32 protein-coding genes, 2 tRNA genes and 3 pseudogenes are annotated in these 42,672 nt (G+C 68.1%); 22 read left to right on the forward strand and 15 right to left on the reverse strand.

Going from position 1 to position 42,672, the window contains the following annotated elements; all coding sequences use genetic code 11:
* Positions 1–423 precede the first annotated feature (423 nt).
* On the forward strand, positions 424–1,116 hold the full coding sequence (locus tag BN12_RS01645) for a M24 family metallopeptidase (RefSeq protein ID WP_048549756.1): 693 nt from the start codon (positions 424–426) through the stop codon (positions 1,114–1,116).
* Positions 1,109–1,519 (forward strand): gamma-glutamylcyclotransferase family protein, encoded by a 411-nt coding sequence (locus BN12_RS01650; RefSeq protein WP_083454330.1) that lies wholly within the window; start codon positions 1,109–1,111, stop codon positions 1,517–1,519. The genes BN12_RS01645 and BN12_RS01650 overlap by 8 nt, the downstream gene beginning before the upstream one ends.
* A gap of 233 nt (positions 1,520–1,752) precedes the next feature.
* Here the strand turns inward: BN12_RS01650 and BN12_RS01655 are convergent, their stop codons facing one another.
* Positions 1,753–2,778 carry an ABC transporter substrate-binding protein gene (locus tag BN12_RS01655; RefSeq protein WP_048549757.1) on the reverse strand — a complete coding sequence of 342 codons (1,026 nt, stop codon included), beginning with the start codon at positions 2,776–2,778 and terminating at the stop codon, positions 1,753–1,755.
* Positions 2,779–3,219: 441 nt separating this feature from the next.
* On the opposite strand from BN12_RS01655, the gene BN12_RS01660 reads away from it, so the two are divergent.
* Positions 3,220–4,770, forward strand: coding sequence for an MmgE/PrpD family protein (locus BN12_RS01660; protein WP_083454907.1), 1,551 nt, complete (start codon positions 3,220–3,222; stop codon positions 4,768–4,770).
* Entirely contained in the window at positions 4,767–5,717 is a 951-nt protein-coding gene (prpB, locus tag BN12_RS01665) for a methylisocitrate lyase (protein WP_048555880.1), read from the forward strand. The genes BN12_RS01660 and prpB overlap by 4 nt, the downstream gene beginning before the upstream one ends.
* Before the next feature lie 302 nt (positions 5,718–6,019).
* On the opposite strand, the gene BN12_RS01670 is transcribed toward prpB, so the two are convergent.
* Positions 6,020–8,089 carry an MSCRAMM family protein gene (locus BN12_RS01670; RefSeq protein WP_083454332.1) on the reverse strand — a complete coding sequence of 690 codons (2,070 nt, stop codon included), beginning with the start codon at positions 8,087–8,089 and terminating at the stop codon, positions 6,020–6,022.
* Positions 8,090–8,288: 199 nt separating this feature from the next.
* Between BN12_RS01670 and BN12_RS01675 the strand changes: the two genes are divergently transcribed.
* From BN12_RS01675 to BN12_RS01685, 3 genes are all read left to right on the forward strand, one after another.
* On the forward strand, positions 8,289–10,175 hold the full coding sequence (locus tag BN12_RS01675) for an AAA family ATPase (RefSeq protein WP_048549760.1): 1,887 nt from the start codon (positions 8,289–8,291) through the stop codon (positions 10,173–10,175).
* The gene (locus BN12_RS01680) at positions 10,127–10,918 is read left to right on the forward strand and encodes a response regulator transcription factor (protein WP_048549761.1); all 792 of its coding nucleotides are present in this window, start codon (positions 10,127–10,129) and stop codon (positions 10,916–10,918) included. Before BN12_RS01675 ends, BN12_RS01680 begins: the two co-directional genes overlap by 49 nt.
* Positions 10,919–11,201: 283 nt before the next feature.
* Positions 11,202–11,381 (forward strand): hypothetical protein, encoded by a 180-nt coding sequence (locus BN12_RS01685; protein ID WP_048549762.1) that lies wholly within the window; start codon positions 11,202–11,204, stop codon positions 11,379–11,381.
* A gap of 322 nt (positions 11,382–11,703) precedes the next feature.
* Here BN12_RS01685 and BN12_RS01690 read toward each other — a convergent pair whose 3' ends face one another.
* Together BN12_RS01690 and BN12_RS01695 are read right to left on the reverse strand one after the other, a co-directional pair.
* Complete coding sequence (locus BN12_RS01690) at positions 11,704–12,249, reverse strand: GAF domain-containing protein (RefSeq protein ID WP_083454334.1); 546 nt, start codon at positions 12,247–12,249, stop codon at positions 11,704–11,706.
* Positions 12,250–12,343: 94 nt separating this feature from the next.
* Positions 12,344–13,735, reverse strand: coding sequence for an MFS transporter (locus BN12_RS01695; protein WP_048549764.1), 1,392 nt, complete (start codon positions 13,733–13,735; stop codon positions 12,344–12,346).
* Between the two features lie 176 nt (positions 13,736–13,911).
* Here BN12_RS01695 and BN12_RS01700 point away from each other — a divergent pair, with 176 nt between their 5' ends.
* The 3 genes from BN12_RS01700 (at position 13,912) to BN12_RS01710 (ending at position 17,098) form a co-directional block, all read left to right on the forward strand.
* Positions 13,912–14,781, forward strand: a complete 870-nt coding sequence (locus BN12_RS01700) for a MurR/RpiR family transcriptional regulator (protein WP_053079922.1) — start codon at positions 13,912–13,914, stop codon at positions 14,779–14,781.
* Positions 14,782–14,990: 209 nt separating this feature from the next.
* The gene (locus BN12_RS01705; protein WP_200901119.1) at positions 14,991–16,439 is read left to right on the forward strand and encodes an amidohydrolase family protein; all 1,449 of its coding nucleotides are present in this window, start codon (positions 14,991–14,993) and stop codon (positions 16,437–16,439) included.
* 233 nt (positions 16,440–16,672) lie between these two features.
* Positions 16,673–17,098: a hypothetical protein gene (locus BN12_RS01710; RefSeq protein WP_048549765.1), complete on the forward strand. Its 426-nt coding sequence runs from the start codon at positions 16,673–16,675 to the stop codon at positions 17,096–17,098.
* A gap of 600 nt (positions 17,099–17,698) precedes the next feature.
* Here BN12_RS01710 and BN12_RS24225 read toward each other — a convergent pair.
* Together BN12_RS24225 and BN12_RS01720 are read right to left on the reverse strand one after the other, a co-directional pair.
* A complete protein-coding gene (locus tag BN12_RS24225; RefSeq protein ID WP_157635293.1) occupies positions 17,699–18,100 on the reverse strand; it encodes a PIN-like domain-containing protein in 402 nt (133 codons plus the stop codon).
* Positions 18,101–18,112: 12 nt separating this feature from the next.
* A complete protein-coding gene (locus BN12_RS01720; protein ID WP_157635294.1) occupies positions 18,113–18,832 on the reverse strand; it encodes a DUF433 domain-containing protein in 720 nt (239 codons plus the stop codon).
* 393 nt (positions 18,833–19,225) lie between these two features.
* Between BN12_RS01720 and BN12_RS01725 the strand changes: the two genes are divergently transcribed.
* The 7 genes and pseudogenes from BN12_RS01725 to BN12_RS01755 form a co-directional block, all read left to right on the forward strand.
* Positions 19,226–19,708 (forward strand): excisionase family DNA-binding protein, encoded by a 483-nt coding sequence (locus tag BN12_RS01725; protein ID WP_235432269.1) that lies wholly within the window; start codon positions 19,226–19,228, stop codon positions 19,706–19,708.
* Positions 19,705–20,163, forward strand: coding sequence for a hypothetical protein (locus BN12_RS01730; RefSeq protein WP_048549769.1), 459 nt, complete (start codon positions 19,705–19,707; stop codon positions 20,161–20,163). The genes BN12_RS01725 and BN12_RS01730 overlap by 4 nt, the downstream gene beginning before the upstream one ends.
* 540 nt (positions 20,164–20,703) lie before the next feature.
* Positions 20,704–20,904 (forward strand): helix-turn-helix transcriptional regulator, encoded by a 201-nt coding sequence (locus tag BN12_RS24930; protein WP_048549770.1) that lies wholly within the window; start codon positions 20,704–20,706, stop codon positions 20,902–20,904.
* A complete protein-coding gene (locus tag BN12_RS01740) occupies positions 20,901–22,010 on the forward strand; it encodes a tyrosine-type recombinase/integrase (RefSeq protein WP_048549771.1) in 1,110 nt (369 codons plus the stop codon). Before BN12_RS24930 ends, BN12_RS01740 begins: the two co-directional genes overlap by 4 nt.
* Before the next feature lie 102 nt (positions 22,011–22,112).
* On the forward strand, positions 22,113–22,718 hold the full coding sequence (locus BN12_RS23570; RefSeq protein ID WP_162233018.1) for an amidase domain-containing protein: 606 nt from the start codon (positions 22,113–22,115) through the stop codon (positions 22,716–22,718).
* 202 nt (positions 22,719–22,920) lie between these two features.
* A complete protein-coding gene (locus BN12_RS01745) occupies positions 22,921–23,418 on the forward strand; it encodes a hypothetical protein (protein ID WP_157635295.1) in 498 nt (165 codons plus the stop codon).
* Positions 23,419–24,479: 1,061 nt separating this feature from the next.
* Positions 24,480–25,827 (forward strand): annotated as a pseudogene (locus BN12_RS01755) (IS1380 family transposase); the annotation flags it as partial.
* Between the two features lie 275 nt (positions 25,828–26,102).
* Here the strand turns inward: BN12_RS01755 and BN12_RS25715 are convergent.
* From BN12_RS25715 to tcmP, 4 genes and pseudogenes are all read right to left on the reverse strand, one after another.
* Positions 26,103–26,471: a group II intron maturase-specific domain-containing protein gene (locus tag BN12_RS25715; protein ID WP_200901120.1), complete on the reverse strand. Its 369-nt coding sequence runs from the start codon at positions 26,469–26,471 to the stop codon at positions 26,103–26,105.
* A gap of 85 nt (positions 26,472–26,556) precedes the next feature.
* Positions 26,557–27,117 (reverse strand): annotated as a pseudogene (locus BN12_RS26630) (reverse transcriptase/maturase family protein); the annotation flags it as partial.
* Complete coding sequence (locus BN12_RS01765) at positions 27,098–28,624, reverse strand: SIR2 family protein (RefSeq protein WP_048549774.1); 1,527 nt, start codon at positions 28,622–28,624, stop codon at positions 27,098–27,100. The gene BN12_RS01765 and the pseudogene BN12_RS26630, both read right to left, overlap by 20 nt.
* A gap of 153 nt (positions 28,625–28,777) precedes the next feature.
* On the reverse strand, positions 28,778–29,887 hold the full coding sequence (tcmP, locus tag BN12_RS01770; protein ID WP_048549775.1) for a three-Cys-motif partner protein TcmP: 1,110 nt from the start codon (positions 29,885–29,887) through the stop codon (positions 28,778–28,780).
* Between the two features lie 230 nt (positions 29,888–30,117).
* Here tcmP and BN12_RS01775 point away from each other — a divergent pair, with 230 nt between their 5' ends.
* Positions 30,118–30,867, forward strand: a complete 750-nt coding sequence (locus tag BN12_RS01775) for a DUF5131 family protein (RefSeq protein WP_048549776.1) — start codon at positions 30,118–30,120, stop codon at positions 30,865–30,867.
* 414 nt (positions 30,868–31,281) lie between these two features.
* Here BN12_RS01775 and BN12_RS01780 read toward each other — a convergent pair.
* The 3 genes and pseudogenes from BN12_RS01780 to BN12_RS23315 form a co-directional block, all read right to left on the reverse strand.
* Positions 31,282–32,402 (reverse strand): annotated as a pseudogene (locus BN12_RS01780) (IS701 family transposase); the annotation flags it as partial.
* Between the two features lie 416 nt (positions 32,403–32,818).
* Positions 32,819–32,891 (reverse strand) — tRNA-Arg (locus BN12_RS01785).
* A 198-nt stretch (positions 32,892–33,089) separates the two neighbouring features.
* Positions 33,090–33,581: a DoxX family protein gene (locus tag BN12_RS23315; protein ID WP_053079923.1), complete on the reverse strand. Its 492-nt coding sequence runs from the start codon at positions 33,579–33,581 to the stop codon at positions 33,090–33,092.
* 63 nt (positions 33,582–33,644) lie between these two features.
* Between BN12_RS23315 and BN12_RS01795 the strand changes: the two genes are divergently transcribed.
* The 4 genes from BN12_RS01795 to BN12_RS01810 all read left to right on the forward strand — a co-directional run bounded on the left by BN12_RS01795 (position 33,645) and on the right by BN12_RS01810 (position 41,501).
* Entirely contained in the window at positions 33,645–34,361 is a 717-nt protein-coding gene (locus BN12_RS01795; RefSeq protein WP_048549777.1) for a TetR/AcrR family transcriptional regulator, read from the forward strand.
* Positions 34,362–34,546: 185 nt separating this feature from the next.
* Positions 34,547–38,794 carry an AAA domain-containing protein gene (locus BN12_RS01800; protein ID WP_235432270.1) on the forward strand — a complete coding sequence of 1,416 codons (4,248 nt, stop codon included), beginning with the start codon at positions 34,547–34,549 and terminating at the stop codon, positions 38,792–38,794.
* Positions 38,795–39,161: 367 nt separating this feature from the next.
* Positions 39,162–39,236, forward strand: a tRNA-Arg gene (locus BN12_RS01805).
* A gap of 27 nt (positions 39,237–39,263) precedes the next feature.
* Positions 39,264–41,501, forward strand: a complete 2,238-nt coding sequence (locus tag BN12_RS01810; RefSeq protein WP_048549778.1) for a hypothetical protein — start codon at positions 39,264–39,266, stop codon at positions 41,499–41,501.
* A 158-nt stretch (positions 41,502–41,659) separates the two neighbouring features.
* On the opposite strand, the gene mscL is transcribed toward BN12_RS01810, so the two are convergent.
* Positions 41,660–42,022, reverse strand: a complete 363-nt coding sequence (gene mscL / locus BN12_RS01815) for a large conductance mechanosensitive channel protein MscL (protein ID WP_048549779.1) — start codon at positions 42,020–42,022, stop codon at positions 41,660–41,662.
* A 122-nt stretch (positions 42,023–42,144) separates the two neighbouring features.
* On the reverse strand, positions 42,145–42,672 hold a 528-nt coding region (locus BN12_RS01820), incomplete at its 5' end, for an SAF domain-containing protein (protein ID WP_048549780.1).

Genomic DNA, 42,672 nt, shown 5'->3' on the forward strand with positions numbered 1-42,672 from the left:
CATGCGACGTGCTGACGATCCGGTTGCGCAGCGTCAAGCCCTTGAGGATGAACGGGGTCAACAACGGGTCAACTGTGGACATGATCCGGCTCCCAGGCATTAAGGACTGGAGTGTGAGCCCAACCGCCCACACACGGTGAGTGAGGTCGAACGGCTGGAGGAGAGGGGCCAGGCTGTCGATGTCATGTGCCGCGGGCTCCGTCTCATCCGAGCGAGAGGCCAACCGTCAAACGAGGGTCTCAGGGCGGCTGGCGTGACGATGATTGTATGACAAGCAACAGGGTGGTCTGATCGTAAGGATCCTCCCATTCGGTGTCAATACTCATGTCTTGGTCTTGGGCGAGGAGTCATCGACACCCGCCGCAGAGGGGGCAGGACTCGGCCCGAGCTCCGCATACCGGCGAGGTCTTGTAGCGTCCGGGCATGGTGGTCGCGAGAGATCCGGAGAGGGTGGAGGCGCTGCGCGAGGCGCAGGCCAAGGCGCTCATGCTGTTCGAGGAAGTCGTGGCGCGCGGGCTCATCGTGCCGGGGGTCGGGGAACGTGAGCTGTCCGATCAGGTGAGGGATCTGGCGGCCGAGATGTTCGGCATCCGCGCGTTCTGGCACAAGCGGATCGTCCGCTCGGGGATCAACACGCTGCAGCCGTACCGGGCGAACCCGCCGGATCGGGTTCTGGAGGGCGATGACATCCTCTTCCTCGACTTCGGGCCGATCTTCGAGGCGTGGGAGGCCGACATCGGGCGTACCTATGTCCTGGGTGACGACCCGGCCAAGCATCGCCTGGCCGGCGACCTTCCGCTCATCTGGAACGCTGCCCGCGACTATTTCGAGGCCGATGCCGGCATCACTGGTGAGCAGCTGTATGAGCATGTTCTGGCCCTGCTGGCGGGGCGGGGCTGGGGACATGGCGCGAGCCATGCCGGACATCTGGTGGGGGAGTTCCCTCACGAGCGGATCAACGGTGACCAGGTCGACTGCTACATCACGGCGGGCAGCACGGGTCCGATGCGGCGGCTGGACGCGGCGGGCAACCCGTGTCACTGGATCCTGGAGGTTCATCTCATCGACGAGGAGCGCCGTTTCGGGGGGTTCTTCGAGCAGCTGCTCGATGGGTGAGGGCTGGGAGGTGCGGGAGACTGCGCGCGGGCGTCCGGCGGAGGGCTCCGGCGACGGTGGCCGGCACCTGGTGTTCTCCTACGGGACCCTGCGCCTGCCGCGGGTCCAGCTGGCCCTGTTCGGCCGGGCGGTCCCGACCCGGCCGGCGACCCTGTCGGGGTTCCGGGTGGAGCAGCTCACCATCGCCGACCCCGAGGTCGTGGCCACGAGCGGCACCTCGAGCCACCCGATCCTGCGGCCCAGTCCCGACCCGGTCGACCACGTCGAGGGATCGGTCCTCCACCTGAGCACCCAGCAGCTGGCCGCGGCCGACGCCTACGAGGTCGAGGACTACCGGCGGGTCCGCGCACGGACCACCGCAGGTGAGGCCGTGTGGGTCTACGTCGCCGACGGCAACTCATGACTCGAACCGGGTCGCTCGCTGTGGCCGGGCCCGTCCACCTGGGCCCGTTCACTGGACTGCTTCCTGGCAGCGTCCTTTATGGCACCGTCGACCTCGGACGTGGGCGCGTTTCTTGGCGGTGGTGGAGATGGCGTTGTCGTAGTGGTCGGGGCCCAGGTCGTTGAACGGGGTGTCGGGGTCGACCAGCAGCTTGACCTCACCGTCGTTGTCAGACCGGCTGATGGACGTGGGCGTCAGCGATTCCCCTCGAGCTTCTTGCAGATGTCCTCGATGAGGTCGAGCAGGGCGATGGCTCCGCTGTAGCCGGAGATGAACAGGTCATTGCTGAAGTAGGCGTGGCCCGCCGTGACAGCCGGCAGCTTCTTCCACAGTGGGTTGGAGGTGACCGATTCGATGCCGAGCGCAACGCCGAGGATGACGGTTGCCTGGCCGAGGTGGGAGATCATGTCCTCGTTCGAGATGGGATTGCCGTAGTAGTTGGCGCCCTTCGCGTTTGCGTTGCCGAGCGTGGCTCCGAGCTGGGCGAGGACGGTCAGCGCGTCGGCGCTGGGCAGGTAGCGATAGAAGTCACCGGCGTCATCCTTCTGGATCACTTCCCAGCGGTTGCCGGTCAGTTGGGCGCGGTACGTTGTCTTGGCCTGGGCGAGCTGGTCGGCGTACTTCTTCTTCCATGCCGCGAGTTGGCTGTTCCGGTTGGCGGCGTTGGCGAATCCGGCGGTGGCAACCTCCCAGGCGACATTCCCCTCGTCCGTCTTCAGCGCGAAGGTCGGGACGAGATCCTTGACCTGGGCGTAGAGCTTCTGGTCGATGTAGGTGTCGTAGCTGATCAGCAGATCGGGCTTGAGCGCGGCGATCTTCTCGACGTCGAACTGGCCGTAGTCGCCGACGGTCGGAAGGGCCTTGATCCTCGCCTGGTACTGCGGCAGCGCTACCGCGGCCTCGCCATCGTCGACGCCGACCGGAGTGAGGCCGAGGTCGAGCAAGGTGGTGACTGCCGCCTTGGACAGGGCGATGACCCGTGTCGGGTTCGCGGGCACGTCCACCGGCCCGTACGCGCCCTGCACCCGTCGGGTGGACGGGGTCGTGGAGGGTGTCTCGTGCGGCTTGGAGCCGGAGGAGCCGCAGGCGGTCAGACCTAGTCCGGCGGCGAGGCCGAGCCCGCCTCCGATCAGGCCGCGGCGAGTGAGTTCGTCGACGATCCGCCGGAACTCAGCGTCGAGGTCCAGATCGGGACGGGCGGGTGCGAGCAGTGTCGGCATGGAGACCTCCGTAGAAAGGTTAGGCAACCCTAAACTAGGGCTCGGTCCAACCGGTGGTCCACGGGGGTCCGGGATGTGAGCTCCGTGTCGTCCCAGATTGCCGGCCTCCCTGAGATCGCAGCGTCCAGAACGACTTCCGCTCGTGTGGGTATTCATCGAGCCCGGCTGCTCCACCGATGGAAGCCCGTTGTGACCGGCCTGCTCCGGCGAAACCAAAGGCTCGGAACCCGCGGATCGCCAGGAGGTCAACGATCCGGCCCACGTCTTGGAGTCCGCGCGCCGCCCCGGCCGTTCGGAGCTCGGAAGCTGCCATTCTCGAGCTGGCCCTCATGGTTCTCATCCCTCCCTTGTCCTGGCTCGTCATCCTCCTCGGCTCTCGCGATGTGACATCTTCACCCCTACCGGCGCGCACCACGAGCCGCAATGGTGGTCGCGAGGAGGATGTGGCGAGATCCGCCGTGCGATACGAGGGAGTCATCAGCAGTGAACGAGTACGAGGTGACCGTGCACGCGAGCGCGAGCCCGTGCCCCCGGCAGGAGGAGCTGGCCTGGCGGATCGCCGAGGTGGCGGCCGACCCGGTGGCGGTGAGCGAGGAGGTGGCGGACATGGTCGTCAACCGGGTCATCGACAATGCGGCGGTCGCCGTGGCCTCGCTCACCCGGTCGCCGGTCGTCACGGCGCGGGACCAGGCGCTGGCCCATCCAGCGGCCCCGGGCCGCCGGGGTGCCGCAGTCGTGGGTCTGGAGGCGGGGCGCCGGGTCTCGCCGGAGTGGGCCGCGTGGGCCAACGGCACGGCGGTCCGCGAGCTGGACTACCACGACACGTATCTGGCGGCCGAGTATGCGCATCCCGGTGACAACATTCCCCCGTTGGTCGCCGTCGCCCAGCACCTGGGCCGGGGTGGCGCGGACCTCGTGGGTGCGATCGCGACCGGTTACGAGATCCAGGTCGACCTCGCGACAGGAATCTGCCTGCACGAGCACAGGATCGACCACGTGGCTCACCTGGGTCCCTCGGTCGCGGCGGGCCTGGGCACGTTGCTGGGGGCTCCGGTCGAGGTGACGTACCAGGCGATCGGGCAGGCGTTGCATACGACGACCGCGACGCGGCAGTCCCGCAAGGGGGCCATCTCCAGCTGGAAGGCATTCGCTCCGGCGTATGCCGGGAAGGCCGCCATCGAGGCGTTCGACCGCGCGCTGCGGGGGGAGGGCGCACCAGCCCCGATCTACGAGGGCGAGGACGGCGTCCTCGCCCGGCTCCTCGACGGCCCGCAGGCGCGCTACCACGTGTCCCTGCCGGGGCCCGGTGAGCCCAAGGAGGCCATCCTGCGCACCTACACCAAACAGCATTCGGCCGAGTACCAGGCGCAGGCGCTCATCGACCTGGCCCGTGCCCTGCGGCCGCAGCTGCCGGACACGAGCCGGATCACCTCCGTCGTGATCCACACGGGCCATCACACCCATCACGTCATCGGCACGGGTGCCAAGGACCCCCAGAAGATGGACCCGAGGGCGAGCCGGGAGACGCTGGATCACTCGATCGCGTACATCTTCGCCGTCGCTCTGCAGGATGGGAGGTGGCACCACGTCGACTCCTACACCCCGGAGAGGGCGGCTCGCCCGGACACCGTCGCGCTGTGGCACCGGATCGCCACGGTCGAGGACCCGGAATGGACCGCCCGCTACCACGATCCGGACCCGGACAGGCGCGCCTTCGGCGGTCGGGTGGAGATCGCCCTCAAGGACGGCAGCACCGTGACGGGCGAGCTCGCCGTGGCCGACGCCCATCCCGCGGGTGCCCATCCGTTCGTGCGCGCCGACTACATCGCCAAGTTCCAGACCTTGGCGGACGGGGTCGTGTCGGCGAGGGAGCAGGACCGCTTCCTCTCGCTGGTGCAGCGCCTGCCGCGGCTGCGCCCGGAGGAGGTCGCCGATCTCACGGTGGCGGCGGACCTCCTCGGGTTGCCTACCGGGCGTCCGGGGGTGTTCTGATGAACGGCCCGGCACCCGCGCAGGCGGCCCGGCAGCAGCTGCGGCGGGGACTGGACAGCGGACGGCTGCTGCGCTTCCCCGGCGCGTTCACTCCGTTGTCGACGCGGCTCATCGCCGAGCTGGGGTTCGAGGGCGTCTACATCTCCGGGGCTGTTCTGGCGGCCGAGCTGGGTCTGCCCGACATCGGCCTCACGACGCTCACCGAGGTCGCGGGACGCGCGGAGCAGATCGCCGCGACGACCAGCCTGCCCACCCTGGTGGATGCCGACACCGGCTTCGGTGCACCACTCAACGTCGCTCGGACCATCCAGACGCTCGAGGGCAAGGGCATCTCCGGCTGTCACCTGGAGGACCAGATGAGCCCCAAGCGATGCGGCCACCTCGACGGCAAGACCCTCGTGTCGACCGAGGACATGGTCCAGCGGATCGCCGCAGCCGTCGCCGCGCGCAGCGACCCCGACTTCGTCATCTGTGCGCGGACCGACGCCCGCGGTGTCGACGGCCTGCCCGCCGCGATCGAGCGGGCCCAGGCCTACGTCGCGGCGGGTGCCGATCTCATCTTCCCCGAGGCGTTGTCCGGCCCCGAGGAGATGCGCGTCTTCCGCGAGGAGGTCGAGGCCCCACTCCTTGCGAACATGACCGAGTTCGGGAAGACCGCGCTGCTGGACGTCGACACCATCGCCGCGATCGGCTTCAACGTCGTCATCTATCCCGTCACCTTGCTGCGGCTGGCGATGGGGGCCGTCGAGGAGGGGCTGCGGGTCATCGCGCAGCAGGGGACCCAACGCGACCTCGTCGCGCGTATGCAGACCCGGTCACGCCTCTACGAGCTGCTCCGCTACCGCGACTACGCCGCTTTCGACTCCCAGATCTTCGCCTTCGACGTCCCGACCGGTGAGCCCGTCGAACCCCCACCGACCGCCTCGACCCGCAAGGACCAGCGATGAGCCCCTCCACACCCGAGGCCACCGTGCACCGCGGCCTCGCCGGAGTCGTCGTCGACACGACGTGGTGAGCATGTCTATGCCAAGCTCGGCTGCCGGCACCGGCTCACCGCGGTGCGCCGCGGGCGGCAACTCGGCCTCATCCAGTCCGACGGCTGACGGCTGGGTCGAAGGGTATGCCGAATGCTCGGCGGCCTCGCCCTGCCGGTGATCTTCTCCGTTGCGACAGGTTCGGCGTTCGCTACGCCGGCACCATCCACACCGCCAGCATCGACCGCTGGTTCAGACGACGTTCGCAACAGGTCTCAGTGCTGGTGTGCCGCGCGGCGGCGTGCGGCTCCGAGCAGTGCGGTGCCTCCGGCCACCAGGAGTGTGATCAGGCCGAGGAGTTGGATCACCTGGACGCCGGTGTAGGCGAGTCCGCTCGTGCCGCTCGCCGGCGACGAGCCGCTTCCCGCGCCGCCGGAACCCGGCGGGACGGTTGGCGTTCCAGTGCTGGTGGAGGGTGCGCTGGTCGAGGAGGTGGGACTGCTCGTCGGGCTCGTCGAGGTGGGACTGCTCGTCGGGCTCGTCGTCGTGGCAGCCGCTTCGAGAACGAAGTCCTGGCCGCCGCGGTTCTCGCCGGCGTCGGTGATCGTCACCGTGCGGGTCGTGGGGCCGGTCGGCTCCAGACCGTCGGGGACGGTGAGGGTGATGGTGTAGTTGCCGGGGTCGAGGTCGTCGAGGAAGTAGGAGCCGTCCGTGTCGGTCGGCAGCGTTCGGGAGACTCCTGGCCCGCTGACGGTCACGATCGCCGCCGGTACCGGCTGGGCCCCGCCGCCCACGGTGCTCTGGGTGACCTGCCCGCCGAGGCTGCCGGGCCGGGTCAGGGCGAAGTCCTCGTCGGGCACGTCGGAGCCCGCGACGGTGACGCCAGTGCGGGGTGGGGTGGGGCGGTAGCCGTCCGGTGGGGTGACGGCGATGTCGTACTCGCCGGCAGACACGTGCTCGAAGACGTAGCTGCCGTCGCCCCTGGTGACCGTGGTAACCGACGTGCCGCCATCGCGCGGGGTGAGCGTGACGGTCGCCCCGGGCAGGCCGGCGCCCCCGCCGGTGACCGTGCCGGACACCGAGGGGAGTTCGACGAGGGTGAAGTCCTGCCCCGTGACGGGGGTGCCATGCGGGATGTCGAAGCTCCGCGAGCCGGGTCCGCTGATGTCGTAGCCGTCCGGGACCCCGGTGACCGTGACCGTGTAGCCGTCCTGCTCGGCGTTGTCGTCGAACAGGTACCGGCCGTCCGCGTCGGTGGTCGTCGTCCGCGGCGGGCCGCCGCCGGGTGGAGTAAGGGTGATCTCGACCCCTGCGACGGGGCTGCCGTCACGGGTGGTGACGGTACCGGAGACGGACTGTGGCACCACGTGGCGCAGCGAGAAGTCGGCCGTGGCGTCGGAGCGGGCCGTGCTCACCGTGTGCTGGGCCGACCCGACGACAGCGCAGCCATCGGGACGCTCGACCTGCACGGTGTAGCCGGGCTGCGTCGCATACTGACCCAGGTCGTAGGATCCGTCCGCCGCCGGTCGGGTGCTGGCCAGCAGGCGGCCGTCCGGAGCCAGGAGCCGCACCGACGCCGCCGTGAGGGGGCAGGTGGCTCCGGCAAGGGACACGTCGGTCACCGTTCCGGAGATGGTCCGGGCGACGCTGGCGAACCACGTCTGGTAGACGGGGAAGCCGGCCCGTCGGGTGAAGGTGAAGGTGAGTGTGGAGAGGGCGAGGTCCGGCTCGAACCAGGCCGAGGCCGCGTTGGTGTCCAGGGCACCGGGGTTGCCGGTGAGCGTGGAGCTCGCCTGGTCCCAGCTCGGCAGGTCGGCGTCGCCGAGGTAGTTGAAGACGCCCTGGAACCAGGGCGCGATCTGCGCGGCCGTAAGCGGCGTTCCGTCGGCGTCCTTGGCCGAGATGCGGACTGCGTCGCTGTCGATGTCGCCCAGGACGAACGCCCACCCCGTTCCCGGCGTCGGCGCCGAGAAGGAGTACGTCGTCGTTGAGGGGGTCGTCGCCTTGTCGGCCTTGGGCCGCAGCAGGAGGTAGGGGCTGTTCCGCGATGAGCCGTACTTGGTCCCGACCTCGGTCGGGACCGGGTCACCCGGCCCGCCGAGGAAGCTCGTCGCCCCGCTCGGAACCTGCGCGGGGCTGCGCGAGTCGCTCGTCACCGAGGCCTTCGGGAAGCCTCCGGCCGGCAGCTGCATGGTCGTGGCGTAGGCGTTCGACGAGCCGGTGAGTGGTCCCCATGTCGCCCAACCGGTCGTCCGCTCCGCGCTGACCGGCGCCGCCGTCGTCACGGTAGCGGCCACCACTGCTGCTGTCGCAGCCATCACCGTGCCGACTCGCACAAGACGCATGCCGTTCTCTCCTTCGGAGATAGCCGCAGGAGAGGTCTGCCACTGAAACCCCTCGTCGCAGCCAGCTCAAAGGGTAGACGGCAACGATCGTCATCTGCCGATGCCGCAGAGGTGTGCGGATATCGTGCAGAGAAGTGCGGATCTGTCTCAGGCGCAGTCTTCCGCTGCTGCGTGGTGGCGATCTGGTTAGGCTCTCAACGTGACGCAGCCGTGGATCCACCATGGCGCGCTGGAGGAGCTACTGGCTCTCGGGAACTCGGGTCCCGGACCGCCCTCGGTGTGCGTGGTGTCTGGCGGGCCGGGCTCCGGGCGCACCTCCTTGGTGCGCCGCTTCACCGAGCAGGTCGACCTGCCGGTGCTGTGGGTCGACGGTGGGACGTATGCCCGTTCCGGACACCTGGACAGCGCCGTGGACCTTGCCCACTCCGGGCTCCTGCCGTTCCTCGAGCTCACACGTCCTGAGGAACTCGAACGCATCCTCGCTGACCCGGCCACGGCGGACCCCCATCAAGTGGCCCGCGACTTGTGGCTGGTTGCCCAGGCGTACGGCGACCTTGAGAGGCCTCGGGTATGTGTCGTCGATGACTTCGATCTGCTCGATCTGGGCTCCCAAGAAGTCGTGGCATACCTCCTGCGACGCGTCTCCCAGCTGAGCACGAGAGTCGTGCTGGTGACTGGCGCCTCCCACGTGCCTGCGCCGTTGCACGGCATCCCCGTCGTGGAGCTGAGACCACTGGAGGTGGACCAGGCGCGAGCACTGATCGAGTCGTTGATCGACGAACCGGTTCCGTACCGGGTTGCCGAGCAGATCCGCCGCTCGACGGCCGGTGTTCCCTTGGCCATCGCGTCCGTCGTCCGCCGCCTGACGTCCTCGCAGCTCGCGGGTCTGGATCTGCTGCCTCATCCTCTGCCGCTCAGTGAGGTCTCGGCTCGACGGCTGCTGCCCAGGGCAGGACTGAGCGTGGGCCAGCGTCGTCTGCTCGCCGCTCTGGCCGTTGAGGAGAGCCTGGGTGTCGACGAGGCCCTGGTGGTCCTGGCGGGTGACTCGATCGACGACGCGGTGGCCGAGGGTGTCGTCCACTCCGTCAATCACGTCATCGCTCCCGTCTCGCCTGCCCAAGCGCTGGCGGTGTGGACAGCCACGGCCGAGCTGGAACGGCTGGCCATCCATCGGCTCCTGGCCAGCGCCACCCCGGACACCGGTTGCGAGCGACTGCACCGGGCCCTGGGCGGGGAGGACGTCGGGGCCCACGAGGTCGCCGAGTCCGCGTTGGCGGCCTATCACTCGGGCGAGTTGACCCACGTGGCGCTGGCAGTGCAGCTGATGGGCCGTGCGCTCCCGAAGGGCTCTCTTCCGCTCGCGGCGATGCTGTTCTCCGACGGCTATGTCGAGACAGTTCGTGCGGTCATCGAGGTGAGCGCCGGTCGCCCGGGCCACCTGGACGCCGACGACGTGGCCTGGCTGCAGGCTCAGGTCGCCATGCTCACCGGTCTGGTGAGCGACTCCATCCCCCGGGTTGTCGCGGAGCCACCGCCCGATGAGGAAAGGCGGCGGGCGTGGGCGGGAAGCGTCTTCGCCCTGGTTCGTGCCCAAGTCCAGCGAGGGGACCTGGACGGTGCTGCGCGCACGATGCAGCAGGCGGCTGTTGGTCTCGGCGCGGAGATCCCTGACCTGCAGGCGCTGGCTGAGGTGGTTCGGGCGGAGATCGCCCTCAAACGCCGCGAGGATTGGGCGCCGGCGGGCCTGGCCGAGGCGGCACGGCGTTGGGTGGCGCTCAAACCGCCGGGGTACGAGGTGAACTCGTCCGTCGTCGCCTTCATCCTGCTGTCGGTCAGCCCGCGCTGGCCGCCGCCGTCGTCGAGGCGTCGCAGCCATCCCCGGCAGAAGGGGGCCTGGCGCGGGTCGGGCACTTGGCCAGCCGGATCCATGTGGAGATGGCTCGATGTCACTACCGCGCAGCCGAGTCCCTGTTGCGCCGCCTCGATCGAGTGCTGCCCTACCAGACGACCGGGACCGCGCACGTGTGGGCGCCACAGGTGCAGGTCAACGCCGTGCTCGGCCCGGGCGACGAGGGCGAACGCCTAGCCTGGCGGTTCGGCGGGGATGGCATCTTCCGCCTTCCGCCCGAGGCACGGTCGGACGTCGCCATAGCGCTGGGGCATCGGGCGCTGGTCGAGGGCGATCACGAGCGAGCGGCGGCGCTGCTACGGCAGGGCCTTACGACTGGTGGGTTCCTCTACGACCCCAAGACCGCGATCGTCGCCGACCTGCTCGAGGCGACGCGTGCCGCCGGCGGCTCCGCGGACCAAGCTGGTGCTCTCTTGCAGATCCACACCTCGTGGCTTCCCGATCGTGGCGGAGTGCGCTTCCCCGCGTTGATGGCACGGTGCCAGGCGTTGACGATGGCGCCTGACGAGGCTGACGCGGCGTTCGCCACGGCCGCCGAGCTGACGGCCGAGGGCTATCCCGTCGACTTGGCGCGCACCCTTCTCGCCCACGCCCGAATGCTGCGCGGCGTAGGTCGTTTCGGCGACGCGGAGACGCTCCTGGAGCGGGCCAGCGCGGTGTTCCAGGGCGAGGGGCTCTCCGGGTGGGTGACGCATGTCGAGATGCTCCGCACGACGCCGCCGCGCGGGCTGGGTCCGCTCCTGACGGCGACCGAGCGACAGATCGTGCAGATGGCACTGGAACGACGGACGAACTCCGAGATCGCCCAGTCGCTCTACATGTCCAAGCGGTCGGTCGAGCAGCACCTCACCCGCACCTTCCGCAAACTCGGAATCTCCCGCAAGTCCCAGCTCGCAGACCTCGACCTGTCCTTCGAGTGATCCAGGCCCCCGGGCAGGCCCGCATCGATGCCGGCGCAGGCCGCCCTCCACGACGGCGCCTATGGCGATCGAGCATCGCGCGATCGCTCCCGGTGGGGGAACATCGCCAAGCCTTCACAGTGCGCGACGATCGACTCGGTGTAGCCGACCCGCGACCTGCGGGTCGGCCGAGGCCGCGACATGCCGCTGCAGCTCGGCAGGCCGTGCCACAAGGCATACGGCCCCGGTTCGATCTGGCCGGCGTTCCGGCCCGGAGAGGCGGGGGCCCTCTACGCTGCCGAACATGGAGCAGTTGCAGACCAATCGTCAGATCGAGGACGCCGCCATCGCGCATGTCCTGCACCTCGAAGCTGCCGCCGGACGAGCCGCGATCGACACCCGCGGACGCGACGCCCTGGTCATCGTCGAGAACGTCCGTCAGGGAGAGCCGGGTGCGTTCCGGGGTCCTCGACCTCAGTGGTGAGCGGCTCGCAGCTCTCCTGACGCGCAAACGCGAGAAGCACTGCGTCGAAGTACCGTTCCCTGTGGCGGCCGACGACGCGGCAGTCAGCGAGAGCTCGTAACGCAGGACCCACGCGGCCTGGCGAACCGCGACAGTGCGAGACCTCAGCATGTTCGGGCTGGGCTCTGAGCAGTTGAGGATCGAGTGCGGCCTCAACCACAACGACCACCACTGCGCATTCGCCACCCGCTGCGACTCACCGTCCGCTACGCCACCACCATCCACGTCGCCAGCATCGACCACTGGCTTCAGCGACGTTCGTATCAGTTCCTAGCCTCAGTTCCTAGCCGACGGCGATCTCTGCGAGTGTCGCGGCGCAGTACTGAGCCAAGGGCCCGATGAGGGCGGCGTCGCTCTCGCTGTAGGAGTTCGGGACGTCCAGGATGTTCACCGATCCCACGACCCGACCGTGGTGGCGTACGGGAACGTTCAGCGCGGCGCCGCATCCGAGGCTGGAGATGAGCTCGTGGTCGGGGAAGACGCGTGTCAGTTCCTGGTGATCACGCGCGATGAAGGCGCGGCCGTCGGTGAATGCGGTCGCACCGAGTTCGGAGCCGTAGAAGCTCTTGGCACCGCCGATGGGGTAGGACGCCGGGTCGCTCGTGTAGAACCGACGGGCCAACCGTTGACGGTGGTCGATGGCAAGCACGGTGAACAGCTTCCACCCGACCAGTCCTGCGCAGACGCGCGCGAGGTCCCCGAAGAGCTCTCCTGGCGCGGCGACTGCTGCCGCTCGGGCGATGTCGCCCGCGGCGTGTGCCCAGTCCGCGGCGGTCGTCTGCGGCAGGTTCCACCACGACACCAGCCTTAGATCGGGCCCGTCGTTCATGCTGTCCCTCCTCGCGCGCTGACATGGATCGCGCCGCAGCCCAGGCTGTGCGCCGCGCTCGACCGGGCCTGCCCGGATCGACTCGCTGCCGATCTCATGCCGGGACCGGGTCGTGGGCCGTCTCGTTGAGTTCCTCCAGGGTGTGTCCGGAGGTGGAGGTGCCCATGATGCCGATAATGATGGCCGCGACGAGCAGGACGATCCCCTCCAGGATGAACACGCCGTTGAACCCGTGGTTGACCAGAACCACCGGGATGATGTTCGGGGCGATGATGCCGCCGATACGTCCGACGGCGGTGGAGAAGGAGTTGCCGGTCGCGCGGATCCGGGTGGGATACAACTCGGGAGTGAGCGTGTAGAGCGAGGCATAGACGCCAGTCAGGCAGAACGAGAGCAGCATGCCAGTGGCGATGACCGGTCCCGGTCCGTGGACCCGTCCCATGAGCAGGGTGGCGACCACTCCGCCGAGCAGGTATGTGGCGCTGACCCATTTCCGATCGAGCCTGTCGTTCAGGAAGGCCGCACTGAGGTAGCCGGGGATCTGCGCGATGTAGAAGAGCAGAACGAACGTGAAGCTGTTGGAGAGGCTGTATCCCTGGGCGACGAGGAGGGTCGGGATCCAGAGGTTGAACCCGTAGAACGCGAAGGTGACCGCGAACCACATCAGGCAGGAGACGATGGTGCGACGGGCCATCGACCAGCCGTTGAACAGCGCGACGATGCTGGCGACGATCCCGATCCTCTTGACACTCTCGTGGGCCAGTGCGTCGCTCTCGGGCGACGTCTGAGCGACCGGCGGCAGCTTGGTGCCGGTCGAAGCCTCATACTCGGCCTCGAAGCGATCGACCACTGCGTCGGCCTCCGCCTGGCGTCCATGAGCGAGCAGGAAGCGAGGCGATTCCGGAAGGACCCGCCGCCACACCAGGAGCATCACCACTGGCAGCGCCGTGATGATCTGAACCCAGCGCCAGCCGTTGTCGAGCGGAACGATGATCTTGCTCACCAGCGCCGCCAGCACGAATCCGAAGGCGAAGAACACCGACAGAGTCCCGATGTACTTTCCCCGATCCCTCGACGGGACGAACTCGGACAGGAAGGGCGCGATGACGGCGCTCTCGGCCCCCAGACCCACGCCAGCACACACACGGAGCCAGAAGAACATGTCCCAGTTGGTCGAGAACGCAGCCGCGACACTGAAGACGGCGAAGAAGAGAAGGGCGTACATCATCACCGCCTTGCGTCCCAACCGGTCGGCGAGTTGGCCTGCGACAAGGGCACCGACGGCGAACCCCCAGAGGCCCGAGGACGCGAGCAGTCCGATCTGACCCTTGCTCAGGTGCCAGTTCACGGCCAGCACGGGCAGGAGGAAGGAGATGACGGCGCCGTCGGCAGCGTCGAACATGTAGCCAAGCCCACCCTGGAACAGCAGCCGGCGATGCGGGCGGCTGAGCGGAATCCGGTCGAGCCGTTCAAGGGTGGGGTCCATGGCATCTCTCCCGATCGTGATCTGCGTCTGACCTGACGGACCTCTATGCCGGCAGTGGTCGGCAAGACTAGATGCATACTGGATAATACGCAAGAGTCGTTGCATGAATCTGTCGGTCGCATCGGGGATCCTTGGGTGGTTCTGTTGCGTACCTGAAGTCGACTCGGGAGGCTGCAATGTCGCTGGAGAGCTGGGTAGAGGATCTTGCCCTGCACGCCTCGCTGGGCACGCGAGCCTCTCGCGTCGTCTCCGTCATCGCCTCGCAACCACGACTGGCGTCATGCGCGACTGGACGAGAGATCGCGGAACGCGCGGGCGTCAACATCGCGACCGTGACCCGGACGGCACAGAGCCTCGGCTTCACCGGGTGGCCGGACCTGCAGCTGGAACTTCGCGGACGCTACCTTGGCAGCCTCTCGGCAGGCGACGTGCTCCATGAGCATGCCGACCTCGCGCATACCACCGCCGACCCGATACTCGCCGCGTTTCGGGCTGATGCCAGCAATCTGGCACTGGCCGCCCGGACGATGGACCTGGATGCCGCCCGGGCCATCGCCGACGCGATCCTCGGTGCGTCGCAAACGTTGGTGCTCGGCTCCGGCAGCTACCTCGCCCCCGGCGTCATGCTCGCCCAGTTTGCCGGGTACTTGGGGCTCAATGTCGAGCCTGACCTCATGGCCGGGACCTACCGGGCGAGCCGGCTGATGGGAATGAGCCCGGGAGACGCCCTCGTTGTCTTCAACGTGTGGAGGCTGCCTCACGAGATCCTGGCTGCCACGCGGTTCGCGAAGGAGCGGGGTCTGGTGACCTGCGTCATCACCGACCGGCGTGCCTCGCCACTGGCCGAAGCCGGCGATCACGTGGTCGTGATACCCAGCGAGGGCGTTGCCCACTTCCCGTCCATGACCGCCGCGGTCGCACTCGTCCACGGCCTCCTCAATGAGATCGTCACCCGAGACCCCCGCGGAGCGCGGAGGACGACCGCCGCCACCGAGGACAGTTGGCGGCGGCTCAACCTCATGGCGGACCAGCCTCCTCCGCACTGACACCAGGATGCACGACCTGTAAGAGAGTTATTGCGCATTCCACAAGATGCACTGTATGTTGCGTCGGTCCACTGATAGGAGCCGTCATGTGTCCGCAGAACCAGGAGCCGGGCGCCGGCGTTCGCGGCGCCCCGCCACACGCCACTCAAACAGCCGGGCGCGACAGGAACATCGGATCCAACCACCCGGATGGCCTCATCCTGCGATCGGTGAATGTCCTGGACGGCACTGGCGCGCCACCGTACGGTCCGGCGGACATCCTGATACGCGGGGACCGGATCGCCTCGATCGTCGACATGACCGATCCGATTTCGCGGGGGCTAACCGGTGGCGCGGATCTGCGAGATCTTCACCCCAAGGCCCGGGTGATGGATCTGCCAGGTCGGTTCGTGATGCCGGGACTCGTGGATTCACATGCACACATCGGCGATATTCACCAGGCCCCGAACGCGGACTACGTGTACAAGCTGTGGCTCGCTCACGGTGTGACGACCGTCCGCGAGGTCGCCTGCCTCAACGGGTTCGACTTCACCGTGTCCGAGGCCGCGAGAAGTGACCGATGTGAGATCGCCGCCCCGCGCATCCTGCCCTATCCGTTCTTCGGCCTGGGACACCCGGGGCCCATCCTGGACGCCACCGACGCAGCCAAGTGGGTCCAGCAGGCCGCCGAGCACGGGGCGCACGGGGTGAAGTTCTTCGGGGTCGCTCCAGAGGCATTCGAAGCAGCCCTCAAGGAAGCCGCCGTTCTCGGCCTGGACAGCGCCTGCCACCACGAGCAACGTCGCGTCCGCCAGGTCAACGCCCTGACGACAGCACGGTGGGGACTGCGCAGCATCGAGCATTGGTATGGCATCCCGGAAACGATGTTCCGCGACCGGACAGTGCAGAACTTCGCGGCCGGGTACAACTACAGCGACGAGCCGGCACGGTACGCCAGCGGCGGCCCCCTATGGATGCAGAGCGCCGAACCCGGATCGGCCCCCTGGGACGAAACCCTCGACGAGTTCCTCTCGCTCGGCGTTACCCTCAGCCCCACCTTCAACATCTATATCGGCCACCGGGATTCCACGCGGGTACGCACCTCGGAGTGGCACCGCGACTTCACAGCACCGCAGCTCTGGGACTTCTTTGAGCCCAGCCCCGACAGCCATGGATCGGTCTACCAGGACTGGGGCAGCGAGCAGGAAGGACCGTGGCGACAGGCATACACCCGCTGGATGGCGTTCACCAACGACTTCAAGAACCGAGGCGGACGGGTGACCGCGGGATCGGACTCCGGATTCATCTACAAGACCTTCGGATTCGGACTGATCGAGGAGCTCGAGCTGCTTCGAGAGGCCGGCTTCCATCCCCTGGAGATTGTGCGCGCCGCGACCCTCGACCCGGCCGAACTCGTGGGCTTGGGAAAGGAGATCGGATCACTCGAACCAGGCAAGGCCGCCGACCTGATCGTGCTGGACGAGAATCCGCTGACCAACCTCAAGATGATGTACGGCCACGGGGCGCTGCGCTATGTCGACGGCGTCGCAACTCGCGTCACGGCGATCCGGTACACGATCAAGAGCGGCGTGGTCTACGACGCCGACCGACTGCGCACAGAGGTCAAGGACATCGTCGCCGAGGAGAAGGAACGGATCAGTATCGAACAGCCTCGATGACGCTGTCCATCACGTGGGTCTGCCGCGACACCGGTTCGTACGACACGACCACCGGCCCGTAGACCACGCGCGGACCCATCACCTGACTCTTGTCCGCGCAACACGCTGACCTGCGGCGATGCGTTGCTGAGACGCCGGTTTGAGGCACTAATTGGTGTTCAACGCGCCCGCAACGCGCCGTGGACGGCACCGATGCGGAGGGCTCGAGGCGCCACGGCGGTGCAGCTGGGGCCGTGATCGATCACGTGCGAGGCGTCGTGGCTGGCTGCTGTGAGGCGCTGGGCGACGGCGGGGGAGAGGTTGGTGTTGAGGAGGAGTTTCACGCCACTGCGAAGGGAAACCGCTGGACCTACGACGGCGCCACCAACGGTAAGGGCAAGCCCTACACCAGCACCAGCCACGACGGCGTCAACGCCTACACCACCACCATCGGCAGCTACGACGCGCTCCACAACACCAAGACCTTCACCGTCGACATCCCCACCGCCGAGACCGGCCTGAGCCGCTCCTACGCCTACACCCAGGCCCACAACATCGACGGATCCCTCGGCTACGTCAACACCCCCGCCGTGGCCAACCTGCCCGCCGAGCAGTCTCGTGAACGTGCGGCGTGTCTACCAACGGGCGGGGTAGATGAAGTGGGCCGTGGGTCGCTCTAGCCATCGGGTGATGCGCATGGCCAGACGCATCCCGGTGGCGAAGCGGGCCGTCTTCAGGCCGGTCAGCTGGCCGGGCGTGCAGCGCAGCTCTTCGGCCGCGGCGGCCCAGGTCAGGTCACGGCCAGAGCGGGCCGCGGTTCATTGTATCGCCGCCGGACTACGACATCACGGACGTGATCCCGCCCGACCAATCGATCTGCTCACCGCACCATGAATCGACTTTGCCGAGGCCCTGCACCCTCACCGGGTGCTGAAGCCCGCGACGGTGCACAAAGACGCGCAGATCCTTACACGGTGGTGCGATTCGGCGCAATGGCGTGAATCAGACCAGATGGACACTCCTGGCGGGCTCTGCCTCGTCGCGCTACGAGGCTCTCGCCTGCGTCTTTGGCGTGGGCGGGCATGAAGGACCTTGTCCGGAACAGGGCACGACAAAGACTACTCGTGACCTAATCGTTACCAAGCGCGCGGCGTGTCAAAGTCGACAGGAGACCAGTGAGAATGCTGGGAGCAGGCCGGTTCTGCATTTCCGGGTGGTTGCGGCTGGATCCGGCTCGTTGCGCGGATCTGTGCCCTATGTGTGTGCCCTCATTTTGCGGATCAGTCGTCCAAGGGGATCTCGCGGACCCCGCTGGGTGACACGGCGAACAGCGCGGGACCGCCCTCGACGGCGCGGTTCCAGATGGCGGATTGGTTCGCGATGAAGAGGTCGGCCATCTGGCGACCGGACAGGTTGCCGGAGGTCAGGTAGAAGGCGCGGACACCGTGACCGATGACAGCGGCGCGCTCCGCCGGCCGATAGCGGATCCGTTCGTCCTTCATCAATACTGGCCATCGGTGGCCGCCTGCAAGCTCCAGCCAGGTGACGTCTTCAACGGCCTGGTCGGCAGGGATCCCGTAGTGCTCGGCCAGTGTCACGAGATCCCAGCCGGCGTTGCGCAGCGCAACGGGAACCTGCTTCCGGCCCAGGCTCCTGTCGACGAAGAAGTGTGGGCCCGGCATCGGCGGTGGCGCTCAGTTCACGAGGACGGCCAGGGCGTCCTCAAGCTCCGCACGCGGGATGCCGTACTCCTCCGACACCACCTCGATGTCGCGCTCGGCCTTGAACAGGGAGACCGCGTCCTCCAGCCGCACACCGCCGCGCCGGAAGATCGGCTGGCCGAACGAGCGGCGTACATCGGCGACGAGCTGCGCCTTGCGGAAGCCGGGCAAGGGAACAGCGGTGGCGAAGCCGTCGGCGCCGAACGTAATCTGCTGCAGGTATCCGTCGACGACATCGTTGAAGACTCGCTGACCGTCCCTGACAACGACGAGTTCACGCACAGCGTCGGCTTCGTCGCCGCCGGTGCGTGCTGCGTAGTCGAACAGCACTTCGGCGCCATCGGTGAACAGTCGTTGGGAGGCGAGGGCATGGTGAATGTTCATCTCGGCCCCAAGGCGCTCCAGCGCTGGCCTGATCCGCTGGAGCGGCACGCCGGCCTTGCGGATAGCGGACAGCGCGTAGCCTTCAGCGAGCCCCACGAAGGGGATGTTCGGCCCGCGTGATCCCGCTCGCTCGACCGTGCTCAGGATCGGCGCACCGTCGACCTCGCGCCCCCCGATCACGGCGTGGTAGCCCCGTGCCCAGTTCCTGAACGTGGACTCGGACAAGTCGAGGAAGCGCGCCGCCTCGGCCTGCGTGTAGAGGGGCGCGTGAAACTTATCGACCGACGCCTCGGCCTGCAGAACGGTCATCGCATCCACCTCCCATCGTCGTTCCGCCACCCAATCATGACGCATCATGTCTGGTCGTGAGGCTCGCTCTCGCTTCGGGGCCGAGCACGTCCGTGTCGCAGAGGATCGTCAGCGGTAGGTGCCCAAGCCGGGCTCTTCGGGGTACTTGTCGTAGTTGCGGGCAACGGCGGTGGGAAGGTCGTCGCGGTCGATCGCGCCTGTGGCACTGCCACAACTGTCACTTTGTGGTCGGTCATGACCTGCCAGCGGCGGTGCAGGCGCCGGTTGCCGCTGTCGCCGCGTTCGGCCGCCGCGCTCGGGGCGGCGGCCCACCGCTGGTGCATGGTCGTGCCGGGGGCGTAGCGGGGTTCGTGGTGCCAGGCGGACTCGATCAGCAGCCTGCGCACGTGGCTGTTGATCACCGGCCAGGCCGCGCAACTGCTCGGTTGCTCGCGCGAGCACGTCGTCGACCTGTGCGAGACCGGTGGCCTACCCTTCCTGACCGTTGGCACCCACCGGCGTGTTCGTCGCGAGGATGTGGAGGAGTTGCGGGAGCGCACGACGCGCACGAACCGTCCCGACCGTCGTAGCCGGTGGTTGAACATTGCGGTGGCCGGCGAGTTGGCGCGCGATCCTGAAATAGTGCTGCGCCGTGCGCGCGCCAACCTTGAGCTCCTGCAGGCCGAGCACCCAGGCGGGCGTGGTGCGATGTGGCTGCAGGAGTGGGAGAGACTGCTCGACGGGCCGGTCGAGGACGTGCTCGACCTCCTCACCTCGCAGACGCCACACGCTCAGGAGCTGCGAGCGAACTCGCCGTTGGCAGGCGTGCTTAGCAGCGCAGACCGCGACAAGGCGCTCCACGCGTTCTACACGCACCGGACGCCCCGGGCCTCGTGAAGCGCGAGCAGTTGGCGCACATTCTGCGCGCGGCCGCGAATGTTGCCCACGACGATCACGTCATCGTGGTGAGCAGCCAAGCGATCCTCGGCAGTTTCGACGAAGACGAGCTGCCCGAGCCGGCGCACGCCTCGATCGAGGCGGACGTCTTCTTCGCCGAGGACACGGATCTGACGAAGTCGGACATGGTCGACGGTGCGTTGGGTGAGGACTCGCCGTTCCAGGAGATGTATGGCTACTACGCCCAAGGTGTCGACGCCACCACGGCGATCTTGCCGAGGGGTGGCGGGACCGGCTGGTGCGCCTCGCCCCGGTCGCCGCACATGGCGCCATGGCCTGTGCCTCGAACCCCAAGATCTGGTCCCTTCCAGACTCGTCGCCGGGCGCATGAAGGATCTCGAGTTCGTGTCGTCTCCGCTCGACGCCGGCCTGGTACGCATCGGCGTCTTGCGTGACCGTGTCGGCCTGCTGCCGGTGGGTCCGGTACGCATCCGGCAGATCACCGAGTGGCTGAACGCTTTGGGCGCTGCGCCGTCAGCGCCAGTAGCCGACACTGAGGCCAAGGCCGGGCAGTCCTCCGCCATTCCTCGTGGCAATGCACTAGCCGGACCGGCGTGTGTCCGGTGGGCCACGACCAGAACCGGTTGTCCGTGGCGAATCTGTGGCGAAGTTGCGATTTGGGCGCATCGTCGCGGGTGAACGGATCGCATACGTCAGTCTGCAAGTCCGTCGCGAACGCGTGCTGAGCCAAGCGGCTTGATCGTCGACCCTCGCTGCGGAGTTCGATGCTTACAGGGTCGCGAGGTGGCCATCGAGGACCGTCCCAGTCGAACGAGCGACGGGATCTGCCGACTCCTTCCCGTCGCAGCCACCACATGAGGCCGAGGACGCCGGAGGTCAAGTCTGTGGTCAGGACGGACAGTGCCCCCTCGGCGCCGTTTCCCCAAGTAGCACGGAAAACCACGGCGCAGCCGTCGTCACGAGGAGGGCAACCCATGTCGAGCACAACCCAACCGGAGGCACCCACCCTGCTGTCGGTGGACGAGGCAGCAGCGTGGTGCCGGATCAGCGTCGGGACGCTCAACCACCTGCGGATGCACGGCCGGTTCGCGCCGGCGGTGCGGATGGGCAAACTGCGCTACTGGCTCGCCGAGGACCTGACCGCCTGGATCGAGGCGCAGCGGGAGCAGCCGTGATCGTCCAGACGCCCGGTGGCCGGTACGGGGCGCGGGTCAAGTTCCGGGGTGTCGTGGTGGCCGATCGCACCTTCGATCGCCGGGCGGACGCCGTGCGGTGGGAGACCGAGCAGAAGCGGCTGCTGAACGAGGGCGACTACGTGCCGCCGTCGGCCGGGCGGATCACGGTCAAGGAGGTCGCCGAGGAGTACCGCGAGTCCCGCGAGGGTCAGGTCGCCGTCCGGTCGTGGGAGTCCGACGAGTCGGCGCTGCGGGTCCACATCGTCCCGGCTCTGGGCAAGCTCCCGGTCTCGTCGGTGACGCCGATGCAGATCGAGCGGTTCCTGACCGACCTGGCCACCCGCCGCTCGGTGCGGACGGCGGCGCGGGTCCGCACGACGCTGCGGGGTCTGTTCGCGTATGCGGTGAAGACCCGGAGCATCCGCCGCTCGCCCGCAGCGGGCGTTCGGCTTCCCCGTCCGGAGTCGCACACGGGCAAGGTCATCGAGTTCGAACCCTTCACCCTCCCGCTGCTCCTCGACGTCGTGGAGGCTCCGCGCGCGACCGCCGGCAAGTACGCCGACCTCACCCTGGTCCTGGGGCTGACCGGTGTCCGGATGGGGGAGCTGCGCGGGCTCCGCGTCCGGGACGTCACCGACGTGCCCTACCCCGGGCTCGCCGTCAAGCGTTCCCTGCCGCAGTCCGCCCGCACTGGACGGATCGTGGAGCGGGCCACGACCAAGAGCGGTCAGCGACGCGTCGTGCCGATGTCCAACCTGGTCCAGCCGGTCGTCGCGGCCTGGGTGGAAGGCAAGGACCCCGAGGACCTGCTCTTCCCCTCCCCGGAGGGCGCCTACCTGCGCTCGAGCAACTGGCGCCGGATGACCCGCTGGGACTCACTGGCCTACTGGAATGCGACCTTCCGGGCCCCTGGATCATCGTCTCCTCTGACGTTCAGCCGCAGGCGGAGTCCTCACGTTGCCGCCAGTCTGCGCATAGGTCTTGCTCGGGATTTCTTGCCTTGCCTAGTTGACGTCAAGCGAGCTGGTGCATTACCACCCGACGCACCAAAATGGCGGGAGGCGCGCCACTGGCACATCAAGAATCAGCCTCAGAAGGCTTGCTGACCTGACTCCCGAGGACTACGGTGGCGACGATCGCGAGATCGGGGGAGTGCGTCAGGTTCGTTCGCTAGAGCTTCTGGCACTCGATCGTTGGAGGGAGCCATCGTGAAGGTCGCGAAGCTGGGTCTAGCCGCGTTGTTGGCGGCAGTTGCAACAGTAACTCTCGCAGGGCCCGCTGAGGCATACGACGGGGGCGATGCCGCCGCGTACGCCGACACGTGGGCGCTCTCGTACAACAGTCACTACCTGAAGTTCGGTGACGACTGTACCAACTTTGTGTCGCAGTCCCTCCACGCTGGCGGCAAGCCCTTCGTTGGTTACGGAACCTCACCGACGTCAGACTCCGTCTGGTGGCAAAACAAGAGCGCAAACGCGTGGAGTCATTCATGGACGGTGGCTTGGGACCTTTATCAGTATCTTGACTACCACGGCGGCGGCGGGACGTACGAGGGTAGCGCCCCCGGAACCTCGATCAATCCATATACACCATCTAGTGTCAAGACGGGGGACGCTCTGTTTTATGACTGGGGTCATGGCGAGGGCGTAAGTCACTCTGCTATTCAGGTCGGGATCGGTGGCGATCCCTCATCCGGCTACCAGGGTAACTACATCGATGAGCACACTTCCGGTCGCAAGCACGCCTTTTGGTCCCTATATCCGTACAATGCGTATCGCAGTACTACGACAATTTATTTCTTGCACATACACTGAGTCCGATTAGCCCGGGCATAGGGTAATAGACGGTGAGGGCTTCCAGGGTGGAGAAGGTCAAATGAAGCGATGGACTTGGCCAACGGCCGTCGCCGTCGGTGTACTCGGAATCATGTTCCTGGTGTTTTGGCAGGGCCAGGTCCAGACGCCCCGAACGCGAACGGACGCTGCCTCAATTGAACAGTCTGATCAGACAGGGGCCGTGAAGACCGCCTTCGCCAACGGCATGCAAGCGATGATGTCGGCCGGTACCCCGTCGACAGGGCAGCAGCACCGGATGTTGAGCCTTCGCAAGACCACGCTGTCGCGCTCGTCGCTGTCCCAGCCCGAGCTCACCACCTTGGAACAGACCGGACGGGTCGCTCTGGCCAAGTACTTCACGACTCAAGAGATGTCAGACGCTCAGAAGTCCCTTATGGGGATGCTGGCCATGGATCGGGATCCCAATCAGATCAATCAGGGCGCTGGCGTGTCGAAGATTCGCTACCAGGACGTCACCGTTCGTGGGGACAACGCAAACATCGGGGCCGACGTCACTGCCTGGGCCAAGTCGCTCGTTCGGCAATCGCCTCAGGGTAGCTGGCTCGCCACTGCACCCGTTAGCACCATGCACTTCACAGCCACTCTAGTCCGACAGCCGAGCGGCCAGTGGCAGATCTCGTCTCTCTTCGGAGCGTTTGCCCCGGGCGAGGGACCCTGAGTCGTACGCTATGAGCCATCCGCCGCTGATACGCAGCGGCGCACCTGCCAAAGAGGTGCGACATGTCAGACGCTCGTGATCAGGTGGGATTGTCGAAGGTCGCTCTCTTGAGCCTCGCCTGTGCAGCGTTGGTCGTGATCGGTCTTGTAATCTGGGGCAAGCACACGGTCGCCGCAGACGGCAGCATCTGCGGCTCCGCCTGGCACTTCTGGGTCATGCGCCGAGGCACGAGCGGCGGTCAAGTAACACCGTCAGAACAAGAAGCGATTGCGCATGCGTGTCGAGTGGCGAGTCGAGGATCGTTCCTGACCGGAGCAGCGTTGGTCGCCAGCGGGCTCGTGGCGGGAGCATTCGCTCTGCGAGCAGCCCTCGGTGGCCGCTCTATGGATACCCAGGAAACGTCTGAGATCTATTGAGCCTGATACGCCGCGCAACGGTGCCGATGCCCTGGTGATCGCCTTGGCTTTGGCCGAGGGCGGCAGGGTCTTCACCCAAGAGAGACACCGTACAACAGCCAGAAGCCGCGCATCCCCGATGTCTGCGACGCCATGGACCTTGCGTGGAGGAGGCTCCCCAAGTTCGTCAATGATCAAGGTCGGACGTTTGGTGTCAGATGACGCTCCAGGGCATTTCAAGCCGCCTCATGCCATTAGTCCTTTCCCGCGCGGACGACGCCCGAAGGACCCCTAAACAATCCGCGGTCCCTAACCGGTTGAGTGACCCCGAGGGGGATAAATCCTAATTCGACGACGATGATGACTTCGTGTTGTTCCCAGACGTCGTCCCAGTTGAGTTCGGTGATGGCGACCCGTGTCCGGCCGATCGCGACCAGCACCGGTTGTTCGTGGCGAATCCGTGGCGGAGTTCGCAATCCTGGCGCATTGTCGCCGGTGAGTGCGTTGCGCACGTCGGGCTGCAAGTCCGTCGCGAACGCGTGCTGAGCCCTGGTCCACCGGCCCGGTTGGTGATGGGCGAGTCGTGGTGCGCGGATGCCCCTGTGGGGCGGGAGGATTGGACTTGCGACAGTTCGATCCGCACCGCACCGAGGGGTCATCCGACAGATGCAAGCATCGCATAAGGTTTCCGCGGTTTTCGACAACCCGAACCTGATGGGCTCGGCCGGGCTGGTCCCGGTGATGCGCTTGGCCGGGCGGGCCGGCCTGGGCGACCTGCTGAGCGAGCATGTGAGCGTGGACTGCCCGAACGCGGCGGCCAAGGCCGGGTGCGTGGTGGCCGGGATGCTCGCCGGCGCCGACTCCATCGACGACCTGGACGTGCTGCGCCACGGCGCGACCCGGCGGGTGTTCACCGGGGTCCGCGCCCCCTCCACGCTGGGCACGTTCCTGCGGTCGTTCACCTTCGGGCATGTGCGGCAGCTGGACGCGGTCGCCTCCCGAGTCCTGGCCCGGCTGGCCGCGGCGGTCCCGCGGCTGCTGGACGGGGCCACCGAGCCTGAGGGGATGGCGTTCATGGACATCGACGACACCATCCGGGAGGTCCACGGCTACGCCGAGCAGGGCGTCGCCTACGGCTACTCCGGCGTCAAAGGCGTCAATGCCCAGGTCGCCGCGTTGTCCACCCCGGTCTGCGCGCCGGTGCTGACCGGGACCCGGCTGCGTAAGGGCAACACCATCTGCGGTCACGGCGCCGACAAGCTGGCCGCCGAGTCCATCGCCGGCGCCCGCCGCGCCGGTGTCACCGCCCAGATCATGATCCGTACCGACTCCTGCTACTACCGCCAGGACCTGGTGGGCGCCGTCATCCGCGCCGGCGCATGGTTCTCGGTCACCGCCCGGATGGACCCCGCCGTCACCAAGGCCATCGCCGCCAGAGACGCCGACGCCTGGACCCCCATCAGCTACCCCGAGGCGGTGTGGGAGCCCGACCCCGACCACCCCAAGGGCGGGTGCTGGATCAGCGACGCCGAAGTCGCCCAGACCCCGTTCACCGCCTTCACCTCCCACCCTACCCGCCGGCAGGTCACCTGCCGGCTGGTCGTGCGCCGCGTCAAACGCCGGGGCCCCAAAGCCACCGAAGGGCAAGGGCAGCCGGAGCTGTTCACGACCTGGCGTCACCACGGGTTCATCACCAACTCCACCCTGTGCACCATCGACGCCGACCGCACCCACCGCGGCCCACGCCATCATCGAGCAGGTCATCGCCGAGATCAAGAACGGGCCCCTGCCACGCCCCGTCCGGGTCGTTCACCGCCAACGCCGCCTGGCTCGCCTTCGCCGCCCTCGCCGTCAACCTGCTGCGCGCCGCCGGCGTCGCCGCCTCCGCCCGGCACGCCACAGCCCGCTGGGCCACCTGCGCACCCACCTGATCGCCGTACCCGCCCGGGTCGCCACCTCCGCCCGACGCCTCACCCTGCACCTATCCCGCGACTGGCCCTGGACCAACGCCTGGGCCCCCTATGGGACACCGCTACCGCGACCACCTGAGACACATTCCACCCGACCCCGAGGAAACACCCCGTGGAAGAGCCGGACAGACCGGCGGGTCCCCCACGCCCAGAACCCGGACCCGAAGAATCCTGACGAGAAATCGTCAACCAAACCCCGCCGAATCACCGGGCGGTTGAGTCGGCCTGGGGCGCGGTGTCGGGATTGCTCCCGGTCCGTTTCCCCAGGCCGCTCGTCGAACCCGGAGTGCGACTTTCACCGCACCGGGCTCTCCACAGTTCACGCCGTGATGGCGTGGTCGTGCAGGGTCCAGGGGTTGGGAATCGTGTTGCCTCGGTAGCGATACCGGGTGACCGGCACCGATTCGAGGTTGAATAGCTCGATCCCGTCCACGGTGATCGGTTTCCACCGTCCATCGGGGGTGGTGAACCGTCGGCGGACGTCCTTCCACTTCCAGCGGTGCAGCGTGCGCAGCCACCGGACCACGCGCCACCACACGAAGTGGGATAGCGCGTGGAAGGTGTGCTTGGCCACCGCGTGCTTGAAGTAGTTGGACCAGCCGCGCATGATCTGGTTGAGCCTGATCAGCACAGACCTTGGATTCTGCTGCGAGGTCCTGTTCGTCAGCGCACGGATCTTCGCCTTCAACGACCGGATCGGCCGGCCGGCGATGAAGGTGTAGACGTGCCACTTGTTTCGACCCGTACTTGCGTCTCCACTGGATGCGGAAGCCGAGGAAGTCGAACCCCTCGCTCATGTGCACTACCTGGGTCTTGGTCTCCGAGAGCCGCAGACCCAAAGGCTGTAACACGTCCGCGATGTCTTCGCGCAGAGCCTCAACGTCGTCGCGGGTGCCATGCACAAGAACGACGAAGTCGTCCGCGTAGCGCACGACTCGCCAGTTCGCCTGGCCGCCTCGCCTTCGTCGGGCGCGGATGCTGGACGTGGCCATGTCACCGGTCGGCTTCCATCCACCGTGCAGGTGCTCATCGAGCACCGACAACGCGATGTTGGCCAGCAGCGGGGACAGGATGCCACCTTGCGGAGTGCCGGTGTGGGTGTCCTTGTTCTCGCCGAGTTCGGTGAGAACCCCGGCCTTGAGGAACGCCTTATGAGGTGCCCGGCGAGTCTTGGACAGTTGGCCCCAAAGATCTGATTTCTTTGGGTTGACTGGAAAGAGGAGCGAGTTGGTTTCGAAGAGGTATTCTCCGGAGTTCAAGGAGGCGTGTGTGAGGGAGGTGATTGATGAGTCGCGTCCGATTGGACGCCCGCGATCAGGGGTCACGGCGGCCATAACGCATCCAGTCGTAGGCCACTGTGGCCTTCCCGTACTGGGTAGCCCACCAACCCTGGGACCGCCTGGCCTTATTGCGGATGAGGAACTCACGAAGTCCTTCGACATCGTCTGTTAGGGACGGCAGCTTCATGGCGCAATTCAAGATACCTTCCACTCCTCTGTCCGCCTCCAGTTCGGCCAGCGTGAATAGCTTCGGCTCCGGCCTGAGCTTGCCGAACATCCCCGCGTACCTGTCCGCGCGCTTCTTAGCTGCCGCGTTCACCGTGACTTTGGGGGTCCATTTGCCGTCCTTCCAGAGGCCAGCGCCTACCAGGAACTTGAAGACCGGCAGGTAGGTAGTGATCGCGTGCTTGCCGAGTGCTTTGCCGACGACCAGGTCGCAGGGCACGTCGCGGTCGGGACTTTGGAGCACCTCGTCCATGAGATCCCACCGAGAGAGGCCGACAACGCCGACCGCAGTCATCTTGGCGCCGACGCCAAACACGACATCTAGGGTGTCGCCGTCGTCCTCGATGGGGGAAACAGCAACTAGACGTCCATCGGGGTCATTATTTTTCACCAGCTCGAAGACCTGCTCCTTCAGGACTCGGAGGATGCGGGCTGGCATCGCTCGGTCTCGGGCACCGAGCGCGGTGAACACTTCGGTGAAGTCCGGCACGGTGGCGCGGATGATGGGCACCGATACGCCGCTCACGTTCATAACCGTGGCAGCGATGTCCGGCAGCTCCACCGGATTCCACTCCACGAAGATGAGCCGATCCTGCAGTTTGGAGACGTTTTCCGGCCGAAGGCCAGTGATCAGCGACTCCAACAGCGCCTGGATGTTTTGGTCGCCGAGACTGTAGCCAAGGAAGACGACCGGGTGCTCTACGAAGATGGTGGCCAGTTTGGCCGCGAGATACGCGTTCCGGGCGTTGTAGTCCGCGTAATCTTCAGCGGTAAGAATGAGAGAATCAGGTCGGCGCTCCGACCCGTGGATGTAGTAGATCTCAGCTATTCCCTGTGTGTCTGAGAAGAGCAACTCGTCCTGTCCTACGAAGGGCCGGAATTCCGGGAATGCCTCCAGCAGGAGCCGATCGTAGTTCGTTGTGATGATGCCGTCGATCACGGCATCTTTGAGCAGTTCGAACTCAGCCTCGAGATCGGGCGGGATGGAGAAGTCGTCCATCGCTGTGCGTGTGTACTTCGCTACCTCATACTTTAGGGGCGAGTCTCGGGCCGTCACCGAGTCCTTCCAGTCCTTCACGGAATCCGCGAACACCGGGTCATTCCACCACTTGTCGTAAAAGGCATCCGCGATCATGGACGCGGCCTTCGGGTAGTCGTCGCCGGCGGCGCCACGGTAGTACTCGAAGGGCTGGCTCGTCATGTCGGCGAAATGACTGAGTAGGCCCTTCCAGTCGCCCAAACCAACATAGCGGCGCGAGAGTCCCGCGCCGACGAAGAGGTAGGGACCCGCTAACGAGTGCAGATGCTCGCGCAGGTAGTCCTCGACCTTTGCCATGGGCCCACCCTAGGGCCGTGCGCTGACAGTAGGCGGCAACTCCGCCAAGCCGACGGCGAGGAATCCGCGATACGCGGCGACGTTGAGTCTGGCTGCTCTGTACGGATAGGCCACGCACCGCCTAAGCAGATGCGTGGATCCTCCCATTGGCCCTCAGGGCAAGCCGACGGAGTTGCCAAACGAAAGGCTCGCAGAGCCGGCGGGGTTGTCGGTCGGGACGAGCAGCCCGGCCGCGACCATCTCCCGGACAGCCGCCATGGCCTGGCTTTCCTTGAATACTGTGTTGAATAGAGCGAAGCTGCGCAAGTCACGGATGACTGCCCTATTGTTGGGGAGCGTGCTGAGGTGGTCCATGATCAGGCGCTTGAGCGGCGCAGTGTTCGGTTCGAACTCGATCGCGAGGGCCTGCTGATCCGGGTCTCGGGGATCGCGGTACCCGATGCCGGCGACGTCGTCGACCTCCCACATGGCCTCCTTCATCTTGATCAAACCTTTGCGGTGGGTAGTCCCGAAGACTAGAAAGAGCGACTGCCCCCGCTTGTCGATAAGCTCGAAATCGAGGACGAACGGAAATCCGGCGGCCCTGATGCTATGACGGTAGCGCTGGAGCAGCCAGCGGTCCTTAGAGCCAGAAGGCTGTTCGGACACAGCACGCCACCGGTTGTTCCCGAACACTCTGTCGCCATGGGTGACCTCGTCTGCGATCGCGAATCGGGCGAAGTACTGGGGCTGCATGGTGATGATGACTTCGCTGCCAGGGTTGTCCGCGATCCGCTTGACGAGGTCAAATGAGACCGCACCGCCCCAAGTGTCGAGTACGGCGAGGATGGGGCGCTGCCAGGCGTTCTGGGCTGTGAGGACCCGCTCAAGGTCGGGCTCGCACTTGCCCTTCTCGATGGTGAGGTAGATACCGTGAGCGGCGAGGTCGCCGAGCGTGACAGGGGACGCAGCCTTGCCGAGTTCGCCGGGAAGCATGTCGATGCAGCGCTGGTCGTGGTCGATGAACACGAACCGCAGCCCGCCACGTTTCACCTTGGTGCGAATGTCTGGATCGTCGACGAGCGTTCGCATGGCAATGACTGGGGATCCCGGGGAGCCATCGAGATAGACCCCCGGCCCGGAGAAGCCTTCGGCGTAGGTAATGTTGGCTCCCCACCCGTTCACCATGATCGGCATCCATTTGCTCAGGTACTGGGCATACAGGGCGTGCTTCGCCTTGGTGTGCTCGTCGGCCTCCCACGGGACGGGATTCGTGCCGGACATCGAAGTGCACCTCCCTCGCACTGGACATCAAACCCCGCCGACGAACGGCGTGGTCTCACTCACATCGCACGAGTATGAAGCCTGTTGCGTGAGTTTTGCGCAGTTGACACTCAGAACGTGGCAAGGCCTGACGAGGTACCGTGCATGTTGCCGAAGTGGCCTGAGTGACACATGTTCGCGGTATGGTGAGCGGTCAAGCGGACTCGATGCGACCGGGACAGGAGGCGGTCATGGCGACTGGTACCGGAATCGAGTGGACCCAAGTCACCTGGAACCCGGTAACCGGCTGTGACCGCGTCGCTGCTGGATGCGACAACTGCTACGCCCTTGCGCTAGCCAGGCGTCTGAAGGCGATGGGCGCCGAGAAGTATCAGAACGACGGCGATCCCCGCACCTCCGGACCTGGTTTTGGCGTCACGATTCACCCCCGCGCCCTGCAACAGCCGTACGGCTGGCGGACACCACGGGTCGTATTCGTGAACTCAATGAGCGATCTGTTCCACGCTAAGGTGCCGCTCGACTTCATCCGCGAAGTTTTCGACGTTATGCGGGCGACCCCCCAGCACACCTACCAGGTGCTCACAAAGCGCGCTCACCGGATGGCACGGATCGCGGATAAGCTGGACTGGCCAGACAACGTGTGGATGGGCGTCTCGGTGGAGTCATTCGACGCCGTCGATCGCATCGACCACCTGCGTAGCGTTCCAGCTTCAACCAGGTTTCTGTCCTGCGAGCCACTCATCACGGCACTGCCAAATCTGAACCTCGACGACATCGACTGGGTGATCGCCGGCGGAGAGTCCGGGCCACGAGCTAGGCCGATGGATCCCGCATGGGTCGAAGACATTCGCGACCAGTGCGTCGAGGCAGACGTCGACTTCTTCTTCAAGCAGTGGGGCGGCCGCACCCCCAAGGCCAACGGACGCCAACTCGAGGGTCGGACTTGGGACGACATGCCCGCTCTCGCTACGGCCCGCTGAGGCGGACGAGTCACTCGCCTTGCCTTGGTTCGGAACGCGATTAACGTTCCATGGGGTAGAAGCCACTTCCCCCCGGCGCGGGCCCGATAGGGGACGGCATCACCTCGACCGCGCCCCAGCCGCGAATTACGCAGTCGTCGAGCACTATTCGGGAACCCTCGATCTGAGACAGGCAGGCTAGTACTACAGCCGTACTTCGGGTTCGTTGGTGTGGTGTCCTCTTCTGCGGTAGTGGGATTGGCGGGCGCGGGCTTGGTGTCGTCGGCGCCATCGGGACCAGGCCAGGACCGATTCGAGGGTGGGGACCGCCCTGAGCAGGAGCGCGGTGAACAGTCGGCGTAGCTCGTACAGGGTCAGGTCGATGAGCCCGTCTGGGGCGGGGTGAGTGGCGCGTTCGGTGGCGGTGACCACGGTCAGGAAGGCGTGGGCGAGCATGGCCAGGGTGGTCCAGCGGTGCCAGGAGTCCCAGCGGCGGACCTGGTGCTGGTCCAGTCCGAGGAGGGTCTTGGCCGCTTGGAAGGATTCCTCGATGCGCCACCGGTTCCCGGCGACCGTGATCAGGGTGGACAGCGGGACCGGGCGTGGGGTGTAGCAGCGGTGGTAGGCCAGCTCGCCGGTGTCGTCGTTGCGGCGGATCAGCAGGCTGTGCTGCCCGCCTTCTGGTTCATCGTCCTGCCCGGGGCGGGCGGGTCGATGTTCCGGCTCCAGCGGGATCCAGGCCCAGGAGTAGCGGCGGGGGGCCTTTGGCGCCGGCGCCGGCCGAGCGGTGCTGCCAGGCCTGCGGCGGCAGGGCCGCAGCGAGCCAGTCCACGCGTTGCCGGCCCGCGGCGCAGGGCACCTGCCGGTTGGCGGCAACCTGCATCACGTAGCCGAGCCCGGCGGCCCGGATCGTGGCCCGCAGCGTCGGATCGGCGCCGTACACCTCATCCCCGGCCACCCAGGCCGCCGGTGTCCCCGCCTGCACGGCGCGGGTGATCATCGCCGCGGCCAGCGCCGGCTTGGTCGCGAACTGCACCGTCGCCGGGACCGCGGCGGCGGCGCACCGGTCCCGGTCATCGGTCCAGGACTTGGGCAGGTACAGGGCCCGGTCGATGAACGCGTGCCCGGCCCGGGTGGCGTACGTCAGGTACACCGCGACCTGACAGTTCTCGATCCGGCCGGCGGTGCCGGTGTACTCCCCGCTGCACCCCGACCGTGGCGGTGCCCTTCTTCAGGTCCCCGGTCTCATCCAGCACCAGAATCGCCTCCGGATCGCCCAGGTGCTCGACCACATACCCGCGCAGGTCATCCCGCACCCCGTCGGCGTCCCACCGGGCCCGCCCCAGCAGATGCTGCAACCCGTGCGGGCTGTCCGCACCGGCCTGCTCCGCCAGCGTCCAGCAGTTCTTGCGGTCCAGCCCCGACAACAGCCCCCGCATCAACGCCGCCGCGTGCCGCACCGGCTCGAACCGGGCGAACCGCGGCCGGATCCGGTCGATCACCTCACCAAACGCCGCGTCCCAACCCTCAACGTCTACGCTGTCCCACGCGGCCACCGCCACGGTCTCTTTGTTCCACACAAACAAACGATGCCGACGCGGTGGCCGCACCTATCAACGCCGACACACCGACCACGACGAGTCCACACCCGACTCACAGATCCCGATCTACGGCTGTAGTACTAGGCCACTCTACGGCGAAGCTGACCCTTGACACCTACGGCCACCTCATGGGCACCGACGCCGACCGGGCCGCCATCGACAGGGTCGACCTGGCGCAGGGCGGACCCTCTGGGCACCTCACAGGCACCCGGGCCAAAGGGAAGTCCTCACCAAAGCACGCCAAGAAGACCAAGACAGGCCGCTGACCAGCAAAAACGCCAAGTGCCCCCGGGCAGACTCCGGCTCTCACTCCGTTCGAGCCTCCCCATCATCTGCCCGGGGGCACGACGCCTTGCTCCGCTGCGGCGACGTGCCCCCGGGCAGATTCGAACTGCCGACACCCGCTTTAGGAGAGCGGTGCTCTATCCCCTGAGCTACGGGGGCGGGGGCTGCGCCGAGGGCATATCCGACACCCACCGCCGACCAGCACGGATCATCATAGGTGGAGGACGGGGAGAAGGTCGCAGAGAAGCCCGAGGGCGCGCCGGGATCACCGCGCCGGCCCACGCACTGTGACGCGTCGGAAGGGACGCGGCGGGACCAGCCGGGCCGAGGGCCGCATCGGCGTCGTTGCGGTCAAACCTATTGCTTCGCCGGAGGGCGGCGCAGGTGGCGCAGGGCCGCGGTGAACGGGCCGACGCTGCCGTGCAGCTCCCAGGAGACGAGCGTGATGACCGCGAAAGCCGTTGGCGGCACGACGTTTCCGACACCATCGTGCATCGCGAGGTGCGATGCGGCAGCCCCGAGCATGTTGATGAGGATCCCCGCATACGCCCATTCCTTGATCCGCGGCAGCCCAGGGGCGAGAAGCGCGGCGACGGCGAGCAGCTTCGCGGTGCCGAGGACGTCGGCGAAGTACGGCGGATAGCCGAGACTGAGCATCGCCGGATAGAACGGCGCCTGACGGGTGAGATCGAGGATGCCGCCGGCCAGGGACTCCATGAGCACGATCGACGTCGTCGTGAGGTATGCGGCCCGCGCGGCGCGGGGGCGCCGAAGAGCATGGCTGGTGCCCCGAAGGACGGGAGGGGTATGCGTGGACCTGAGCTCTGCGTCGGAGGTCTGGTTGGACATCGTGAACCACCTCGGATCGAAACGTTCGCGTTTCGCTAACTATCGATACTGTACCGTATCGATATGCTCCAGGGAACCGCCTCCAGCAACGCCCCGGACCCCGTGGGCCGTGGTGTCCACGCGCGGCGCAGAATCCTGTCGGCGGCACTCGAGCTGCTCGCAGACGCCGGTATGCGAGGTTTCACGATGGAGGCGGTCGCCCGCCAGGCGGGTGCCAGCAAGGCGACGCTCTACCGGCACTGGCCGTCCGCGTCGGCGCTCCTCGTCGACGCCATGGACGCGCAGTTCCGACCCGCGCCGCAGCCGTCGACCGGAGACCTGCGAGCCGACCTCGTCGCGATCCTCGACGGCTTCGTCCGCGCTCTGACCGACACGCCCTTCCCGCGGCTGATGGCCGCGTTCATCGACGCGGCGGAGCGCTACCCCGAGCTCGCCGACCTGCATACCGAGCTCACCCGACGTCGACGGGCACCGGCGCTGCGGCTCCTCGCGGACGCGCAGGCGCGCGGCGAGATCACGCTGGACATCGATCCTGACGTCATCGTCGACCTGCTCGCCGCACCGTTCTTCTACCGACGGTTCGTCGCGCACCGGCCGATCCCGGCGGACCTGCCCGCGGTCGTCGTCGACCGGGTCCTCGCGACGATGCGCACACGGGACAAGACTCCGGACGACATCCCCAAGGATCTGCCGAGACCCCAGGAGAGGGCTCCGTCCGCAAGGACGGCGACGCGCAGGCAACGGGGCCGACACGACCGACAGGAGCGGGGCCGACAGTAGACAACGTCCTCCGGGACAAGACTATCGTCCTCCCGGGGTAGCTCTCGCAGACGACGAGCGATCGGGGGACGGCCGGCCACCCCGCATACCCCATCGTCGGACGCACCCGACGAGCGACGATCTCCGGCGTCCCACAGGGCGTTGCCGTCCGCGGTCCGGCGGGGGGAAGCGGTTAGCCTGCTGAGGTGAGTGACGAGCACCCCGGGACGACCGACGAGACGCCGACCGAGGCCTCCGCCGCCGTGCCGGAGGGCCCGGGCGCCGAGGCGCGGGAGAGCGAGCGAGGACGGGAGATCCCCCAGCCCGCCGACGGAGAGGGCGAACCCACCGAGCCGGACCCCGACCCCCGGGGCACCCGGGTGCGGAACGCCGTCCAGGCCTGGACCCGCCACCTCGTCGACCTCGGCGGCCGCAACACGCTCCTCTGGTACCGCGACCTGCCGACCGGAACCCTCGACCTCACGACCGCGCACCCCGGCGGGCTCGCCTCCCTCCTCGCCGGCAAGCCGACGAAGCTGAGCGGCCTCGTGAGGGAGCGGGCGGCCCTGGACGAGGCCCGCCGACGGGCACGGGCCATCGCCGCGAAGACGAAGGAGCTGCGCGAGGAGCGCGGCATCGCGACGGGGTTCATCGCCATCGGGATGGCCACCTGGATCGAGCGGAAGGCCACCCGCCGACCCGCGGCTCCGGTGCTGCTTCGCTCGTGCATTTTGCGGCCGACGAGCCCCGCCCAGGACGACTTCATCGTCGACCTCGGCCAGGAGGTCGAGCTCAACCCCGTCCTGCGCCACTACCTCACCGAGCAGCAGGGCATCGCCCTCGACGTGGACGCCCTGGAGGAGATGGCGACGGTGACGGGCGGCTTCGACCCGTACCCCGTCTACGCCACCCTCTCCACGCTGTGCGCGGGCCTCCCGGACTTCGAGGTCCACCCGCGTCTCGTCGTCGGCAACTTCTCGTATGCGAAGCTGCCGATGGTCGCCGATCTCGCCGAGCAGGGTGCCGACCTGGCCAACCACGACGTCGTCGCGGCGCTCGCCGGTGACCCTGACGCGCTCAAGGCCGTCCGCGACGAGCTGCCCGACGGGCCCACCCAGGACGCCGATCCCGAGCGCGAGCACCTCGTCCTCGACGCCGACTCCACCCAGGTGGCGGCGATCGAGGCCGTGCGGTCCGGCGCCCACCTCGTCATCAAGGGCCCGCCCGGCACGGGGAAGTCGCAGACCATCGTCAACCTCATCGCGACCCTCACCGGCGCGGGCAAGCGGGTCCTCTTCGTCGCGGAGAAGCGCGCCGCCATCGACGCGGTCGTCGACCGGCTCGACACGGCAGGGCTCGGCGGCCTCGTCCTCGACCTCTACGACGGCGCCGCGTCACGCCGGCGGACGGCCCAGCAGCTCGGTGCCGCGCTCGAGGCGGCCATCGAGACGGCGGGATCCGACGGCCGCGGCGGCCCGGACTCGGCAGCCACGCTGCGTGACCTGCGGGCCCGGAGGCAGACGCTCACCGAGCACGTCACGGCACTGCACGGCATACGAGAGCCGTGGGGAGTCAGTGCGTATGCGGCGCAGGAGGCGGTCTCGACCCTCACCCTCGCGGACCCGCCCCCGCGCTCGCGCGTCCGGCTGCGCGGCGACACGCTCCGGCGGCTCACGAGGGCCGACGTCGAGCAGCTGGCCCGCGACCTCACCCACGCCGGGACGCTCGGGGCGTGGGACAGCGAAGGAGTGGACGACCCGTGGTACCGCGCCCGGGTCACGACGCCCGACGAGGCGGCGACGGCCCGCGAGGTGACGGCGCGGCTGGCCGGCGGAAGCGTCGATGCGATGGGCCGGACGATGGACGAGGTCTTCGCCAAGGTCCGGCTGCCCGAGGCGTCGACCGTCGCCGACTGGGGCCAGACCCTCGGCGCCGTGAGTCGCGTGCGCGACACCCTCGAGGTGTTCCGGGCCGAGGTCTTCGACATCCCGCTCGAGGACCTCGTCGCCGCCACCGGGACGAGCCAGTACCGCCGGGAGCACGGCAGCGACCTCGGGTTCTTCGCCCGCCGCCGGTTCCGTCGGCAGGCCCGTGGCCTCTTGCGTCCCGGCGCCCCGCCGGCCGACCTGCACGCCGCCCTCCTCGAGGCCGGCGAGCAGCGCAATGTGTGGCGGTCGATGGCCGGCGGTGGGGGACGCCCGGAGATCCCGGCGGACCTCGACGCGGCGGAGTCGGCATACGAGAGCCTCACCGCCGACCTGCGCTGGCTCGGGGAGCACCTCGAGGAGACCGCCGCCGGCGGGGACCTCCTGCACACTGCGCTGCCGGAGCTGCGTGCCCGCCTCGCCGCGCTCGACGCCCGGCCGGAGCGTCTCGCGATCATCCCGACCGTCATCGGCACCCTCGACGAGATGCGGTCGGCGGGCCTGCAGCCCATCGTCGACGACTTCGCCGACCGCCACCTGCGGCCCGAGCACGTCGCCGCCGAGCTCGACCACATCTGGTGGACCTCGCTCATCGAGGAGCTCGCCCTCCGCGACCCCGCCTACGGCGCCCACTCCGGCGACGCGCTCCGCGGCGCCGAGGACGCATACGCCGTCGCCGACCGGCGGTACCTCTCGGAGACGGCGGCCCGCGTGCGCGCCGCCGTCTCCGACCGGGTCGAGCAGGTCCGCCGGGACGTCCCGCAGCAGGAGGCGCTCGTCCGCGCGGAGGCCTCCCGCGCCCGACGGCACCGCAGCCTGCGCGACCTGCTTCCCGTGGCCGGCGACCTCGTGACGGCCGTCAAGCCGTGCTGGGTCATGTCGCCGCTCGTCGTCGCCTCGACGCTGCCGCCGGGCCACTGGTTCGACGTCGTCATCTTCGACGAGGCGTCGCAGATCCCCCCGGCCGAGGCGATCTCCGCCATCTCCCGCGCCCGCCAGGTCGTCGTCGCCGGTGACGAGCGCCAGCTGCCGCCGACGACCTTCTTCACGGCGACGCCGGGTGACCTCGGGGACGTTCCCGACGACGGGTTCACCGAGGGGTTCGAGTCGATCCTCGACGTCCTCTCCGCCGCCCTCCCCACGCGGCAGCTGTCCTGGCACTACCGGTCCCAGGACGAGCGGCTCATCGCCTTCGCCAACGACGAGGTGTATGCCGGCAGCCTGGTCACCTTCCCGGGTGCCCCGTCCGAGGACGTGCTGCGGCTCGAGCTCGTCGACGGGCAGGGGGTCATCGCCGAGGGCGACGAGGCCGTCGAGACGACGACGGCCGAAGTGGACCGGGTCGTGGAGCTCGTCCTCGAGCACGCGCGGACCCGTCCTACCGAGTCGCTCGGCGTCATCGCCCTCGGCATCAAGCACGCCACTCGCCTCGAGGACGCGGTGCGGCGGGCCGTGGGCCGCGAACCCGGGGTCGAGCGCTTCTTCGCCGACGACCGGTCCGAGCCCTTCTTCGTCAAGAACCTCGAGCGCGTCCAGGGCGACGAGCGGGACGCCGTCATCCTCTCGATCGGCTACGGCAAGACTCCGCACGGGCGGGTCCTGCACCGGTTCGGCCCGCTCAACCTCGAGGGCGGCGAGCGGCGCCTCAACGTCGCCGTCACCCGGGCCCGCCGGCGGATGACCGTCGTCTCCTCGCTCGCCGCCGAGGACCTCGACCCCGCCCGGCTCAAGGCACGGGGTGCCCAGCTCCTCCGGGACTACCTCGCGTATGCCGCGACGGGCGGCCGTCCACCCGTCACCGAGGGCATCGGCGAGGACGTCGCCCCGGGCGCCGGCCACGACGGCGACTCGGGCACCGGGCACGACAGCGACTCGGGCGTCGGCGGGGATGCCACGGCGGGCCCCGGCGGAGGAGGCGCGCCGGACGGGCAGCCGGACGGCTCGTTCACTGCGGAGTCGCACGCGCCGGAGGCGCCCGCCACGCACGAGGCGGCATCCGTGCCGAGCCCGGGAGGGAGCGGACCAGCGACGGTCTCGGCGGACCACTCCGTCGTCGTCGGCGAGCTGGCCCGGCGCCTGCGCGCCGTGGGGCTCACCGTCCACGAGGACTACGGCAGCTCACGCCAGCGGATCGACCTCGTCGTCGACCCCCTCGACGAGGGCAGCCCGGCGCTGGCCGTGGAGGCGGACGGACCCTCGTACGCGGCGATGCGCAGCGTGCGGGACCGTGACCGCCTGCGTCCGGAGCACCTGACCCGCCTCGGCTGGACGCACGTCCGGGTCTGGACGACCGATCTCTTCCGCGACCCCGCGCGCGACGTGTCGCGGATCCTCAACGCCGCCCGCTTCACCGTCGACACGCCGACCCCGGACGCATCCCTCGCAGCCGATGCGCCGTCGGCTGCTCCTTCCGCTGACGCGCCCGAAGGGCCTGCCGAGCCAGGCGGCGACGCGACGGGCGGCTCTGAACCCGGCCGGCGGGCCGATGCACCGATCACCGAACAACCCGGAGGGACGGCCTCGTCGTGACCGGGCGAGACGAGGACTCTCCGAAGGCCCCGGCCGTCGAGCCCACCGGAGACCGTCGGGGCGCTGGCGCACCCGAGGGCGTGGACCCCGCCGGCGGGGCGGACGCGACGGGACGAGCGGCTCCTCCTCGCAGACGCCGGGTCCGTCGCCCACCGGACCAGACGAGTGACGACACCGATGCCGGGTGGGGCGAACGGCGCGACGAGGACGCCCACGACCGCTGGCTCCAGGAGCAGCGCCCACCCCACTGGGAGTAGGCCTCGACCGCCTCACGCGCGTGGGGGCAGCATGAGTGCGCGTCTCGGAAACCAGGGAGTGATTTGTCGCCGAACGCCGTATCGTGGTCCCGGTCCGAGACGACGGACAGCGACGTGTAGCTCATCAGCAGAGCACCGGGCTGCGGCCCCGGAGGGAGCAGGGGCAGCACCTGCCACGTCGGCCACGGACCATCGCAGGAGGGGAATTGGGGATGACATACGCCTACGCGCACGCCCAGCTCGCTCGTGCCCTCGCCACCGCGACCGAGCACGAGGACGCGGAGACCCGCAAGCGCGCCGACGTTCGCGTGCGCGACTGGGCGAGCGTGCTCGAAGGCATGGCTGAGGGTCGCATCGACGTCGGCTCTCGAGCGCCCGTCCGCGGCCTTCCCGCATGGGTGACCCTCGATGTCGCCCGTGGCGGATTCGCGACGGGCAGGGCCAGGGCGGGCGGGCCATTCGACGACGACGAGCTCGAGCGGCTCCAACGTCTGGGTCTGCCCCGCTCCCGTGAGGCGCTCTTCGCGTCCTACCTGACGGACGCCGGCATGGAGGAGCTGTGGCTCCTGTTGGAGAGCCGCAGTTACGAGGTGAGGCTGCCCGAGGACGGTGCGCTGCTCACGGTGGCGGCGCTCACCCGCCAGGGCCACCGTGCGTCCGCGTTGGATCTTCTGGCGACCCTGCGCCCCTACGCCGCGTCGCTGCGGTTCATGCCGCGCGCCGGTCGCCCGTCGACGATGCCTGCCGAGCACGTGTACCGCCGATCGGCCGCCGACGTGCAGGCGTCCCTGGAGAGGATCGCACCCAACAGTCGGGTCGAGACCCAACGCGAGGCCTTGTCGGTCTGGATTCCCTTGACCGACCGCTTCGTGGCGTTCTGGGCCGGTCGCTCGGCTGCTGACTTCGCGTGGGGGGCTGGGGCGACCGCGACGGCCGAGACGCTGCTCACGGCATATGACTCGGCGCTGCAGGACCACCCACGCTGCCGGAAGTACCGCCACCCGAAGGAGAATCTCGCTATCCTCGTCGCCGCGACGCGGGCCGCCCTCGTCGGCGAGCTCGATGAACGGTGGCGGGGCCGGGTCCGGCACGTCCTGGCCTGCGTGGAGGCCAAGCGGGGCGCGGTCGACGACGCTGCCACCGCCACCCTGCGGCGGACACAGGTAGAAGTCGCCGCGCTGCCCGCCCAGCGTCGCGTGGCGACGGTTGCTGCCGCTCGTCTCGCCACGATGCGGCCCGACGAGGGGGTCTTGGACATCGACCTCCTCCTGGCCCCTGTGACGCCGGACGAGGAGGCCGCCAGCGGTGTCCCGGCGCTGACGGCGATGCCCGGATCGGTCGGACGGAAGGTGCGTCTCGGGCTCTCGGCGCCGGCTGAGGAGCTGGTCGCGAAGGGTGTCGTTCCGTCCGCGGAGGTTTTGGCTGAGCTCGTGCCTGCGCTCACGGCACGACAGGTGTCAGCATCCGTCGACGACCCCGACCTGGGGCCCCTCATGGGAGCCACCTACGCCGCGTTCCGGCGCCGACGCACGCTCTTGCTGCTCAACCTCCGGAAGCAGGTCCAGTTCACGGAGCTGCCCTGGGTGGGCGCGGCGATGACGGTCGCGCGGGCCGTCGGACGCCCGGACGACCCCGCGAGGGTGGCACGACGAGTGGCTGCGCTGGCGATCGATTCCTTCCCGGGCACGATCCTGCCCAATCCGCTGATCAGCGAGCTGGCGACGCTGTATGCCACGGGGGGCGAAGACGTTCCCCTCACCGAGGAGCTGGCTGCCGACATCTTCATGGGCCGCTTCTCACCCAGGTTCACTCGCGCAGCGAGACTCGCCGCCGAGTTCCTGCGAGGGTCGCTCTACGAGCGGTACTACGACCTCGACGTCGCAGAGGTGCTGTCCATCCCGGAGCCGGAGCCGAAGCGGCGACGTCGAGGTCGCTGGATCTTTCGTGGCAGCGATGAGACGTTGCCGGTCACCTTCGCGGACCTGTGCTCGCGGGGTGTCCCCCAGGGGAATCGGTGGTCCGTGGTCCGCAACGGCATGATCATCGAGCGTCAGCAGGTCCTCACCACGCACAACCTCGCGGCCCTACTCGGGGTCGGTGGCGTGCAGCCGACCCGCTCCCCGGAGGACCTGGCGAAGGCCGCCGCGGGGTGTACCGCCCGACTCCTCGAACTGGCTCAGCGACAGGAGCGTCCGCTCGCAGCGATCAAGGACGCGGCCTACGCCTGGCGACAGGCGGTGTTCTTCCTGTCGCTGATTCCGGGTGATGCGTTGCCGTCACGTGTCGATGACCTGCGCGCTCTGCCGTCGGCGTCGCGGCGGCCGATGTCGGACGTCATCGACGGGCTGGCTTCGGTGGTTGCCGGCCGTGGACCGCGTGACGGCATGCGCCCGTTCCTGGGATGGAGCGTCGGACCTCACTGGGCGCTGTCGAGCCGGTCCGGACGCTAGAGCCGTCCACCCCATCGGATCGGCCTACGTGATCAGCGCGGTACTCAGACACCCCCACCACGACGAAGCTCCCGACCGCATCATCGACGGTCGGGAGCTTCGAGAAGACCGAACCAGGGTGGTTCAGGGAACCACCCTGGGTGACTCGGTGACGATGGTCAGCCGCGAGCCTTGAGGGCGTCGCGGATCTCCTTGAGCAGCTCGACCTGCACGTCGACCTCGGGCTCCTCCTCGGGCTTCTTCGTCAGCCGGTCCCGGGCCATCTCGTAGGGCTTGACGATGAAGAAGTAGACGACGAACGCGAGGATGAGGAAGGAGATGAGCGCGGTGATGAAGTTTCCGACGCTGATGCCTCCCGGCTTGTAGGAGGAGAAGTCAGGCGTGCCGCCCAACTTGCCGAGGATGTCCAGGATCATCTTGGTGAACGCGGTGACGACGGCCCCGAAGGCCGCCGCCATGATGAACGCGACGGCGAGCTCGATGAGGTTGCCGCGCATGATGAAGTCCTTGAAGCCCTTCACGGGGTGCTCCGATCTGTCGATGTCGTGGGCGGTCGGGACCCCGGACGCGGCACTGCGTCCCCGACCGGTACATGCGAGACGGCAGGGTACCCCTCACGGGGCCTGTCGGCCACTCGCCCCGCTCATCGCACCGCGAGGCTGACCTCGGCGGATGCGGGCGAGCCGGATCCCGCCACGGGGACGAGACGGCCCACGGACCCCTCGGGGACGGCGAGGACGACGGTCGTATGCCGCGCCTCGCCGAACGCCGACGCCTCCCCTCCCGGCAGGACGGCGAGGACGAGCGCAGCGCTCGCGGCGGGCTGCGCGTTGCCCACGACGTAGGCATCGACCCGCCGGCCCGGTCGGACGACGGACTCCAGGGTCGAGGTCGACACCTGGACGGCGACGGTCCCTGCCGGCAGACCGTCGAGGAGGCTCGGACCGACGAGCCGGCTCTCGGTGACGATCTCCCCCGCGCGGAGGGGGCCGGCCGCGACGCGACCTGCGAGCGCAGGCACGGTCAGGTCCGTCGAGTCCGGGACCAGGGAGGAGGCGTAGCGCCGCGTCTCGAGATCACCCGGGGCGAGGGTCGCGCCGGCCGGCACGTCGTGGGCGGCGACGACGACGGTGCGCGACGCGGGCGCGGGCGGCGCGAGGACTCGCACCGC

The organism is Nostocoides japonicum T1-X7, from assembly GCF_001046855.1.
Classification (GTDB): Bacteria; Actinomycetota; Actinomycetes; order Actinomycetales; family Dermatophilaceae; genus Nostocoides; species Nostocoides japonicum.

Coding starts and splice junctions, on each gene's coding strand:
- BN12_RS01670 (WP_083454332.1), bottom strand. CDS start 8,089: ATGCGTCTTGTGCGAGTCGGCACGGTGATGGCTGCGACAGCAGCAGTG.
- BN12_RS24225 (WP_157635293.1), bottom strand. CDS start 18,100: ATGCCGGGCCCACACTTCTTCGTCGACAGGAGCCTGGGCCGGAAGCAG.
- BN12_RS01685 (WP_048549762.1), top strand. CDS start 11,202: ATGGAGCAGTTGCAGACCAATCGTCAGATCGAGGACGCCGCCATCGCG.
- BN12_RS01695 (WP_048549764.1), bottom strand. CDS start 13,735: ATGGACCCCACCCTTGAACGGCTCGACCGGATTCCGCTCAGCCGCCCG.
- BN12_RS01690 (WP_083454334.1), bottom strand. CDS start 12,249: ATGAACGACGGGCCCGATCTAAGGCTGGTGTCGTGGTGGAACCTGCCG.
- BN12_RS01720 (WP_157635294.1), bottom strand. CDS start 18,832: ATGACCGTTCTGCAGGCCGAGGCGTCGGTCGATAAGTTTCACGCGCCC.
- BN12_RS01645 (WP_048549756.1), top strand. CDS start 424: ATGGTGGTCGCGAGAGATCCGGAGAGGGTGGAGGCGCTGCGCGAGGCG.
- BN12_RS01650 (WP_083454330.1), top strand. CDS start 1,109: ATGGGTGAGGGCTGGGAGGTGCGGGAGACTGCGCGCGGGCGTCCGGCG.
- BN12_RS01655 (WP_048549757.1), bottom strand. CDS start 2,778: ATGCCGACACTGCTCGCACCCGCCCGTCCCGATCTGGACCTCGACGCT.
- BN12_RS01765 (WP_048549774.1), bottom strand. CDS start 28,624: ATGGCAAAGGTCGAGGACTACCTGCGCGAGCATCTGCACTCGTTAGCG.
- BN12_RS01810 (WP_048549778.1), top strand. CDS start 39,264: ATGACATACGCCTACGCGCACGCCCAGCTCGCTCGTGCCCTCGCCACC.
- BN12_RS23315 (WP_053079923.1), bottom strand. CDS start 33,581: ATGTCCAACCAGACCTCCGACGCAGAGCTCAGGTCCACGCATACCCCT.
- BN12_RS01660 (WP_083454907.1), top strand. CDS start 3,220: ATGTGGCGAGATCCGCCGTGCGATACGAGGGAGTCATCAGCAGTGAAC.
- BN12_RS24930 (WP_048549770.1), top strand. CDS start 20,704: ATGTCGAGCACAACCCAACCGGAGGCACCCACCCTGCTGTCGGTGGAC.
- BN12_RS01775 (WP_048549776.1), top strand. CDS start 30,118: ATGGCGACTGGTACCGGAATCGAGTGGACCCAAGTCACCTGGAACCCG.
- BN12_RS01700 (WP_053079922.1), top strand. CDS start 13,912: ATGTCGCTGGAGAGCTGGGTAGAGGATCTTGCCCTGCACGCCTCGCTG.
- BN12_RS01795 (WP_048549777.1), top strand. CDS start 33,645: ATGCTCCAGGGAACCGCCTCCAGCAACGCCCCGGACCCCGTGGGCCGT.
- tcmP (WP_048549775.1), bottom strand. CDS start 29,887: ATGTCCGGCACGAATCCCGTCCCGTGGGAGGCCGACGAGCACACCAAG.